The sequence below is a fragment of the Blautia wexlerae genome (genome assembly GCF_013300825.1).
GTDB lineage: Bacteria > Bacillota > Clostridia > Lachnospirales > Lachnospiraceae > Blautia_A > Blautia_A wexlerae_B.
On sequence record NZ_JAAIMY010000003.1, the window covers coordinates 57,672 to 115,342 of the forward strand.

At 40.0% G+C, this 57,671-nt stretch carries 52 protein-coding genes and 1 pseudogene (2 of these 53 cut by a window edge); 43 read left to right on the forward strand and 10 right to left on the reverse strand.

Going from position 1 to position 57,671, the window contains the following annotated elements:
* Positions 1-162: the 5' portion of an HPr family phosphocarrier protein gene (locus tag G4417_RS02590; RefSeq protein ID WP_008707401.1), read on the reverse strand. Its footprint begins 75 nt before the window's first position; 162 of the gene's 237 nt are visible here — the first part of the coding sequence; its start codon is at positions 160-162; its stop codon lies off the left edge, out of view.
* 317 nt (positions 163-479) lie between these two features.
* On the opposite strand from G4417_RS02590, the gene mtaB reads away from it, so the two are divergent.
* The 9 genes from mtaB (at position 480) to G4417_RS02635 (ending at position 7,686) form a co-directional block, all read left to right on the forward strand.
* Entirely contained in the window at positions 480-1,811 is a 1,332-nt protein-coding gene (gene mtaB, locus G4417_RS02595) for a tRNA (N(6)-L-threonylcarbamoyladenosine(37)-C(2))-methylthiotransferase MtaB (RefSeq protein ID WP_173682534.1), read from the forward strand.
* Between the two features lie 280 nt (positions 1,812-2,091).
* Positions 2,092-2,364: an IreB family regulatory phosphoprotein gene (locus G4417_RS02600; RefSeq protein ID WP_020994102.1), complete on the forward strand. Its 273-nt coding sequence runs from the start codon at positions 2,092-2,094 to the stop codon at positions 2,362-2,364.
* Position 2,365: 1 nt separating this feature from the next.
* On the forward strand, positions 2,366-2,788 hold the full coding sequence (ruvX, locus tag G4417_RS02605) for a Holliday junction resolvase RuvX (RefSeq protein ID WP_008707411.1): 423 nt from the start codon (positions 2,366-2,368) through the stop codon (positions 2,786-2,788).
* 12 nt (positions 2,789-2,800) lie between these two features.
* Positions 2,801-3,058, forward strand: coding sequence for a DUF1292 domain-containing protein (locus G4417_RS02610; RefSeq protein ID WP_008707416.1), 258 nt, complete (start codon positions 2,801-2,803; stop codon positions 3,056-3,058).
* Positions 3,059-3,221: 163 nt separating this feature from the next.
* Complete coding sequence (locus G4417_RS02615; RefSeq protein WP_227194659.1) at positions 3,222-4,970, forward strand: ribonuclease J; 1,749 nt, start codon at positions 3,222-3,224, stop codon at positions 4,968-4,970.
* A 1-nt stretch (position 4,971) separates the two neighbouring features.
* Positions 4,972-5,316 (forward strand): YlbF family regulator, encoded by a 345-nt coding sequence (locus G4417_RS02620; protein ID WP_173682535.1) that lies wholly within the window; start codon positions 4,972-4,974, stop codon positions 5,314-5,316.
* A 95-nt stretch (positions 5,317-5,411) separates the two neighbouring features.
* Positions 5,412-5,816: an endolytic transglycosylase MltG gene (locus G4417_RS02625; protein ID WP_173682536.1), complete on the forward strand. Its 405-nt coding sequence runs from the start codon at positions 5,412-5,414 to the stop codon at positions 5,814-5,816.
* Entirely contained in the window at positions 5,813-6,457 is a 645-nt protein-coding gene (locus tag G4417_RS02630) for an O-methyltransferase (protein ID WP_173682537.1), read from the forward strand. The genes G4417_RS02625 and G4417_RS02630 overlap by 4 nt, the downstream gene beginning before the upstream one ends.
* Positions 6,458-6,462: 5 nt before the next feature.
* The gene (locus G4417_RS02635; RefSeq protein WP_173682538.1) at positions 6,463-7,686 is read left to right on the forward strand and encodes a peptidase U32 family protein; all 1,224 of its coding nucleotides are present in this window, start codon (positions 6,463-6,465) and stop codon (positions 7,684-7,686) included.
* A 132-nt stretch (positions 7,687-7,818) separates the two neighbouring features.
* Here the strand turns inward: G4417_RS02635 and G4417_RS02640 are convergent, their stop codons facing one another.
* The 4 genes from G4417_RS02640 to G4417_RS02655 form a co-directional block, all read right to left on the reverse strand.
* The gene (locus G4417_RS02640; RefSeq protein WP_173682539.1) at positions 7,819-9,396 is read right to left on the reverse strand and encodes a recombinase family protein; all 1,578 of its coding nucleotides are present in this window, start codon (positions 9,394-9,396) and stop codon (positions 7,819-7,821) included.
* Positions 9,397-9,708: 312 nt separating this feature from the next.
* Positions 9,709-10,494 (reverse strand): hypothetical protein, encoded by a 786-nt coding sequence (locus G4417_RS02645; protein WP_173682540.1) that lies wholly within the window; start codon positions 10,492-10,494, stop codon positions 9,709-9,711.
* 119 nt (positions 10,495-10,613) lie between these two features.
* Positions 10,614-11,156, reverse strand: a complete 543-nt coding sequence (locus tag G4417_RS02650) for a site-specific integrase (RefSeq protein WP_173682541.1) — start codon at positions 11,154-11,156, stop codon at positions 10,614-10,616.
* A gap of 6 nt (positions 11,157-11,162) precedes the next feature.
* The gene (locus G4417_RS02655; RefSeq protein ID WP_173682542.1) at positions 11,163-11,786 is read right to left on the reverse strand and encodes a hypothetical protein; all 624 of its coding nucleotides are present in this window, start codon (positions 11,784-11,786) and stop codon (positions 11,163-11,165) included.
* A 171-nt stretch (positions 11,787-11,957) separates the two neighbouring features.
* On the opposite strand from G4417_RS02655, the gene G4417_RS02660 reads away from it, so the two are divergent.
* Positions 11,958-12,164: a hypothetical protein gene (locus G4417_RS02660; RefSeq protein WP_173682543.1), complete on the forward strand. Its 207-nt coding sequence runs from the start codon at positions 11,958-11,960 to the stop codon at positions 12,162-12,164.
* 169 nt (positions 12,165-12,333) lie between these two features.
* The gene (locus G4417_RS02665) at positions 12,334-14,274 is read left to right on the forward strand and encodes an AAA family ATPase (RefSeq protein ID WP_173682544.1); all 1,941 of its coding nucleotides are present in this window, start codon (positions 12,334-12,336) and stop codon (positions 14,272-14,274) included.
* A gap of 94 nt (positions 14,275-14,368) precedes the next feature.
* Here the strand turns inward: G4417_RS02665 and sigK are convergent, their stop codons facing one another.
* Positions 14,369-14,941 (reverse strand): RNA polymerase sporulation sigma factor SigK, encoded by a 573-nt coding sequence (gene sigK / locus G4417_RS02670; RefSeq protein WP_173682545.1) that lies wholly within the window; start codon positions 14,939-14,941, stop codon positions 14,369-14,371.
* 333 nt (positions 14,942-15,274) lie between these two features.
* On the opposite strand from sigK, the gene G4417_RS02675 reads away from it, so the two are divergent.
* From G4417_RS02675 to G4417_RS02800, 26 genes and pseudogenes are all read left to right on the forward strand, one after another.
* Positions 15,275-15,931: an HD domain-containing protein gene (locus G4417_RS02675; protein WP_173682546.1), complete on the forward strand. Its 657-nt coding sequence runs from the start codon at positions 15,275-15,277 to the stop codon at positions 15,929-15,931.
* A gap of 234 nt (positions 15,932-16,165) precedes the next feature.
* Positions 16,166-17,146: a tRNA dihydrouridine synthase gene (locus G4417_RS02680; RefSeq protein WP_118329988.1), complete on the forward strand. Its 981-nt coding sequence runs from the start codon at positions 16,166-16,168 to the stop codon at positions 17,144-17,146.
* Entirely contained in the window at positions 17,112-18,905 is a 1,794-nt protein-coding gene (locus G4417_RS02685) for a cache domain-containing sensor histidine kinase (RefSeq protein WP_173682547.1), read from the forward strand. Before G4417_RS02680 ends, G4417_RS02685 begins: the two co-directional genes overlap by 35 nt.
* Before the next feature lie 66 nt (positions 18,906-18,971).
* On the forward strand, positions 18,972-20,486 hold the full coding sequence (locus G4417_RS02690) for a response regulator (RefSeq protein ID WP_173682548.1): 1,515 nt from the start codon (positions 18,972-18,974) through the stop codon (positions 20,484-20,486).
* 176 nt (positions 20,487-20,662) lie between these two features.
* The gene (locus tag G4417_RS02695) at positions 20,663-21,739 is read left to right on the forward strand and encodes a sugar ABC transporter substrate-binding protein (RefSeq protein WP_173682549.1); all 1,077 of its coding nucleotides are present in this window, start codon (positions 20,663-20,665) and stop codon (positions 21,737-21,739) included.
* Positions 21,740-21,902: 163 nt separating this feature from the next.
* Entirely contained in the window at positions 21,903-23,129 is a 1,227-nt protein-coding gene (locus tag G4417_RS02700) for an ABC transporter substrate-binding protein (protein ID WP_019162408.1), read from the forward strand.
* A 175-nt stretch (positions 23,130-23,304) separates the two neighbouring features.
* On the forward strand, positions 23,305-24,216 hold the full coding sequence (locus G4417_RS02705; RefSeq protein ID WP_019162407.1) for a carbohydrate ABC transporter permease: 912 nt from the start codon (positions 23,305-23,307) through the stop codon (positions 24,214-24,216).
* Positions 24,216-25,052, forward strand: coding sequence for a carbohydrate ABC transporter permease (locus G4417_RS02710; protein ID WP_019162406.1), 837 nt, complete (start codon positions 24,216-24,218; stop codon positions 25,050-25,052). Before G4417_RS02705 ends, G4417_RS02710 begins: the two co-directional genes overlap by 1 nt.
* 112 nt (positions 25,053-25,164) lie before the next feature.
* The gene (locus tag G4417_RS02715; RefSeq protein WP_173682550.1) at positions 25,165-27,108 is read left to right on the forward strand and encodes a glycoside hydrolase family 127 protein; all 1,944 of its coding nucleotides are present in this window, start codon (positions 25,165-25,167) and stop codon (positions 27,106-27,108) included.
* A 207-nt stretch (positions 27,109-27,315) separates the two neighbouring features.
* Positions 27,316-28,416, forward strand: coding sequence for a YibE/F family protein (locus tag G4417_RS02720; protein WP_118338572.1), 1,101 nt, complete (start codon positions 27,316-27,318; stop codon positions 28,414-28,416).
* Positions 28,413-29,186, forward strand: coding sequence for a YibE/F family protein (locus G4417_RS02725; RefSeq protein ID WP_022381228.1), 774 nt, complete (start codon positions 28,413-28,415; stop codon positions 29,184-29,186). Before G4417_RS02720 ends, G4417_RS02725 begins: the two co-directional genes overlap by 4 nt.
* A 356-nt stretch (positions 29,187-29,542) precedes the next feature.
* The gene (locus G4417_RS02730; RefSeq protein WP_173682551.1) at positions 29,543-30,904 is read left to right on the forward strand and encodes an MATE family efflux transporter; all 1,362 of its coding nucleotides are present in this window, start codon (positions 29,543-29,545) and stop codon (positions 30,902-30,904) included.
* Positions 30,905-31,096: 192 nt separating this feature from the next.
* Positions 31,097-31,432 carry a DUF3784 domain-containing protein gene (locus tag G4417_RS02735; RefSeq protein WP_055222206.1) on the forward strand — a complete coding sequence of 112 codons (336 nt, stop codon included), beginning with the start codon at positions 31,097-31,099 and terminating at the stop codon, positions 31,430-31,432.
* Between the two features lie 39 nt (positions 31,433-31,471).
* The gene (locus G4417_RS02740; protein ID WP_055068105.1) at positions 31,472-31,813 is read left to right on the forward strand and encodes a hypothetical protein; all 342 of its coding nucleotides are present in this window, start codon (positions 31,472-31,474) and stop codon (positions 31,811-31,813) included.
* A gap of 47 nt (positions 31,814-31,860) precedes the next feature.
* The gene (locus G4417_RS02745) at positions 31,861-32,622 is read left to right on the forward strand and encodes an ABC transporter ATP-binding protein (protein ID WP_007886465.1); all 762 of its coding nucleotides are present in this window, start codon (positions 31,861-31,863) and stop codon (positions 32,620-32,622) included.
* Complete coding sequence (locus tag G4417_RS02750) at positions 32,609-34,396, forward strand: FtsX-like permease family protein (protein ID WP_173682552.1); 1,788 nt, start codon at positions 32,609-32,611, stop codon at positions 34,394-34,396. Before G4417_RS02745 ends, G4417_RS02750 begins: the two co-directional genes overlap by 14 nt.
* A 194-nt stretch (positions 34,397-34,590) precedes the next feature.
* Positions 34,591-34,728 carry a helix-turn-helix transcriptional regulator gene (locus G4417_RS02755; RefSeq protein WP_173682553.1) on the forward strand — a complete coding sequence of 46 codons (138 nt, stop codon included), beginning with the start codon at positions 34,591-34,593 and terminating at the stop codon, positions 34,726-34,728.
* 81 nt (positions 34,729-34,809) lie between these two features.
* Positions 34,810-35,280 (forward strand): hypothetical protein, encoded by a 471-nt coding sequence (locus G4417_RS02760; protein ID WP_040466116.1) that lies wholly within the window; start codon positions 34,810-34,812, stop codon positions 35,278-35,280.
* Positions 35,281-35,702: 422 nt separating this feature from the next.
* Positions 35,703-36,458, forward strand: a complete 756-nt coding sequence (locus G4417_RS02765; protein ID WP_040466117.1) for a hypothetical protein — start codon at positions 35,703-35,705, stop codon at positions 36,456-36,458.
* Between the two features lie 708 nt (positions 36,459-37,166).
* The gene (locus G4417_RS02770; protein WP_243872052.1) at positions 37,167-38,069 is read left to right on the forward strand and encodes a hypothetical protein; all 903 of its coding nucleotides are present in this window, start codon (positions 37,167-37,169) and stop codon (positions 38,067-38,069) included.
* A 93-nt stretch (positions 38,070-38,162) separates the two neighbouring features.
* Positions 38,163-39,377, forward strand: coding sequence for an XRE family transcriptional regulator (locus tag G4417_RS02775; RefSeq protein WP_173682554.1), 1,215 nt, complete (start codon positions 38,163-38,165; stop codon positions 39,375-39,377).
* Between the two features lie 925 nt (positions 39,378-40,302).
* A pseudogene (locus G4417_RS02780) lies at positions 40,303-40,514 on the forward strand (tRNA wybutosine-synthesizing protein 3-like protein).
* A gap of 111 nt (positions 40,515-40,625) precedes the next feature.
* Positions 40,626-42,239: a recombinase family protein gene (locus G4417_RS02785; RefSeq protein WP_155560909.1), complete on the forward strand. Its 1,614-nt coding sequence runs from the start codon at positions 40,626-40,628 to the stop codon at positions 42,237-42,239.
* A gap of 103 nt (positions 42,240-42,342) precedes the next feature.
* Entirely contained in the window at positions 42,343-42,633 is a 291-nt protein-coding gene (locus G4417_RS02790) for a hypothetical protein (RefSeq protein WP_173717660.1), read from the forward strand.
* An 11-nt stretch (positions 42,634-42,644) separates the two neighbouring features.
* Positions 42,645-42,863, forward strand: a complete 219-nt coding sequence (locus tag G4417_RS02795; RefSeq protein ID WP_055057416.1) for a hypothetical protein — start codon at positions 42,645-42,647, stop codon at positions 42,861-42,863.
* A gap of 64 nt (positions 42,864-42,927) precedes the next feature.
* On the forward strand, positions 42,928-43,296 hold the full coding sequence (locus tag G4417_RS02800; protein WP_019162388.1) for a hypothetical protein: 369 nt from the start codon (positions 42,928-42,930) through the stop codon (positions 43,294-43,296).
* Between the two features lie 156 nt (positions 43,297-43,452).
* Here G4417_RS02800 and G4417_RS02805 read toward each other — a convergent pair whose 3' ends face one another.
* The gene (locus G4417_RS02805; protein WP_062807889.1) at positions 43,453-44,679 is read right to left on the reverse strand and encodes an MFS transporter; all 1,227 of its coding nucleotides are present in this window, start codon (positions 44,677-44,679) and stop codon (positions 43,453-43,455) included.
* A gap of 164 nt (positions 44,680-44,843) precedes the next feature.
* Here G4417_RS02805 and G4417_RS02810 point away from each other — a divergent pair, with 164 nt between their 5' ends.
* Complete coding sequence (locus G4417_RS02810) at positions 44,844-45,731, forward strand: AraC family transcriptional regulator (protein WP_243268765.1); 888 nt, start codon at positions 44,844-44,846, stop codon at positions 45,729-45,731.
* 67 nt (positions 45,732-45,798) lie between these two features.
* Here G4417_RS02810 and hcp read toward each other — a convergent pair whose 3' ends face one another.
* The gene (hcp, locus tag G4417_RS02815) at positions 45,799-47,397 is read right to left on the reverse strand and encodes a hydroxylamine reductase (RefSeq protein WP_173682556.1); all 1,599 of its coding nucleotides are present in this window, start codon (positions 47,395-47,397) and stop codon (positions 45,799-45,801) included.
* A 14-nt stretch (positions 47,398-47,411) separates the two neighbouring features.
* A complete protein-coding gene (locus G4417_RS02820; protein WP_055052610.1) occupies positions 47,412-48,131 on the reverse strand; it encodes a 4Fe-4S binding protein in 720 nt (239 codons plus the stop codon).
* Between the two features lie 96 nt (positions 48,132-48,227).
* Here G4417_RS02820 and G4417_RS02825 point away from each other — a divergent pair, with 96 nt between their 5' ends.
* Together G4417_RS02825 and G4417_RS02830 are read left to right on the forward strand one after the other, a co-directional pair.
* Complete coding sequence (locus G4417_RS02825) at positions 48,228-48,920, forward strand: Crp/Fnr family transcriptional regulator (protein WP_173682557.1); 693 nt, start codon at positions 48,228-48,230, stop codon at positions 48,918-48,920.
* A 337-nt stretch (positions 48,921-49,257) separates the two neighbouring features.
* On the forward strand, positions 49,258-50,307 hold the full coding sequence (locus G4417_RS02830) for an NAD(P)H-dependent flavin oxidoreductase (RefSeq protein WP_173682558.1): 1,050 nt from the start codon (positions 49,258-49,260) through the stop codon (positions 50,305-50,307).
* 110 nt (positions 50,308-50,417) lie between these two features.
* Here G4417_RS02830 and G4417_RS02835 read toward each other — a convergent pair whose 3' ends face one another.
* Positions 50,418-51,779 (reverse strand): MATE family efflux transporter, encoded by a 1,362-nt coding sequence (locus G4417_RS02835; protein ID WP_173682559.1) that lies wholly within the window; start codon positions 51,777-51,779, stop codon positions 50,418-50,420.
* A gap of 315 nt (positions 51,780-52,094) precedes the next feature.
* On the opposite strand from G4417_RS02835, the gene G4417_RS16840 reads away from it, so the two are divergent.
* The 3 genes in view from G4417_RS16840 to G4417_RS02850 are tightly spaced (at most 13 nt apart) and all read left to right on the forward strand, a layout consistent with a single transcriptional unit that may run on beyond the window.
* Positions 52,095-55,682, forward strand: coding sequence for a DUF5717 family protein (locus G4417_RS16840; RefSeq protein WP_243268818.1), 3,588 nt, complete (start codon positions 52,095-52,097; stop codon positions 55,680-55,682).
* Positions 55,666-56,913, forward strand: a complete 1,248-nt coding sequence (locus G4417_RS02845) for a DUF5716 family protein (RefSeq protein WP_173682560.1) — start codon at positions 55,666-55,668, stop codon at positions 56,911-56,913. Before G4417_RS16840 ends, G4417_RS02845 begins: the two co-directional genes overlap by 17 nt.
* A 13-nt stretch (positions 56,914-56,926) precedes the next feature.
* A protein-coding gene (locus G4417_RS02850; protein ID WP_173682561.1) for a hypothetical protein crosses the window boundary here: on the forward strand, positions 56,927-57,671 show its 5' portion. 50 nt of this gene lie beyond the right edge of the window; only the first 745 of its 795 coding nucleotides appear in the window; its start codon is at positions 56,927-56,929; its stop codon lies off the right edge, out of view.

Below are 57,671 nucleotides of genomic sequence, written 5' to 3' on the forward strand. Positions count from 1 at the left end.
GATTGGTTTGGATAAATCAAGGCTGAAAATGCCCATGATAGATTTTGCGTCGATTACATATCTTCCGGATACTAAATCGAAATCGCAGTCGAATTTGCTGATTTCATTAACGAACGCTTTCACTTTATCGATAGAGTTCAGTGAAATTTTAACTGTTTTCATTATGAGAACCTCCCTTAATAATAGTTATTTGCTGACCTGATTGTCTGTCAGCTTACAGTTTTCATCTTAACGGCAGAGACCATAAAAGTCAAGGTGAAAACGGATAAAATTTCCAGAAAGATTTAGTGAAAATGTAGAACAGTGCTAAAATATCAGACTGTTTTGTAGAAAATGAACAATAACTAAAGCGAAAACAAAATCTATTCTGTAAGCATATACGTTTTCGAAATGTCAGCATGTATACAAAGTCCAGACTACAGAAAATGAGTATGCAGGTATAGAATTATAAAAACAGAAAAATCAATTAGGAGGAAAGAATGGGAAAAAAAGTTGCACTTCACAACTTAGGATGTAAAGTAAACGCCTATGAAGTAGAAGCCATGCAGCAGCTCCTGGAAGAAGCGGGCTACGAGATCGTACCTTTTGAACCGGGCGCTGATGTATATTTAATTAATACCTGTACAGTAACCAACATTGCAGACCGTAAATCCAGACAGATGCTGCACAAAGCAAAGAAAATGAACCCGGATGCTATCGTGATCGCAGCCGGATGTTATGTACAGACAGATGAAGGGAAACTGGATAAAGATGAGGCTGTAGACCTGATCCTTGGAAACAATCAGAAAGGAAATATTGTCCAGGTACTCGAGGAATATGAGCAACAGCACACCAAACAGAAACATGTGCTCAAGATAAACCAGACAAAAGAATATGAAGAACTGGCAATTGATCATACAGCAGAGCATGTACGCGCATATATCAAAGTTCAGGACGGCTGTAATCAATTCTGTACTTACTGTATCATTCCTTATGCAAGAGGTCGTGTCAGAAGCCGTAAGATCGCGCATGTAATGGATGAGGTTCATGCACTTGCAGCAAAAGGATACAAGGAAGTTGTTCTGACAGGAATTCATTTAAGCTCTTATGGTGTAGATTTCCCGGCAGAAGAGAAAGAAACACTGCTTTCCCTGATCCGGGCAGTACATGAGGTAGAAGGAATCGAACGAATCCGTCTGGGCTCCCTGGAACCGGGAATCATCACAGAAGAATTTGTGCAGAGCATTGCCGCATTGCCGAAAATGTGTCCGCATTTCCATCTGTCCCTGCAGAGCGGATGTGATACCACACTGGAGCGAATGAATCGCAGATACAGAAGCGCAGAATATGCAGAGAAATGCGGGCTTCTGAGAAAATATCTGGGAAATCCTGCGCTTACCACAGATGTGATCGTTGGTTTTCCGATGGAAACAGAAGAAGATTTTCAGGATTCCTATGATTTCGTAGAGAGCATTCATTTTTATGAAACTCATATTTTCAAATATTCCCGCCGCCATGGAACAAAGGCTGCAGCCATGTCCGGACAGCTCACTGAAGCACAGAAAGCGGTCAGAAGTGATAAAATGCTTGCTTTAAATGAACAGCATGCGAAAGAATATGAGAAATCCATGCTCGGCAGTGAACTGAAAGTACTTCTTGAGGAAGAAGTAGAGATTAACGGAGAGCAGTGGTATATTGGCCACAGTATGGAATATATTAAAACAGCAGTGAAAAAACAGGACAACTATAGTGTGAATGACATCATTACTGTAAAAGCTGAAGAATTCCTGGAAGAACATACATTAACAGGTGAGGTTCTGGGAGTAGAATAGTTACAGTTCACACACCACTATCCCGAGACATACAAGCCAAAATTCCATTGCCGCAGGCAATCTGGAATGAATTTTGGCTATGTTACTGAGAACGGAGTGAACAGTAACGTGTGTGAACAGTAACGAATAATCATCAATAAATTTGCGGTTGCACAATACGTGGAATTATATTAAAATATAGAAGAATATATGTGTATTGTATACGAAATTTGCAATACATAGCAAAGCAGAATTACTAAGAAGGCTTTGCGACAATAAATCAGGTAAGGACGTGAATAAAATGGCAGAGAACAATCTGGGTAATACCCAATATTTCAGAACAAAACCAGACCAGGAACTTCAGGTAAAAGAAGTTCTGGATCTTGTTTACACAGCAATGGATGAGAAAGGATACAATCCGGTCAATCAGATCGTTGGATATATTATGTCCGGAGATCCTACTTACATCACCAGTCATAAGGGCGCAAGAAGCATGATCATGAAGGTAGAGCGCGACGAACTGGTAGAGGAACTTTTAAACGAGTATATTAAGAACAAATCCTGGGAACGCTGATATGAGGGTTCTGGGATTAGATTATGGATCAAAAACAGTCGGTGTAGCTATCAGTGATCCGTTGGGGATCACCGCTCAGGGTGTAGAGACGATCTGGCGTAAACAGGAGAACCACCTGCGCCAGACACTTGCCCGTATTGAAGAACTTGTTTCGGAATATCACGTGGAGAAGATCGTGCTTGGATATCCGAAGAACATGAACAATACGATTGGAGAACGTGCCCAAAAATCACTGGAATTTAAAGAAATGCTGGAGAGACGTACAGGTCTTGAAGTGATCATGTGGGACGAGCGTCTGACAACAGTAGAAGCCAATCGTACTTTAATGGAAGCCAGTGTGCGCAGAGAGAACCGCAAGCAGTATCTGGATCAGCTGGCTGCTGTTTTTATTTTGCAGGGATATCTGGATTCCCTGTCCTGTTAGGAGATTAATAAGATGGAGAAAATTAAATTTCAGCTTGAGGACGGAACAGAAGCGGAGTTTTATGTAGAGGAGCAGACCAGGATCGGAGGAGTTGCATATCTTCTGGTATCTGATTCTCAGGATGATGAGGCGACAGCCTATATTTTTAAAGACGTGTCAGAGGATGACAGTCAGGAAGCCTGCTATGAAATGGTCGAGGACGAGGATGAGATGCAGGCTGTTTTTAAAGTATTTGAACAAATGTTAGATGACGTAGACCTTGAAATGTAGCATGGAGGTGTAGTACTTGAGTAACGAAAATAACAACCAGTTTAATAATGAAGCGCGTGAAAATCATGACGGACAGTTCGGACATGGTCAGAAGAGGCCATACAACAGACCGAAGAATTATAAATATAAACCACAGCACAGAAACTCTTATGGAAGAAAACCAATGCAGGACCGCAAGGCTCCGGCAGATAAAGAGAAGAACGGAATACAGGTACCATTTAAGGCTGCGATAAAGAATTCTTCCCGCAGACCGAAGAAACCAACATCTAAATTAAAGATCATTCCTCTGGGTGGTCTGGAACAGATTGGAATGAATATCACAGCATTTGAATATGAAGACAGCATTGTTGTGGTAGACTGCGGTCTTGCTTTCCCGGAAGATGATATGCTCGGAATTGACCTTGTCATTCCGGATGTCACCTATTTAAAAGAGAATATTTCCAAAGTAAAAGGCTTTGTGATCACTCATGGACATGAGGACCATATCGGTGCGCTGCCGTATGTACTCAAAGATGTAAATGTCCCTGTTTATTCCACGAAGCTGACCATTGCCCTTATTGCAAATAAGCTGAAAGAGCATAATATGACCAATACTACCAAGTTAAAGGAAGTAAGGCATGGACAGGTCATTAATCTTGGTGATTTTTCAATTGAATTTATCAAGACAAACCATAGTATCCAGGATGCATCTGCACTTGCGATCTATTCTCCGGCAGGCATTGTAGTGCATACCGGCGACTTTAAAGTAGATTATACTCCTGTATTCGGAGATGCCATTGATCTGCAGCGTTTTGCAGAGATTGGAAGAAAGGGAGTACTGGCACTGATGTGTGACAGTACTAATGCAGAGAGAACCGGATTTACCATGTCTGAACGTTCTGTGGGACATGTATTTGATAATCTTTTCAATGAATATAAGACAAACAGAATCATTATTGCCACTTTTGCATCCAATGTAGACCGCGTACAGCAGATCATTAACACAGCTTATCGTTTCGGACGCAAGGTTGCAGTAGAGGGCCGCAGTATGGTAAATGTTATTACAACTGCAGCAGAGCTTGGATACCTTCGCATTCCGGATCAGACTCTGATTGAGATCGATCAGGTTAAGAATTACCCGGATGAACAGGTAGTGCTGATCACAACAGGAAGCCAGGGTGAATCCATGGCAGCTCTTTCCCGTATGGCTGCAAACATCCATAAGAAAATAGTGATCAAACCGAATGATACTATTATTTTCAGTTCCAATCCGATTCCGGGAAATGAGAAAGCGGTATCCAAGGTTATCAATGAGCTTTCCATGAAGGGTGCGAAGGTTATTTTCCAGGATGTCCATGTTTCCGGACATGCCTGCCAGGAAGAAATCAAGCTGATCTATTCTCTGGTAAAACCGAAATATGCAATCCCTGTTCATGGTGAATACAGACATCTGACCGCACAGAAAAATGTGGTTGAGGAACTTGGAATCCCCAAAGAGAATATCTTTGTCCTTGCATCCGGAAATATTCTGGAGCTTGACAGCCAGAGTGCACAAGTAACAGGCACTGTACACACAGGAGCAATCCTGGTAGACGGACTTGGTGTAGGAGATGTAGGAAATATCGTTCTTCGTGACCGTCAGCATCTTGCAGAAGATGGAATTATGATCGTTGTGGTTACGTTGGAACGCCACAGCAATGTGATTCTTGCAGGACCGGACATTGTTTCCAGAGGCTTCGTATATGTGAGGGAATCTGAGGATCTGATGGATGATGCAAGAGAAGTGGTAGAGAATGCACTGGATTCTTGTCTGGAACGTAATATTACGGATTGGGGCAAGATTAAGACAGTTGTGAAGGATGCGCTCAGTGAATTTTTATGGAAACGTACCAAGAGAAGTCCTATGATCCTGCCTATTATCATGGAGGCATAAAATGGAATCAAATACAATAGAGGAAAGTATAAAAGGGCTTCTGGAGGCTATAAAGGAGAGTCCTAAATATCTGGAATTTCAGAAGCAGAGTGATATCCTGAAAAAGAAGCCCGAACTGAAGGAACGTGTGGATACATTCAGGGCAGATAATTATAAAGTCCAGAATGAATGTGATTCTGATAATCTGTTTGAAGTTGTAGAGCAGATGGGAAAAGAATCCGCAGAGCTTCGCAGACACCCGGAAGTGAATGCGTATCTGGATGCGGAGCTTGCTTTGTGCAAAATGATGCAGAGAATCTGTATAAAACTGGGAGAAGGTATTGATATAGATGTCCCGGGAATGTGATCAGATAAACTGTAAAACAGTTATCCGGTTGTGATCAGATAACTGAGCGGATGATTATGATTATATCCGCCTGACATACAGAAAGGAAATAGCTTATGAGTGATACCAGAGAACGGGCAGGTGCAGCAGGCGTTGTTGTTGCAGGAACGTTTTTTAAGATCGTACTTTATATATGTGTGATAGTTTTACTTTTCTGGGTAGGAAAGGCTTCTTATCAGTTTGGACATGATGTCTTTAATCAGCAGGCCATGAGTCCCGGAGAAGGACAGGAAGTTACAGTGGTGATCAAGGAAGATGCTTCCCTGTATAAGATTGCCAAAACTCTTCAGAAAAAAGGTCTGGTCAAGAGTGCAACGGTATTTTATGTTCAGGAGAGAATGTCCACTTATCATGGAAAGCTTCAGGCCGGAACGTATCTGTTAAGTACGGCATATACACCTAATCGTATCATGGGAATTCTGGCAGGTGATGATGAACAGGAAGGGGTAAGTGATTCGTGATAGTTGACGAGCGGATGCGTACCTATATTAATTCACTGGATATGGGAAATACACCGTTTCTTGAAGAATTGGAGCAGTATGCCATCAGGGAACGAGTGCCGATCATCCGGAGAGAAATGCAGAGCTTTATAAAAATGTTTCTGGCTGTAAATCGGCCGAAGCGTATTCTGGAGGTGGGGACAGCCATTGGCTTCTCCACACTTCTTATGTGTGAATATGGTCCGGAGGATCTTGAAATGGTAACGATCGAGAATTATGAGAAGAGGATCCCCATCGCAAAAGAGAATTTCAGGAGAGCCGGTCGGGAAGCGCAGATTACTCTGCTAGAGGGAGACGCAGGACAGATATTAAAAGAACTGGAAGATTCATTTGACATGATCTTTATGGATGCTGCAAAGGGACAGTATATCAACTGGCTTCCGGATGTGATGCGTCTTATGAAAAATGGCGGTGTTCTCATTTCTGACAATGTGCTTCAGGAGGGTGATATCATAGAGTCGCATTATCTGGTAGAGCGCAGGAACAGAACCATATATAGGAGGATGCGAGAGTATCTGTATGAACTGAAACATAATCCATCCCTGATAACTTCGATCATTCCCCTGGGAGACGGAGTTACAGTCAGTGTGAAACAGGAGTGAATAATATGAGAAAAATAGAATTGCTGGTTCCGGCGAGCAGTCTTGAGGTGTTGAAGATTGCTGTTGTTTTCGGAGCAGATGCAGTATATATCGGTGGAGAAGCCTTTGGACTTCGTGCTAAAGCCAAGAACTTTTCCCATGAAGATATGAAGGAAGGAATCGCCTTTGCCCATGCACATGGAGTGAAAGTCTATGTGACTGTAAATATCCTGGCCCATAATTATGATCTGCCGGGTGTGAGGGAATATCTGACAGAGCTGAAAGAACTGAAGCCGGATGCACTGATTATTGCAGATCCGGGAATCTATATGTATGCAAAGGAAATCTGTCCGGAAATTGAACGCCATATCAGTACACAGGCAAACAATACTAACTATGAGACATATCGTTTCTGGTACAATCTGGGAGCAAAGCGTGTGGTAACAGCCAGAGAGCTTTCGCTTGCAGAGATTAAAGAGATCAGAGAGCATATTCCGGAGGATATGGAGATTGAAACATTCATCCATGGTGCTATGTGCATTTCCTATTCCGGAAGATGTCTGCTCAGCAATTATCTAGCAGGACGTGATGCCAATCAGGGAGCCTGTACCCATCCCTGCCGCTGGAAATATTCCATTGTTGAGGAGAAACGTCCGGGAGAATATATGCCTGTATTTGAGAATGAGAGAGGAACCTATATCTTTAATTCCAAGGATCTCTGCATGATCGAGCATATGGACGATATCATTAACAGCGGAATCGACAGTCTGAAGATAGAAGGCCGTATGAAAACCGCTCTCTATGTTGCAACAGTTGCCAGAACTTACCGCAAGGCAATAGACGACTATATGGAGAGCCCTGAGAAATATCAGGCAAATATGCCATGGTACCAGGAACAGATTTCCAACTGTACCTACAGACAGTTTACAACCGGATTCTTCTATGGAAAACCGGATGAGAATACACAGATTTATGATAATAATACTTATCAGAAGGAATATACGTATCTGGGATTTGCTGAGGCAGTGGATGAACGGGGTTATGCGCAGATCACTCAAAGAAATAAATTCTCTGTAGGTGAGACGATTGAAATTATGAAACCAGACGGACAGAATGTAGCTGTCACTGTGAAGGGAATTTATGATGAGGAAGGCAATTCCATGGAGAGTGCGCCTCACGCACAGCAGAAGCTGTTTATCGACCTAGGAACCGAAATCCAGGTTTACGATCTGTTAAGAAGAGCAGAGTGATTGATAAACGCAGCCAACGTTAAATTTGTTGGCTGCGTTTACTGCATTTGCGGGAAAAGGCCTCGAAGCTTTTGCAGAGCAGTTTTTTCGATTCTGGAGACATTCCGCCGCGCCTATTGTAAACGATTGGCCCTAAGAAATCGCTTCCAACTCACGGAAGCGGAATTTGATGATGATTTGTTTGTCTTCGGTCAGTTCCACACGCTCGATGAGGCTGACCAGAAGCTCCCGGCTGGTGTAGGCAGAATCCAAAAACTGCTGCACCAGCTCTCTTGCTCGGTCTTCTGTGCTGACCGGGCTTTCTTTTTGTGATTCTAGCTCTTTCAGCTTCTCTTCCAGAGAAGTTCTGTCCATCTTCACTCGCTGATAGATGCGCTCGAAGTCCGCTTCGGCAAGAAGTCCGGTCAGCCAATCCATATACATCTTATCCAGGTTGGCAGTCAGACTGTCGATCTTATTCTGAATGGACTGGATTTCTGCTTCATGGTTTTCCGCCTTGCGGGCTTTCTCTACTGCATCGGCAGCAATTGGCTGAAGCTTATTTGGATCAAGATAGGCTTCACAGACTTCTCTTACTTTAGCCAGAACTGCTTCGGTAACGACCTGCTCTTTGATGGAGTGGCAGGAACAGACACCTGCTTTGGTGAAACGCTGGTAGGTTCGACACACGAAAAACAGTCGATCTTCACCAGATACCGGCGGACGATTTAGCACCGCCATTGGATAATCGCACTCATGGCAGAAAATCAAGCCTTTTAATAAGAAGTCATAGGTTCTGCTTCGGGTGTGCTTGCGGCTGTTGACCAGCATCCGCACCTTCTGAAAGGTTTCTTTGTCAATCAGCGGCTCGTGGGTGTTTTCAACTACAACCCAGTTTTCCCGATCTTGTTTCAGACATTTCTTGGACTTGTAGCTGATTTTCACCGTTCGTCCTTGAACCATATTGCCCAGGTAGGTTTCGTTCTGCAGCATTTCAGAAATGCGTTCGCTGGACCAAAGTCCGGCATAAGGACCTTTGCGTCCCATATTCCAGCCACAGTAAGTTGCAGGCGTCGGAACGCCTTCTTCGTTGAGAGTCGTCGCAATCTTTCGGCAGCTCATACCATCCAATGCCATGGCGAAGATTCTGCGCACCACAGGAGCCACTTTCTCGTCGATGACAATTTTGTTTTTCTCCGTCGGATGCATCTTATAGCCATACATGGGCTTGCCGCCAATGAACTGACCTTTCCGCTGTTTATCCCGCTTGACGGATTTAATCTTCTTGGAAATGTCTTTGGCATACATATCGTTCATAATGGCACGGAACGGGGTAATGTCATTGGCGGTGGATTCTACACCGGTGTCAATACCGTCCAACAACGAAATGTAGCGCACTCTCTTTTCGGGGAAGTATCTCTCCATATAATGACCGGTCATGATATAGTCACGGCCCAGACGGGATAGGTCTTTGGTGATAACCATGTTGACCTTCTTGGCTTCGATATCCTCAATCATGCGCTGAAAGTCAGGGCGGTCAAAACTGATACCGCTCCAACCATCATCGACATAGGTATCGTAGACGGAAAGGCGGTGCTGCTGAACAAATTCATTGAGCAGGGATTTCTGGTTGGTTACACTTTGGGATGGTCCTTCGGTCTCATCCTCCTTTGATAAACGGATGTACAATGCGACATGGTAATCCATAGGGTTGCTTATTTCTAAGTACATAGTTTCCTCCTTGAAATAAGCGACCACTCATCGCAAACATTGTACAACGGGTTTCTCAGATGTCGCAAGGATGCGGACAAGATAAAGCCGAAAAGACTCCTCCAGCAACTCAGCGAGGCTCTTTTCGGCTTCGGTATATATGCAGTGCACAACAGGCAAGGTTTGTTTCATACGTTCTACCTCCTTTGTTCATCGTATGTAAAGGGGCAAATTTTCTTGCCTGTCCATGTTGTGAAATTGATCCATTCCCTAAAAGTGTGCAGATGCACAGTTTTAGGGAATGAAAAAGCGACCTGCTGTAAAACAGGTCGCTTAAAGATTCTGGATTTTATAATGGAAGTAAGTACGGAACATCTGCTTGTGGTTCAAAGGAACCGTCTTAAATGGATCAGAATTTAGCAAATCAGGTTCAATCAGCAAGCTCATTGCAAAGCAGTGGGCGAAGAATTCAGACACATCACAGTCATCTTGATTCACGCCGATCAGGGAAGTGACCAATGCAAAATCTTCTGGCACAACTTCCGGATTACCGGTCAACGCAATATTGATACAGTGTCCCAACTCATGGAGGAACATACTCTGAGGCGTTGCTTCATGGTCAGTATGGGGAACCAGCATATAGATGTCCGCTGCCACGCTGCCATCAGCCATCCTCATGCAACGGCAGAAGGAATCTTCTTTCTTATGCCTTTCCTGAAACAGGAAGATGAAAAGGTGCTGATTTTTCAGAACACGGTGTGAGAAATCATAAACCCGATCCGCAATACTCATGGCTTCTGCAGCCGATTCTGCTGTCAGAAATTCTTCTCCACATTCTTCGTAGTTCTCAATCAGATCATCAGCTAGAGCCTTCAGCTGTGCAGCGTTCTCCTCTGTTTTTTCTGCAAAGGCCCAGTTGCGATAGAGATACATCATGCAAGCAGCGTTGCCTTCGACAACACTCCATCCAGGATGACGATCCATGAATGCTTCCATGATCTGCTGCTCATATCTGGCTCGCAGTTCCTGATGAAGTTGTTTATAATCGTGCTGAGAATAAGTTGATGCAGCCTGTTTCAGACACGATGCCAGTTCACTCAGTTTTGTGACTCCATTCATGCTCTCACCATCCTTTCTTTTGCTAACCATACTGAAATCGAACCACAATCCATCTTCTTAGGAGGGGGATGTTCCATCCTACTGTAAAAAGCCGCCTGATTTGCGTCAGACGGCTCTTTTTACATCCCTTTATAGAATTCTTCCTCGAAGTTTTGGGCGCATTGCTTCCGACAGGAATCAATGATATGGCCATATCGTTCCGTGATCATCTCCGCCTGTGCATGACCGGAGTCGCCTTGTACAGCCTTGATGTTGCCACCGGTTAATACCAATTTATAGCTGATGCTACTGTGCCGTAGGCTATGAAAGGATACCACCGGAAGCCCCAACTGTAGCAGTTGCTTCTCCAACAATCGTGGCAAGGTTTCCTCCGAAAGAGGTCTGCCGTTGGAATAACGCAAGATCAAATCCGGCTGTTTGCGTTTGACCGGTTTCAGTGTTTCTTTCCAGTCTCTCAGCACATCCAGAACATAATCAGGCAAATATACCGTTCGGATGCTTGACTGGGTTTTAGGGCGTTTCAGTACTGTCACCGTTCGCCCCTCATCAAAGGCGGCGGGGAACTGATGAAGGATGTCTTTTCCATTCAGCACATCCACAGCATCTCTGCGCACACGTTTCAGTGTCTTGCTTACGGAAATCGTTCCTTTCTGGAAATCCACGTCATCCTAGGTCAAAGCTAAGATCTCACCTTTACGAAGGGACCCGGCAAAAGCCAGATGTACGGCAATGGACAGCATTTGGTTGTCACAATTCTGAAGCAGTGTTTTTATTTCATCTGTGGACAGCATCGGGATTTCAGTTGTAAAGGCTTTCGGAACATTGGCTTTTCGAAATGGATTCCGTGGTACATACTCCCACAGAACTGCCTGTTCAAATGCACTGTGTAGCAGCTTATGAATGTTGGTCATCACTGAAGACGAAATCTTAGGATCAGACTTTAGCTTTCCATACAACGCAGCAATTACCTTGGGTGTGAACTCTGACAAGCGCATACTGCCCATGAACGGAATGATATAGTTCCGAATCAGTCCCTCGTTACTGGTATAGGTAGAGCAGGCCCAGTGTACTCGCCCGTACAACTCCACATATTCCTCTAGGAATTGTCCCAAAGTTCCTTCCTGATACTTAGCCCGCTCTTTCTCATGCTGTTGGATCAGATCCAGCTGTTCCTTCCGTCTGAGAGCAGCTTCATAGGAATGATAGGTCTCCCACTTCTGCCGTTTCTTTTCTCCGTCGTATATGGTGTACACCACGCTATAACTTTTGTTCCGTTGAACGATTGATGCCATATCTTATACCTCCTTTTCGTTTTGGCGGCTTTAGAATAGCATCCCCAGTTTTGAAATTATTTTTGACCGTCCATGTCCAAAATGCGAGCTTTGAATCGTTATTATAGTTAAACCGGAACAGATATCCGGATGTCCAAAAACGAAATCATGTGTACATAAAGGAGGCTTGTTATGATTCTCAACGAAGTTCTCACTGAAGAATTATTACAGCAGGCTGCAGCCGAACTGGCTACGGCACTCATTGACAGCTTACCACCTCCAAATGAATGTCATCACAAGTTTTCCGATGGATTTGAAGAAAAGATGCAGTCTTTCATCAAAGGTATAGGCAGCAAATGCTACACAGTAGCAATTCAGGATTCTGTAATTCATAAATAAGTTAAGCGGCGGTTTGGAAAACGTTCCAAATCGCCGTTTCTATTATTCCGATATGTGTCGAATGCTGGTTGATAATGTTCCGATGAAGATGTATACTTTAGTTAGTTAAAAACTGTTTAATTAGGTAGGTATTTCTAATATAAAGCAGACTACATATGGAGGGCGTTTCATGTACTTAAAACATATATCTGTGAAATCGTACGGTCCAATAGAGAATCTATCCTATTCATTTCGAGAAGATGAAAAAGGTAATCCTGTACCACTTGCTATAATCGGAAAGAATGGCTGTGGCAAGACGTTATTGTTCGCCAATATTGTCGACATGTTTGTCGAAATGAAACGGCAAATATATCCTCAAGGAATATTAGAAGTCAATGAGAATAATTACTATAAAGTTGGTAATCTAAGCTATATAAAAAGTGGAACTCGCACTTCGGAAGTGAAGCTTGAGCTTTTGGCAAGCGGCAAAAAGACTACATACATCGATGTAATGTCGCTCAACCCCAAACAGGCAATAGAAGCTAAGGAAGTTGCTGACACACGAATTCAAAATAATCAAAAGTTCAAAGATTCCGGGTTTTATAAAAGTACTGATTTACAAGGTCTAACCAGCAAAGAATTCGAAAAGGAGATTATTCTGTATTTCCCTTTCGACCGTTTCTATAAACCATTTTGGTATAATCCAGATAATTATAACAAAATGGCAATAAACTCTTCTAATAACATTGGATACTCGAAAACCAATATTATTAAAATTGATCTTCTTGAAAATATCAAGGAATGGTTTCGTACTGTACATCTACAAACGCATTTACGTGATATCTCCTTGCCTAATCACGAAAGTCTTCCTCCTGAGTTGCGTGGCAAAATTGTAACTATACAACAAGACACTAAATTACAGACTCACCTAAAAACAATTCTCGCCACAATCAAAGGAGATGGAAGCTATTCGGTTTCTGCCCCGAATCGAAATCTTTCGACCATTGGACTGCAAGGCCCGTCCATTCATTGCGCAGATATTTCACAATTATCCGCTGGTGAACTGAGCCTATTTGCAATAGCACTATCCATTGTGAGAGAATGGGATCTTTTCCATACTAATGATTCTTTGGACTTGTCAGATATTACGGGGTGCGTTCTTATTGATGAAGCAGATGTAAATTTACACATTGACTTTGCGTATCGAGCTCTGCCCGCATTAATGAAATTGTTTCCAAGAGTTCAGTTTATTTTAAGCACTCATTCTCCCTTCCTGCTTTCTGGATTGAAAAAAGAATATGGAAAAAACATCGATATTCTTTCACTTCCTGATGGTATATTAATTGAAGACCTAAATGCTTTCTCTGAAATTACAACTGCTTATGAAGTTTTCAACGCTGAAACAGACAAACTTACAAAACAATTAGCTTTGCTAAAAGAAGAGAACGAGAGAGTTAAGGCTCTAAGCAATAAGATTATAATCTATACTGAAGGCAAAACAGATGTAAAATATTTAAAACTTGCATTTGAAAAACTTGATGGATTTGATGATATAAAGGACAGAATCGAATACTATGACATTGAACATGCAAAAGATACTGGTGATGGTGAATTAGAAAAAATATATGCCTACCTCCAGAAAGGCAATGACACTAATATTAAAATTTGTATGTTTGATAGAGACAAACCAAAATACACTGTTCATGAACCCTACGTTTGTGGTGAGAACAATGTTTATAAGTTTAGTTTACAAGTACCTTCACATCGAGATTCAGGAGATTTAATCTCTGTGGAACACTGCTTGACTGATGAAGCTTTAAAAACAATTGATACAAATGGTAGGCGAATTTTTCTATCTGGCGAGTTCGGTGTTACCGGTATTACTTCAGACGGACTGCATCTGTGTCACCACAGAATGGGAACTAACCCTTTAGAAATTATTGATGGTTCAAATGACAAAAAGGTATACAGTACTGATGGTCATGACGAAACCAATTACGCTCTTACAAAAGATGATTTTGTTCAGCATATTATCGATAACGATCCTGGTTTTGATATGTTCTCTTTCGAAGGCTTTAGGCCTACGTTAGAGATAATCAAATCAATCGTAGAAGATGCAGATCGTAACTAATAATTTGATGAGTGGCCGCTAAAGTTAATAATCAAAACACTGATGCCCGGGGAGCCTTTCGGCCCTCCGGGCATCGTTTACATTAGTGGCGGCGCTATACATAAGAGCGGCTGATACACAGTTTTCGGGCAATTTCCCGCTGAGTTTCTTCCTCCATGCCAAAGAGCCCATATCTGCAGCAGATCACCTGATATTCCTTATCTGACAGGACTTTTTTCAGAGAACGTAGAAGATAGTCGGTATTTTCGCGGATATAGCAGTCTTCTACAATATCTACAGGTGCACTCTCGATCACATCTAACAGATTAATCTCATTTCCTTCTTTATCTGTTCCTATGGGTTCATATAGGGACACTTCTTTTGAATGCTTTTTCTTAGCACGAAAATACATCAGCAGTTCATTTTCTATACATCTGGCAGCATAGGTGGATAACCGGGAAGCCTTCTGGGGATTAAAGGTTGTGACAGCCTTGATCAGTCCGATGGTTCCAATAGAGATCAGATCATCTGTATCCTCACCGGTTCCCTGATATTTTTTGACCACATGTGCTACCAGCCGCAGATTATGCTCGATCAGGATATTCTTTGCCTGAGAATCACCCTCCTGATATTTTTGAAGATAATATTTTTCCTGGGATATGGACAAAGGTTTTTGAAAGGCCTTCAAATCGCTACCTCGAAGGGGGATTTCTATATAGTTTATGTCCGGGACAGGGTGTTGGTGCTTTTCCAGAAAATTTTGAGCCTTTTTACAATTATTTTACCTGTTCTGTACAATTGTGTGATGGCAGAGTGTTTTTTTCTCTGATATGCTTAATAAAGCTGGTGATGAACAAGAATATGATTTTCGATGCTGATGGACAGGCTGCACAGACCGAATTGAAAGATTAGAGAAAAGGAGCAGTCAGATATATGATAAAAACCTATGTAATAGATACAAATGTACTGATTCAGGCACCGTATGCAATAAAAAGGCTTTGAGCCAAAGGGAGCGAAATAATTGAAATACAAGGAAATAGCAAATAACAAAGAAATTAATGCATATCTGCAAAAAGGAAATGCAAATCTGGGACAGCTGGGTTTTACAGATCATTCACAGGCACACTGCGTACAGGTGGCACATCAGGCAGGAAAGATACTGAAACGGCTGGGATATTCAGAACATGAAATTGAACTTGCAAAGATTGCCGGCTATATGCATGATATTGGAAATGCCATTAACAGAACCCATCATGCAGAATATGGTGCACTGCTTGCAAATGATTTACTGAAGGAAACAGATATGTCCTTGGAAGACAGAATAACAGTGATAGCAGCCATCGGTAATCATGATGAATCAACAGGAAGTCCTGAGGATGTGGTTTCAGCGGCACTTATTATTGCAGATAAAACAGATGTAAGAAGAAGCCGCGTGCGCCAGAAAGAACGATCAGCTTACGATATCCATGACAGGGTAAATTATGCAGTTACAGACGCCAAGCTGAAGATTGCGGAAGACAGATCAGTAATTGCACTGAACCTACAGATTGATGAAAAAATCTGTTCCATGTATGATTATTTTGAGATTTTCCTTGAGCGTATGATGCTTTGCAGGAAAGCTGCGGAAATACTTGGAACAACTTTTAAGCTGACAGTAAATGGCCGTAAGGTTTTATAGAATAAATGAAAAAGATAGAGAAATTTATTGAAAGAGATGCTTGCAAAAAGAGTATCTCTTTTTGTGTTGATTTTTGCAGCGGATGTTTCAAATCTGCATTGAGAAATCAGAATGACTACAGTATAATGGATGAAGAATTTAACCGAATAAACTGCTCAGCAGTTATCAGGTGTAGAACTACGCAGTGAAGTGGATGATTTTATCTGCTTAAATACAATATAACAGGAGAAGCACATGAAAATATATTTAGCCCCGCTTGAGGGAATTACAGGATATACATACAGAAGGGCACTTTACAATTGCTTTGGAGGGTTTGACAAATATTTTATTCCTTTTATTCTTCCAAACCAGAAAGGACATCTCAGCACCAGAGAAAAGAAAGACATTATGCCTGAGAATAATGAGGGGATGTATGCTGTTCCCCAGATTTTGACAAAGAATGCAGAGGATTTTATCCAGACAGCGGAAACACTGCAGGAATACGGTTATAATGAAGTGAATCTGAACCTTGGCTGTCCGTCAAAGACTGTTGTGACAAAAGGCAGAGGTGCGGGATTTCTGGACAGACCGGATGAACTGGACAAATTCCTGGATGAGATTTTCCGTAAATGTGATATGAAGATTTCCATCAAGACTCGATTGGGCATGGATGATCCGGAAGAATTTGAAGATCTGCTGACGATTTATAATAAATATCCACTGGAAGAGTTAATTGTTCACGCAAGAGTGCAGAAAGACTATTACAAAAATACGCCACGTCTGGAAACATTTGGGGAGGCGGTGGAGCGGGCCAAGAGCCCGGTTTGCTATAACGGAGATATCGTCACAGCAGAGGACTGTACCAGATTACAGGACATGTTTCCGACCCTGGACTGCATTATGACAGGCAGAGGAACACTGAAGAATCCTGCACTTGCCAGAGAGATCCGTGGCGGTGCACCTGCGTCAAAGGAAGAAATCCGCAGATTTCATGATATGATGTACAATGAATATTGTGAAGACCTGTCCGGAGACAGAAATATCCTGTTCCGTATGAAAGAATTATGGTCTTATCTGGCACCTATGTTTACAAACAATAAAAAATATGCCAAAAAGATTAAGAAGGCTGAGAAATGTGTGGTATATGAAAATGCAGTCAGAGAATTATTTGGCTGTGAACAGTTAATTGGAGAAGTGGAAAATGCGGATATGGAAAAAAATACTGGATCATTATAACAGCTGGAAACTGGGGCATAAGCTGCTATGTGCATTTACACTGGCATCTATCATTCCGTTGCTCCTGATACAGATTTTTGCATTTCAGGTAAACCGTAAACAGATGACGGAGAAGATTGATGAGCTGATGGTCAGTAACCTGATGCAGATTGCGGAACGTGTAAACCTAAACATGGAAGTATATACAAACCTGTTATATCAGATATATAAAGATGAGCAGGTGATCGACAGCGTGACAGCACTGACTGACGATCAGGAAACACATAAGGCAGTAGCGTACAACCAGATTGTAAAAAGAATGAAACAATACCGCAACAGCGATGCGGGGATCCGCTGCCTGAGTATTATATGTCCGGATGGATTAGCTGTAACATATGATTTTGAAACAGATTCTTCTCTGAATACAATCTGGAATAATTATTCAGATATGAGGCAGGCACCACCCTACTGTGAGGCTGTAGATGCACCGGGAATGGTACTGTCTGATACGATGAGATTTGAAGAAGGGGAAAATCCCGGACATTTTTTCCATATTTCCAAAAAACTGTTTGACTTTGATGATCTGGAAAAAGGAAGTATTGCTACTGTTGTTATGTCGGTGGATCAGAGTATACTAAGCTCTATCTGCGGAAACGGCACAAAGCGGGATAACAGTATTAATTTTATTATGAATCAGAAGCAGGAAATAATTTCTTATCCGGATGAAGACTTCACAGGTATTTCCATAAATCCGGATCTGAGTACAGAAGAATTTGTAAAGGTTTCCGGATATCTGAAAAATAAGAAAATAGCACTGAATCAATATGAAGATGCAGATACAGGATGGATCTTCTGCAATGCGTATGACAGAGATTATATGCTCCGGGACGTGACCAGAACACAGGGAATGCAGCTTGGGATTACGGTATTGCTTTTAAGCTTTGCTCTTGTTCTGATTATCTATACAATACGAAATATGGATGCATCCGTAAAATCGGTTGTGCAGGGAATGCAGGAAGTAAAGAAGGGAAATCTGGATGTTCTGGTTCCGGTTCAGTCTTTTGATGAGATTGGTACGATCACGGATAACTTTAATGAAATGACAGTGAAAGTACGGGAATTGATCCGGGAAGTGACAGAAGCACAGGAGAATCAGAAGAATGCGGAAATTCGTGCTCTGGAAGCCCAGATTAATCCACATTTCCTGTATAATACTCTTGATTCCATTAACTGGATGGCAATTGAGAAAGAGGAATATGAAATCAGTAAAATGATCCGAAATCTGGGAGTGATACTCAGATACAGTGTAAATAAGAGCAACCAGATTGTAACCATAAGAGAACTGGCAGACTGGCTGGAAAAATATATCAGTCTGCAGCAGATGCGCTTTAATGATGCATTTGCCTATCGCCTGAATATAGACGAGGAGACTTACGACAGGAAGGTTTATAAGCTGCTGCTTCAGCCCTTTGTAGAAAATGCAATCATTCATGGGTTTAAGGAAATGGAAAGCGGCGGACTTCTTCAGATTGATATTATGCCGGCTCAGCACGATCCGGGAATTGTTATCATTATAGAAGATAATGGAAAGGGAATGCCACAGGACATGTTGAAATGTTATAATGACAGAGAAGAAGCCATTAAGGATGAAGGAAGAAGCATCGGTCTTCATAATGCTTTTTCCAGAATGAATATGTATTACGGTGAGAAAGCGTCCTGGAATGTCAGCAGTATGGAAGGTATGGGAACTGTGATCACCCTGCGTATTCCTGTCCTATAGCAGTCCTTGTAAATAATACATTTAAGACAGTTTCATATAAAATACAGTATTTAAGGAAAAGAGAAAATGAGAATATTAATCGTAGAAGATGAAATAAAAATCCGTATGGGAATTTCCAGACTGATTACTTTACATACACAGCATACAGTAGTAGGAGAAGCAAAAAACGGAAAAGAAGGACTGGAGATGATCAACCGCTATCATCCGCAGCTTGTAATATCCGATATCCGTATGCCGGTGATGGATGGTCTTGAGATGCTTCAGGAGTCAGTGAAGCAGGGAAACCATTGCCATTTTGTAATTCTCAGTGGTTACTCGGAATTTGAATATGCGCAGAAAGCACTCAGATATGGTGTAGATGATTATTTGCTCAAACCGTTGGCTCCTGAAGATGTTACAGAACTTCTGGACAAAATCCAGCAGAAAGTGGATGAGGAAGAAGCAAAAAACATTCAGACAACAGAAGGACTGCTCAGAGAAATCCTGACAGGTGGACGTATTGACATTACAGATATTTGCCGGGAACTTCAGGAAAAACATATTTTTACAGAAAATCAGCCAGTTTTTGTTGTGGCAGGATATACGGGAAATACCAGTCCGAAATATTCTCAGGCATTAACCGGACAGTGGGAGAAAATGAAAGAGACTTATCCTGACATGAGGCTTTTTTATGTTACGTTGGAAAATACGCAGGAAATGTTTTTGTTAATTCAGGGAGAAATCACAGAAGAGGAGCTTGAAAGAAAGCTGAATCGGAGAGTATACCAGAATATAACAGAAGAAGATCAGCCAGTATGGACATTTGCTGTCTCAGATCAGCCTGAGGAAATACAGAATATTGTTGAAAAACTGAGAAAGTGCTATTTGTACGGAATTCGTCTTGGCTATCGTACGATTATCACAGAAGAAAAAACAGAAATGATTGCAGAAGAAGAATTTCAATATCCGATACATCTGGAAAATCAGATGCAGACAGCCTTGTGTGAGACAGCCATAGAGCATTTGCGAAAAGAAACGGACTTTTTTATCAACTATACGAAAGAGATGAAATGCAGTCCACGGTATATCAGAAAAACCTATAAAAAAATGCTGGCATTTCTGGAACATATCTGTCATGAAGTAAATCCGGAAGCCTATAAGCTGCTACAGAACCAGGATCTGGAGAGAGCAGCGTCTGAAATGGTGACTCTGGGTGAACTGGAAGCAGTTTTCAGAAGGGCAGTGGAGATTATTATTGAATCTAAGGATAGGAAAGAAGATATCCGTAATTATGCAATCCGCCGTGCAATCAATTTTATTCGGGAACATTACAGTGAAAATATTTCCCTGGATATGCTGGCAGAACGTCTGGAAATCACACCGGAATATTTAAGCGCATTGTTTAATAAAGAGGTAGGAATTAATTTTTCAACGTTTTTAAAACAGTTCAGGATCAGTCAGGCGAAGAGACTTCTGAAAGGTACGGACGAGAAGATTTATGCGATCGCACAGCAGGTTGGATACAATGATCCGAAATATTTTAACAGAGTATTTAAAGAAGAGGTTGGCATGTCTCCCGGTGATTACAGACAGAAAAATTAGGACAGACATTTTGCCTGAATGATTTTTCAGACACGCCCGAGTGAGCGGAGGATAAAGAGAAGGACAGTAAGAGGATGAAAGATATATGGAAAAAAGTCAGCATATTTTTTCTGGCAATGTTAATCGTGTCGTTTAGCGGCTGTTATAACGCATCAAAAGAAAAAAAGGAAAAAACTGTGGCAGAGCAAAAAGAAAATCTGGTGATCTGGGCTTATTATGAAACACAGGCTCAGAGAAATGGATTGAATGAACTGGTAAAGAATTTTAACCAGTCTCAGAATGAATATGAAGTAGAATGGGAATATGTGCCTATGACAGGTTTTGTAAAAGGTCTGTCTTCGGCTTATACAGAGAATAAGCTTCCGGATATGGCAATCCTGGACAATCCGGATACACCGTCCCTGATCCGGCTGGGAATGTTCGAAGATATCACAGAACAGGTAAAGAACTGGAATCTGGAAGAGGAATATTATCAGTCAATCCTTAATACAGTGAAATATGAGGAACGGTATTATGGACTTCCTCTGAATTGTAACAGTACAGCATTGTTTTACAATAAACATATATTGGAAGAGGCAGGTGTCACGCCTCCGTCTGACTGGCAGGAGTTAAAAGAAGCAGCGGAGAAACTCACCACAAAAGACAGAAGCGGATTTCTCATGTGTGGTATGGAAGGAGAGCAGGGAGCATTTCAGATTCTTCCATGGATTTTATCAGCAGGCGGTACTGTAGATGCAATTGACGGACTGCCATGGACAGAAACCTTTGAGTTTTTTTCAGAACTTCTGAAAAGCGGAAGTATGTCAGCAAACTGCATCAATCTGACACAGACAGATGTGGCAAGAGAATTTAATGAGGGAAAAACAGCTATGATGCAGAATGGTCCCTGGGTTTTGCCGATGCTGAAAGAGGCAGGTACAGACTATGGAATTGTATCACTGCCTGAGAACGGTTCACCTGCGGCAGTGCTGGGCGGAGAGAATATAATTATTATTAAAGGTAAAAATGCAGAAGGATCTCTGGTGTTTTTGAACTATTGTATGGAAAATGAAGAGCTTTTTAAGTTCTGCAAGTCTGCAAGTATCCTTCCTGCGAAGATCAGTGCTGCAAAGGAAATGGCAGCAGAAGATGAAGATATGAAAGTCTTTGAGGAGCAGATGAATTATGCAGTTTCCAGAACTTCTGTTCCGCAATGGGAAACAATTGCACAGAAGCTGACTGACAGGATGTATAGCCTGGTACAGGAGAATTAATCTATCAGTACAGAGAATATTATAGCGATTCCATAAAATAATGCACTAAAATAAAATAGTCCACCTTTCTTAAATTATTAGAATTAACCAGAAGGACAATCTCCCATATAATGAGTTCAACAGCAAAAGAGCTGAAACAAATCATTATATGGGAGGTTTTTTTATGAAGATGAAAAAAGTGTTAGCAGCGGCGTTATCCCTGGCATGTGCAAGTACTTTATTTGCAGCGACAGCAGTAACCGCATCTGCAGCAGACAAAAAGGAAGTTGTGATCTGGGATTATTTCGAAACAGATGCACAGAAACAGATGATGCAGTCATTAATTGACGAATTTAATGCATCACAGGATGAGTACGAAGCATCTCATGTATATGTACCATTTGCAGATTACGAGAAACAGCTTACACTGGGTATCGCATCAGGAGAACTTCCGGATCTGGTTATCCTTGATGGCTGTGGTATGGCATCCTTCATTCAGTTAGGATTGTTTGGTGATATCTCCGATGCAGATATTAACTGGGACGAGTACATGGAAGGACCGATGGAATCCACAATGCTGGACGGAAAACATTATGGAATCCCATTTGCAACAAACTGTACCGCTCTGTTCTACAACAAAGATCTGTTTGATGCAGCAGGAATTGATTATCCGGATGAAAATACTACATGGGATGAATTTCACGAAATGGCAAAAGCTCTGACAAAAGACGGAGTATCCGGATTCGGAAATGCAGCAACAAACACAGATGAAGGTACATTCCAGTGCTTACAGTGGCTTTACACAGCAGGCGGATCTTATACAGACATTGAAGATGGTGTAGATGCTTACAAATTAATGCAGGAAATGATCGAAGACGGTTCCTGGACAAAAGAATGTGTAAACTGGACTCAATCAGACGTAAACAATAACTTTATGGCAGGAAACCTTGCAATGCAGCAGAACGGACCATGGCAGATTCCCGGAATCGAAGCAAATGCTCCTGATTTAAACTACGGTGTAACTGTTCTTCCTAAGAAAGATGCAGATTCCGAACAGGCAACATCTATCCTTGGCGGTGAAAACATGGGTGTTGTAAATAAAGATGATACTTCAGGCGCTGAAGCATTCCTGAAATATTATGATCAGACTGATGTTATGGTTGACGCTATGAAACAGTACGGTTCCTATCCTCCAAAAACAGAGGCAGCAAAAGATTCCTACTGGACAGATGATCCAATCCAGAAAGCGTTCCTTACACAGATCGATACATCCATTCCAAGAGGACCAAGCGCTGCATGGCCATCCTACTCAAGTGCGATCCAGACTGGTTTCCAGGAAGTTATGACATCAGCCAAAACTCCGGAACAGGCAGCCAAAGATACACAGGCAGCAGTAGACGCAGTGAAATAATATTAAATGAAATATAATGGAAAGAATGCCTCGCTTTGTGAGGCGGGGCGTTCCTTTCTGAAACTGGACAATATCCATGAATTTGCTCATACAGATATCCATATATGGCTTATTCATGGATGTTGTTCAGAATTTTCAGACAGTATTTTAACTACCACTTTAAGGGGGCAGAAGAATGAAAAAACAAAGAAAGTTAAACGGCGGGGCAAAGATGGGATTTCTGTTCGCCCTTCCCGCAGCGATTTATATGATGGTTTTTATAGGCTATCCTATGATCCAGAACCTGATCTTAAGTTTTAAGAATGTAGATGTTTATTCTTTCGCACAGCCGGACAATCAGGTATTTGTCGGATTACAGAACTATATCGAGTTATTTACCAGTGGTAACTCTATCCTGACTAAATCAATTGCAAATACATTGATTTTTACAGTTGGTTCTATTTTCTTCCAGTTTATCATTGGTTTTGCACTGGCATTGTTATTCAATAAGAAATTTGCCGGATGTTCTTTCTTCAGAGGTATGACAATGATCTCCTGGCTGCTTCCGGTAACAGTCGCAGGACTTCTTTTCAAATTCATGTTCGCAAGTTCTGGCGGTATTATCAACCAGTTCCTTGTATCTCTACATATCATCGACCAGCCAATGGAATGGCTTTTACATCCAAAGTCTGCAATGGTAGCTATCATTGTAGCAAACATCTGGATTGGTATTCCGTTTAATATGATGCTCCTGATCACAGGACTTACCACAATCCCGGCAGAAGTTTATGAAAGTTGCAGCCTGGATGGTGCAAACAAGATCCAGACATTAGTTATGGTAACAATTCCGATGATCAAACCGGCGATTATGTCTGTTCTGACATTAGGATTCGTATATACATTCAAAGTATTCGACCTTGTATGGGTTATGACGAAAGGCGGACCGATCAATTCTACGGAACTGGTTTCCACTTATGCATACAGGCTTTCCTTTGAGGAATTCCAGTTCAGTAAAGGCGCGGCAGCAGCTAATATTCTGTTCCTGATCCTGCTGGTAGTCGGAGTCTTTTATATTAAATTAATCAATGAAGAGGAGGAGATCATGTAATGGGTAAAAAACAGAAAAAAGGTCAGATTGGCGCTTTTATATGCGGATTCATTATCTTTGTGATTTTTATATTTCCTCTGTACTGGATGGTAGTTACAGCATTAAAAACACAGGTGGAAATCTTTGAGATTCCCACACCATTATGGCCGAGAAATCTCTCTCTTGATGCATTTAAAGCACAGCTTTCCGCATCCAGTGATACACTCCGTGGATTCAAAAACAGTGCGATCATTGCTGTTGGAGCAACTATTATTTCCACTGTTTTATCCATACCTGCATCTTATGGTCTGGCAAGATTCCGCTTCCGTGCAAAAAAAGTCATGATCCTATTCTTCCTGATCACACAGATGCTTCCATCTACTCTGGTACTGACATCATTATATATCATGTTCTCAAAAGTCGGACTGTTAAATACATACTGGGCACCAATCCTGGCAGATGCTACACTTGGTATTCCTTTCAGTATTATCATTCTGAGAACCTATTTCCTGTCCATACCGAAGGAACTGGATGAGGCGGCAAATATTGACGGCTGTGGATACTGGAAATCCTTCTTCTTGATCATGCTTCCGATTGCAAAGCCGGGTGTAGTGGTTGCAGCAGTATTCTCATTCGTATATGCATGGGGCGACCTGATTTATGGTATTACATTCATTACAAACCCGAACATGAGACCAATCACTTCCAGTATTTATAATTATGTACAGCAGTATCAGACACTGTGGAACTCCACAATGGCATTTGGTATCATTGCAATTTCTCCTGTTGTATTAATCTTTATCTTTATGCAAAGATACATTGTCAGTGGATTGACAAACGGAGCTGTAAAAGCGTAAAAAACAAAAAATAATAAGTATATGAATGCAAATTGGAGCGTGTCTGAAAAATATTTAAAATAACTGACATGCTCTAATTTACTATCAAAAACAGTAAAAGGAGACATAAAATATGAGAGCAAATTCATTGGACTTAAAAAAAGTTTCCATTCATGATTCATTCTGGTCCAAACACGTTGACCTTGTAAGAAATGCGATCATCCCGTATCAATGGGAAGCAATGAATGACAGAATCCCGGATGCAGAATCCAGCCACTGTCTGGAGAATTTTAAAATCGCAGCAGGAAGAGCGAAAGGTTATTTTTACGGAGCAGTTTTCCAGGACACAGACGTTGCAAAATGGCTGGAAGCAGTAGGATTTTCCCTTGCCTGCTATCCGGATGAAGTACTGGAAAAAACAGCAGATGAAGTAATCGACCTGATCGCAGATGCACAGTGTGAGGACGGATACATCAATACCTATTTTACAATCAAAGAGCCTGACAAACGCTGGACAGATCTCTGCGAGGGACACGAACTATATACAGCCGGACATCTGATGGAAGCAGCAGTTGCCTACTATGAAGGAACCGGAAAGAGAAAATTTCTGGACTGTATATGTAAATTTGCAGATCTGATTTGCGACACTTTCGGAACAGAAGAAGGCAAGATCCACGGATATCCGGGACATGAGGAAGTAGAAATAGGACTGATCAAACTTGCACGTGTAACAGGAAATAAGAAATATATGGATCAGGCAAAATATTTCGTAGATGCCAGAGGTGTTGGCGAAAATTATTTTATGAAAGAAATGAGTCGCCCGGACTACAAGATGATCTTCCCTGAATTTGCAGATTATACACCTGTATATTCTCAGTCACATAAACCAGTCAGAGAGCAGACAACAGCAGAAGGACATGCAGTACGTGCCGTTTATCTGTATTGTGCAATGGCAGATCTGGCAGAGGATTATCAGGATGAAGGACTTCTGAAGGCCTGCAAAACCTTATGGAATAATATTGTAGAGAAACGTATGTATCTTACAGGTGGAATCGGTTCTTCCGGACATCTGGAACGTTTTACAGTAGATTATGATTTGCCGAACGAATACAACTATTCTGAAAGCTGTGCATCCATCGGACTTGCCCTGTTTGGTCTGAGAATGGCCCAGATCACAGGAGAAAGCCAGTACATGGATGTGGCAGAACGTGCATTATATAATACGGTTCTTGCAGGAATTGCGCTGGACGGAAAGAGTTTCTTCTATGTGAATCCTCTGGAGGTATGGCCGCCTGCATGCATGGAAGGAACCTCCAAGAAACATGTAAAACCAATCCGCCAGAAATGGTTTGGAGTAGCATGCTGCCCTCCAAATATTGCTAGAACACTGGCATCTCTTGGTCAGTATGTCTATTCACAGAGACCTGAAAAAAGAGAATTATATGTGAATCTCTTCGTATCCAATGAGACAGAACTTGACTGGAATGAAGACAAGATTTCCGTGAAACTTCAGACAGAATTTCCATGGGTAAATACCTACAGTCTGGAAGTAAAGAATGTGCCGGCAGGCGGAATGAATCTGATGCTTCGTGTACCGGACTATGCACAGGATTATCAGGTAAAAGCAGACGGAAAATTATATGAAGAAAACAAAGAACCGGAAAAAGGCTACCGTAGAGTTCATGTAGAAAAAGACACTAAAATTGAGGTAAGCTTTGCTGCACCTGCCAAATTTGTCTATGCAAACCCACAGGTACGTGCAGATTCCGGAAAAGCAGCAATCGTACGCGGACCACTGGTATACTGTCTGGAAGAAATCGACAATTTCCAAAATCTCCCGGCAATTTTTGTAGATACAGATGCACCTCTGAGAGAAGAAAAATCTGATCTCTTCGGCGGAATCATAACAGTGAAAGCAAAAGGAAAGAAAATTGTAGAATCTTCCGTTTCCGACAGCCTTTACAGCGGACAGAAACCACAGCTGGAAGATGCAGAACTTACAGCAATCCCATATCCTTACTGGAATAACAGAGGTGAAGGCGAAATGCTTGTGTGGATGAAGGAACTCAGACCATAGAAATGAAACAGATACCCCTTAAGTAGATGAAAAATATCTATTTAAGGGGTATTCTTAATTTATATCGCAAATCATTTGCAAATTATTTGCAAATTTATATCTTGACTAGGATTTAAAAAAGTGTAAAATATTATTTCGATAAAAAGTAACTGATTAGTATCTTTAAGGTTGTAATATTTTTTATTAAGAAGGAGAAAAAAGAATCCTATGAAATCTCATGTATTTCAGATGAAATATTTCTTAGCAGGCATCTATATTATCTGTGTTATATTTACCTGCTTTAACGCCAGGTTTTATCATACGCCTCTGGCGAAGATATCTTCAGTAACAGAAAAGGAAACAATGAGCAGAAAAGGAACCAGGGATGCAGAAGAGTATTATTATACTCAGAAAATTACAGCGCGTATATTAAACGGTACCCATAAAGGGGAAGAGATTTCTATTTCTAATGAATATACATCGTCTCAGGTTCAGAATCAGAAATATCACAAAGGAGACACGGTCCTTTTAAGCGGTTCAAGGGAAAATCCAGGGAAATCCATACGTTCCATAAAGCGTGATGGTTATCTGGCATTGCTGGCAGGTGGTCTGTTTTTTCTTCTGATCTGTATTACAGGAAAACAGGGATTCTATACGATCATATCGCTGATATTGAACACAATTATATTCGCGTTTGGATTTCAGGCTTTTATGAAAGGGGAAAATATCTTAAATATCTGCAATGTAATTGCTTTTCTATTTTCGATAACAACTCTGATCTGTCTAAATGGAATCCACAGAAAAACATGGGCTTCTGTTATTTCAACCATATGCGTACTGTTTCTGATCATGGCATTATTTGAATTTTCTATTCAGTTTTTTGGAGATCTGGATTATTCTAATCTGGAATATCTGGGGAGTATGAGTAATTCCGCTGATATATTCTGGACAGATATTATGCTGACAGGACTTGGAGCTATCATGGATGTAGCTGTAACTATTAGTGCTGCAACAGGGGAAATTGTCCGGAAAAATCCAGATGTTTCTCTGAGAAAATTAATACATTCAGGACGGGAAATCGGATATGATATTATGGGAACCATGATAAATGTGTTGCTTTTTGTTCTGGCAAGCGGCATGATTCCTATGTTTATCCTGAAAATGAACAATGAGATCAGGTTTATAACGATCATACGATATCATATTCCATATGATATCTGTCGTTTTCTGATTGAAAGTATAGGAATTGTACTGGCAATCCCTGTATCTGTTTTTATTTCTTCTATTATCATGAAACTACCATTTCTGAAAAGGAGCGACAAAAAATGATAATTTTTCTTGCACTGGTGTTGATTATTTTAATGATTCTGATTGGTGGAGAGCGCGGAGCAGTTTCTCTTATGACATTGGCCGGTAATATTGTAATTCTGTTTATTTCGATTCTTCTGATGTCCATTGGTTTCCCGGCTCTGCTTCTGATATTGGCTGCAGGGGCAGGAGTCTGCTATAATTCCCTGTTCTACCAGAATGGAAACAATCCAAAGACACGGGCGGCTTTTCTGGCTACCTTGCTTGTAATGCTGCTTTTATTTATTCCGATTTATCTTATTATATGGAGATCAGGAAGCTATGGACTGAATGAGCTTCAGCTTTCAGAAGATGATTTTATGTATTATTACAGTACGGATATCCATATTAATATGCTTCATGTGGCAGTTTTTGTAACTGTTTTCAGTACTCTTGGAGCGGTTATTGATACTGCTTTATCTGTAACTTCTTCTGTATATGAAGTCTGGACACATAAAAACAGCCTGACAGCGAAAGAACTTACTTCTTCCGGCTATCAGGTTGGAAAAGAAATTATAGGAACAACTGTAAATACGCTACTTTTTGCTTATCTTGGAGGCTCTATTCTGTTATTTGCCTATGTTCAGACACAGCAATATAACTTGGAAATTATTCTCAATTCCAAATTTCTTTTTCAGGATGTTGCAATCATGCTGTCTGGGGCGATTGCCTGCCTTTTTACAGTACCGGTATCAATCAGATGTGTGATTCGCCAGATCCATCATGCTGCATCTGAAACAGATCACAGCTGATCGGATTTGTTTTCACAGTCTTTGCAGATTCCATGAAGCATATCTCCGCTGCAATGCAGACGGAATCCATGATCCCGGAACAGATGCGCAAAGAGAACATTAGAGGATTGGAATTAATTCTGTTCTTTTTTTGTCCATACATTATCCTGTAAAATGGGTCGTATCTGGAGCAGTATCTTTTGATGTATTATCTATTATCAGCAGTATATAGTATCGCTTCTCGACATACATTTCTTTTGTGATGCTGTATATAAAAGGACTAACTGTCTGTGGGAAGCAGTCATACTACATATAATCTATAATGCAGTAGGAGCAATGATTATAATTCAATGAAGTAATTTTTATGAGGTAATTTTATGTGTGAAAATGAAAAAAAGAAATATCATTCCATTGAGATGACCACAGGATCTCTCTGGAAAAATATACTTCTCTTCAGCCTTCCTCTTATGGGATCACAGGTACTGGAGGTTCTTTTTAACTTAAGCGATGTTGCCGTTGTTGGACGGTTTGCAGATTATATGGCACTAGGTGCCGTCGGCTCCACAACTTTGCTGGTTACTCTGTTTACCGGAATCCTTATCGGAATGGGTGCCGGTGTCAATGTCCGCGTAGCTCACGAACTGGGTGCCGGTAATAAAAAAGGCATAGAAGAAACAATCCATACTTCTCTTCTTTTGTGCGCAATCACAGGTCTGCTCGTCTGCGCCATCTGTCTTCTGTTTTCCGGGCGGATGCTGTCCATGATGAACACGAAGCCGGAACTTATTGATCAGGCTATTTTATATATGAAGATCTATTCCCTGGGAATGCCTGCAATGGCCGTATACAATTTCGGAAACGGCGTATTAAGTGCCATAGGCGATACGAAACGACCATTGATCTACCTTTCCATTGCAGGTGTGGTCAATGTTCTTCTGAATCTGTTTTTTGTTATTGTCTGTCATATGGCAGCCGCAGGCGTTGCAACAGCCAGCGCAATTTCTCTGTATATCTCTGCTTCTCTGGTGATGATCCATCTCCTCAGAAGAACCGATGACTGCAAAGTATCTCCGCGTAAGATTTGCCTGCACCCCAAGGCCTGCAAAGCAGTTCTCATGCTTGGCATCCCTACAGGTCTTCAGAACGGAATCTTTGCTATTGCAAACCTGTTTGTGCAGACTGGTGTCAACTCTTTTGATGCAGTGATGGTTTCCGGAAATGCAGCTGCCGCAAATGCTGACTCCCTGATCTATAATGTCATGTTTTCTTTTTATACTGCATGTGCAAGCTTTATCGGTCAGAACTGGGGTGCCGGTAATAAAAAACGAATGCTGAAATCTTATAGAGTCAGCCTTACATATGCCTTTATTTTCGGTGCAATCCTGGGTGGACTACTCCTTGTATTTGGCCCACAGTTTCTTTCTCTGTTCGCTACGGAACCAACAGTTATTGATGCTGGTATGCAGAGGATTCGTATTATGGCATTCAGCTATGCGTTTAGCTGTTTTATGGATGGCAGTATCGCCGCATCCCGAGGCATCGGAAAAAGTATTCCGCCTACCATTATCGTTATCCTGGGCTCCTGCGTATTTCGTATTGTCTGGATTTATACAGTATTTGCACATTTCCAGACGATTTCATCACTGTATCTTTTGTATATCTTCTCATGGGGAATTACAGGACTTGCAGAAACTCTGTTTTTTGTTGTAAGTTTTAAAAAAATATGGGCTGGAAAATAGTCACAGCCATTCTGTGATTTATATGCCAGGTGGATTCCGCAATTGACTGGAAAGAAAAACAGCTTACAAAACGGGTGAAATTTCAATCGGAATTGACCGAGCTGAAAGCGAGGGATACTTCTTGTCCGAGGGGCAAGAAGGTGGAACTAAAAATAATTAGAACAATCGGAATTTGTGAAGGAGGAATATACTATGAATATAGGGTTTTGGCTATGTGGAGTTTTGGTTATTCTATTTGTGATTATAGGAGTGTTATTTGCAATATTTAAAGAAAAAGCGGCTAAATTTGTTTCGGGATTTAATTCATTACCGAAAGAAGAACAGGCATTGTATGATAAAGCTCATATTTCTCGTGATATAAAAAATCAGTGTTTTACATGGGCTGGCATAATGTTAGTAGGAGCAGTGTTGTCTTATTTTTTAACACCATATATGGCTATTCCGGCTTTTATTATTTGGCTCGTTTTATTTTTCAAAGAGGTTCACTTTGACACGCACAAAGCATTTGAAAAATATTTATTAAAATAAATTCCAGATGATAAAGCAGAAGTATAGGGTTTGATTCATATGATTTCAGTAAAAAAACAGAGAATTGCTGCTATTATGGTTTTAAGTTCCATCATGCTGATTTTACTTTTGTCGCTAAATTTCCGACTCTGGAGTGGATATTATGCAGAAGGGGATTTGGAAAGTATAGTCATACAGCAGATGGAATGCTTGGAAAAGTCAAATAGTGAAAACGATATAAGCGAAAGTATATGTTTGCATTTCTATGAGTGTATATGTTTCGGTGGAATAGAAATAATGGTGCTCTGGGTATATGATGGCTTTAAAGACCTCGGACAAGGTGAGTTTTCTTTCAGACCGGGAGTTACCCTTTGCAGTCTATCGGTTCGGATGGATGATTAAATACTTCTGATAATCAAATTTAAAATTTATTATCAGGAGGAACTTCGATGTATGTATTAAATGCAAATCATATTTCAAAAAGTTATAAAACTGCAGGAGAAACTATGCGGATTTTGCAGAATGTGAATCTGCAAGTTATGAAAGGAGAAATGGTTGCTATTATGGGACCATCCGGCAGTGGAAAGACTACTCTGCTCCATGTGCTGACCGGGGTTGACACACCGGACGATGGAGAAATCGTAATAGGAGGAGAAACGTTTTCACAGCTTACGGAAGAAGAGAAGGCATTTTTTCGCAGAAAGCATATGGGAATGATTTTTCAGGATTTCCAGCTTTTGGAGAGTTTGACGGTAAAAGAAAATATATTGTTACCACTCATTCTTGAACGAAAAGAAGCAGACATCCAGCAAGAGCGTTTTTCAAGAATAGCGGATGTGCTCGGCATTGAAAAATTAGCTGACAAAGGAATTACGGAAATATCGGGAGGTCAGAAACAGAGAGTTGCGATTGGCAGGGCGCTGATCAATGAACCGGATATTATTTTTGGAGATGAGCCAACAGGAAGCCTTGACCGAAAGACCACCGGGGATGTGATGCGATGTATGAAACAGATGAATCAACGGTCTGGCATCAGCTTTCTGCTTGTGACACATGATGCTTATACGGCATCCTTTTGTGACCGGGTACTTTTTCTACAGGATGGGAATCTGGCAAAAGAAGTAAAGAAAGAGAACACTGCCGATAATTTCAGAGAAGATATATGGAAAACGCTGTGCGGTTTGGGAGGTGGAAAAGATGACCTTTTTTGATATTTCCCGAAAGATGCTGAAAGCTGGTTTTTACAAATATCGATTGTACTTTCTATGCAATTTATCTGCAACGGCATTATTCTGTTGTTTTGCAGTTATTTCCACAAACAGGACGTTTATGAATGCGTCGATTGTAAATTCATCAATATCCAATAACATTTATCTTCCATTTTTTCTGTCTGCAGTGTTTCTGGTTTTTTTTCTTCCTGTTTCGTGTCAGGCATTTCTGGCATCAAGAAAACAGGAATACGGCGTGATGTTTTCTCTTGGCATGAGCCGGAAGGAAGCGTTTAGAAACTTACTTTTTGAAAATGTGATCATATCCGTGCTGGCATTAGCAATAGCACTTGCGGCAGGAACTGTGCTGTCATTTTTATTTTTTTCCGTTATCATTTATGCAATAGATGTTCACGGAGTGCAATGGCAGTTTTGCCCGGAAGCATATAAGCTTACAGCAGTTCTATATACAGTAGTGGTGGCAGTTGCCTTTATCCTGAATGCCGGGAGACTTATGCTGGATAAAATCGGAACCCTGCTAAAAGCACAATATCGGGCAGAAAAAACAGGAAAGATCGGTACGTTCTTATGCAGACTTGCACCCAACTACATGAGGTTTCATCTGGTGGAATGGTCATTTGTCCGCAGACACAAGAAAGAATGGGGATGTAGGTATGTTTTAGCCTCTCTCATAATAGCGGTATCTGTTATGCTTACGGGGGTATGTGTGACTTTATATCCGGCTTTTCTACAGGATGCAAAAAGTTATTCTCCCTATGACATGGTGTACTCAGAAATCTATGGAATGAATCAGGTTTCAGTACAGGATGTCCTTCATATATTGGAGAAAAATGGTGTTACTGTAGAACAGGTCATTCAGCTTCCCTATATCAGAGATGATGTTTTTAATTACCTTCCTGTGACAGAAATAAACCGGGATTTTGGATGTGATTATCAGATTCAGGAAGGCGAGTTTTTGAATTTGTTTCAGTACAATCTGGAAGATGGGTATGAACATAACATACAGCCAGTATCTACTGTAACGATTTCCGGGGACAGAAAGCTGCAGTCTGTTGGAACAGATGTAAAGATATTGTTTAATCAAAATCCGACCTTTGCAGATAAAACACTGATCATCAACGATTCTGATTTCGAAAAATTAAGTGCAGATATAACAGGTAGTGTTGGTATCGCAAACTTGTTTCAGTTTCAGAATTGGGAAGATTCTTATGCGGGAGTATGTGAAGTAAAAGAATATCTGCAGGAAAGCAATCAGTTGAATGAAGATGAGCAGACATATTATGAATTGTCTTCGAAAGTGGAGAAATACCAGGATGCAAAGAAATCAGGACAATTTTTATTATTTTTGATGGCATTTGTGATAGGGCTTATGATAATGGCTGAGTTTCTGTTAATTCATTCATGTATCCAGGCAGAGAAGGAAGAAAATAGCAGGGTCGTTTGTAGTTTGCGAATGTTAGGAATGATAGACAAGGAAATGGTAAAGTGCCTATGCTATAAGAATTTTCTAAGATTTATACCGCCATCGGTTGTGGGAACAATCCTTTCTTTCCTGCCATCTTATTATCTGAATGAGAGTTATGGAATGGGGACGAATGGAATTCTGGCAGGAATCGTATTTGGAGTGATTTTGACAGTCGGAATATTCGTAGTGATACGCAGGTATTCTGAAAAAGAAGAAAAACTTTATGAAAGCGGTTTTATAATACAAGGAAGAGGACTTTTTCGAGAGGATTTTTTGATTATAGATAAGTAGAAAAAGATTCAAATCCTGTGTATAATTAAAAGATAAAGATAGAGACAACTCGGAATTTATTGGCGCAGTTATCGCTCGATTTGATGTAAAACCATGACAATATGCAGTTGCTACCGTGGGTTGCGTAATTGCATACCAAGATGTATAGTATTCTACCGGCTATTGGGGTATGCTCTGGGTGAAAGGAGGAGAACATGGCACTTTCAGAAAAACTATACGAACTCCGAAAGAAAAGAGCTCTTTCACAGGAGCAGCTTGCCGAGCAATTAGGCGTGTCCAGACAAGCTATATCAAAGTGGGAGTCTGGAGTTTCCCAAACAAAAGGATATTAAGGAATAACCTGTGTTTACCTGCTTGCAAAAGTTTAAAATAAATAGGAGAAGATTATACTATGACTGAAAGTATTAGAGAGATTGTATGAGAATCCATCTATATTATTGAATTCGCTAGAAAAGACAAAATATTTAAAGCAATGGTTAAAAGAAATAAAACAACAAATTTTTATAGATGTTTTAACAGTACCGATATTGATGTCTTTGCTGATAATTATTTTTCAGATTAAAAAAAACAATCTATTTGAAAATATAATTAAAATAATATCCATCATAGTTTTAGTGTATTCTATATGTAGAGGATTATGGTTGCTTTGTTATGAAATTGAAGGATATATGCAAGGGAAAAGATGCTGCTGGTATAAATCAATGGTATATATCGAAAAATGCAAGGGAGGAAAAACTAAAGGGGCATACGTAATTGAAAATGAATTTTTTGAAGGTGAACTTGTTAGTGATTATAGAAGAAACAAAATTAATTATGGAGAAGATAAATTTGCTGTATTGTTGTATTTTGGACATCATAAAAAAGTGATATTGTTGCAAGAATAAAGTAGTATTTTAATATAAAAAAGAGTAAAAATCGAATTATCCGCATAAACACAGGGATTTTAAGCAATATGAAACAAAAAATAAAAGAATTTTACCACTAATTTACTACGAATGAAAGAACCTTGATACGACAGAGAAAACAGCATAAATAAAGGCAAAATTGGCATTTCATACAGAATATGAGATGTCTTTTTTGTTGCTGTAATACAGTATAACTATTCTTTTTCTGCTTGATTATTAATCATTTTTTAGGACATGAATTGTCAAGAGCTTGTTGCGTAGCAATGTTTACACTCTTGATAATTTATGGAATAAAAAATATTCTGACAGATACTAGAAAAGTGATGACTACTCAATTTTCTAATGATATAATATGATAAATAATAATAGATAAACTTGAAGTGATTAAGGAAGTGTATGCCATGAAAAAATTTTTGAAAATAATGTTAATCATAATTGGAGCGATTTCTTTGATTTTTGTAGCTCTGATAGGGATTGGGTTATTTGTTGATGTTGAATATGATGACCATATTGAAAATGGTCGTTATACTTATGTTCCGGAAGAAGAAAATAAAGATAATGAATACGTGGAATTTACGATAAATGATTATGATAAAAATAATGCCAAGCTTGTATATTATGACACGATTGAAGAAGCTATTCAACTTTCCACTTTGAATGCTGAAAATGAGGAACTATCGGTTCCTGCTGATTTTCTTAATCATGTTGATGAAACCTTGCATATATGGCAAGGCAAAAAATATGATACGATTTTCTATCGGGCTGGAAATGATAACGATGATATTCAAGGCTTAGTAATGGCTCGTTGTAAAAAGCAGATACAGAATGGGCATACACAATACACATTTATAAATGCTACACCGGTTACAACGAAACGAGATAGAATTTTGTTAGATGATATTACAGAGCTTATTCACTCTTCTTTGAAATTAAGTGATTTCCAACAAGACTTAAACCCCGATTATCCAAGCAAGCGTTTTGTTTACGGCTATGCACATGATAAAGAAATCTATTCATTGGAAGTAGAAGGACAAAAACCGGACGGTGTAATTGAAATCAATGTATATGACAGAGTCATGTATCTATGGTATTACAATGACTTACAAAGTAACAAAAGAGGTGACTGTTTAAGCTATTCGGTAGATGTACCTAAATAAAATGACATTTTTACATAATACTATATTATTAGTTAGGCAGACGGAGTGATCCAGACACGGTGGCAGGAAAATCTTTCAGATTTTTCTGCCATGTCTTGCAAGTGGCTGGTTTACTTCGTCTGTGAGCGAGCCTGTGGCGAGCGAAGATTAAGCCCCCGTTATCTAACAAGGGGGGCACAAAAAACAAAAGACACTATACACTAACAGGCGGAAAACGCTGTATTTACAAGGCAAAACCGCATTTTATAAGATGTGATATAAAAAGTATCTATTTCACAAAAGAAAAACAATAAATTTAAACATTATAATATTTTAATTTTTGTGGTAATGATATGCAAACTTTTTAGGAGGGAAGATATGGATTGTAAAATGACTGATATTATTGCTATTATTTCAAGTATCATTGCTATTGGTTATTCAATTTATTCCATAATTACTAAAAGTTATATTCGTCAATACAACCTTGAAAAATTTGAACATTTTTCTTTAAATCAGAAGAAAGTTTGTATTGTTTTCAATTTTATTATGACACTTATAATTGGGATAAGTGGGGTGTATATATTGCTATTATACTTATTCTAATGGGATTGAAAGCATTTATGTAGCAAATAGCAAAATTTTATAAGTGAAACGAGGTACTCTATGGAAAAAAAGGAACTTATCAAACTATATTTACAAAATGTGGATAAAATGTTTTGATATGCCAACATGAACGCATATATTGATGAGCGATTAAAGAAGTATACGAAATACTGTCAAAGTAAAAAGCCAGAAGAACAGATTATTATATGGCTGAAATTATTGCATGAAAATTTCGGAAAAAAGATTGTTTATTTAGGAAGTTACTTAGCATTACAAGAAAAGGATATGAGCTATTTAAATAATGCGTTCAATTCGGCAGTAACATGGGGACAACTCACAATAACAAACAGCGGTTGCGACCATTCCATTCACGCTTGGAATATTTTACCACATATATTCTGTGCAAACCGCTTTCGTGACATTGAAAAAATATTTCCAAAAGAAAACGGACTTAGTAAGAATGGGTTAAAGTCTGCATGCAGTATCACAAATTTAGTGATGTATCTGTATTATCAAGAACCTATGTGGAAACAATATGTGATTGATGAAAGTAAAGAATTTCTTCAAAATAAACATACAGCAGAAGAAAAAGCTGTGATAAACGGTTTCCTTGCACTAATAGAAAAAAATTGGGAAAAATTCTCATTGGAATTGGCTAATCTCTGTAAAGCACATAGAAAATCAAAAGATTATGGAGAAAATCCATTTACAAGAAAAATTTCCTTTTTTGCATTTGGATTGTATAACTTTGCAAGATACTTGTATAGAGAAGAAGTTAAAAATATTACACTTCCTCAAAATGAATTTTTATTTGAGGATTTTAGAATTTATCAAGAAAGCACTAGTTGTCAAATAGGACAACCGTTTTGCATTTTTGAAGAACCGTTATTATTGTTGAATGATTTTGAAAAAATTGATTTACCGATTATGTATTTAACAGCAGGTAAAAAAAGAGTTTTGGATATTGAAAATTATAGGCAAGAAGTGGTAAAGAAAATACAAGCACTTCATAGCAATCAGAGCAGTTAGTCTTAGGATTGACTGCTTTTTCTATACGGATTTTTAATGATAGGCAATTATCAGTAAATGGTAGTTGCCTTTTTTGATTGGAGGAATTAAAGAATGAATGATAAAAACTTTATTGAAGAATTAAGACAAAAGCGTGAGGAATACGGAGTAACACAAACAAGGCTTGCTGTTGCTTGTGGTATCAGCCGTGAATATTACAACCGCATTGAAAAAGGGAAACAGCCATTGAATGACGAATTAAAAGGAGTCATAGAAAAACAGATTGAGCGTTTCAATCCACAAGAACCACTATTCCTGTTGATTGATTACTTCCGTGTTCGCTTTCCTACTACGGACGCATTGGCGATTATCCGTGATGTATTACAACTAAAACCCGATTATATGCTTTATGAAGATTATGGAAAATACGGATATGAAAGCAAATATGTTTTAGGCGACATCAATGTCATGTGTTCCATGCAAGAGCATTTAGGTGTTTTATTGGAACTGAAAGGCAGAGGCTGTCGTCAAATGGAAAGTTATCTATTGGCACAGGAACGCTCATGGTATGACTTCATGCTTGATTGTTTAACGGCAGGTGGTAAGATGAAACGGCTTGACTTGGCAATCAATGATAAAGCAGGAATATTGGATATTCCAAAGTTAAAGGAAAAATACAAGGCTGGCGAATGTATCTCCTACTTTCGTATGCAGAAAGATTACAGCGGTACGGAAAAATGTGGTAGCGATTTACCAAAGAATACAGGAGAAACCTTATATCTCGGTTCAACAAGCAGTGAATTATATATGTGTGCTTATCAGAAAAATTATGAGCAGTATGTCAAGAATAGCATAGAAGTTGAAGATACGGAGATTAAGAACCGCTTTGAAATACGCATGAAGAATGAACGAGCCTATTATGCGGTTGTAGATTTACTGACTTATCGGGACGCTGAACGCACTGCTTTTTCTATCATCAATCATTATGTCCGCTTTGTTGACAGAGAGGACGACAAGCCAAAAAATCAATGGAAAACAAATGATGATTGGGCATGGTTTGTAGGGGGAAACAGAGAACCGATACGCTTAACTACAAAGCCAGAACCTTATACTTTACAAAAAGCGTTGCATTGGTTACAAAGACAGGTTGCACCAACCATAAAAATGGTACAAGCATTAGACAGAGAAAATCATACAACGATACTGAAAGATATGATTGAGCAGACAGAACTCAAAGATAAGCATAAACACTTATTACAATTAGAAAAATCAACCATAGAAGAACGCATAGATACCGCTGTCCCACAAGAGAATGACGGTATTTTTTAATTTCTTCAAAATATCTGCAACAAAACATCAACTTTCGTACAGATATGGTGCGAGAACAGGAAATCTAAACTTTTTTTGAAAATAGGTCATTAAATTTTGGCTTGCTGTCCCTATATGAAGTGAAAGACGAAAAAAGTTTTGAAAAAAATGTCGGAAAATCGAGTTAAGCGGACAGTATTATGCAGAAAGAGGAAATCACACTTTATTTCTTGATTTGTATTCAAACAGGCATTAGCTGTTGAGTGTTGATGTGGAAAGAGAAAATTATTTTATCCTCAACTTAACAATTTAAGGTTTCCGTTCCCTATATGGCGTAGAAAGAAAAAAGTTTAAGAAATGTGATACAAATAACGCTTTTCTGTCCTGATATGGAGTGAAGAAAATAGTTCATTCTATTGTTGGCAGTAACAGTATCTTTTGGGTAGTTAGGGTGTGAAAAGGAAAATATTCTTTTTTCATCATCAACTTAGCAAAATGACATTTTCTATCCCTATATGGTGCATGAAAAGAAGTTAAATTTTTCTATTTCAACTTAGCAAATGGACGTTTGCTGTACAGATAGTAGTGAAAAAGGGAAAAAGTTTTGAATTTTAGTTACATTTCTCCTCTTTTCCAACGCGGTATATAGGAAAGATGATTTTCTTCTTTCAATCGCTCTTTGACAACTGAATAAAGCAATTCAATACGTTTGACAGACAGCGAGCCGTTGAAACAGATACGCCATGACCTTTCTCCTGCAAAAGTGAGCGATAACCTATCTGTGTTCTTGTAAAAGACTTGTCCTCTTTTATCGCCATGACCTGTTCTGTCTGATAATGATACTCCCGTACAGCCTCAGCTTGAGCGTTAAGAGCGTCGCACGCAATGGGTACGGCTACATTGGATAATGCAGAGGTGAAAGTCCTGTGGGCTATGACAAAAGCCGTTGAATTGCTTAGAAACTATTTTTACAGAAAGGGGGTATGTGTTATTGATAATGCTGTAAAAACAATTCAAAAGAAAAATAACAAGTGTGGCATTGGAAACAGAGGAAAGACAAAGATTGTTGTAAAAGAGCATTTTTCTGAAAAGGGAAAGACAATGGAAGAACTTCTGACTGATGTTATGCTTGAGAAAGCAAAGCAGACAATCGCATAAATTCGGTGCAGTTGTAAGAAATAGATTGAATGTGAAAAATAACCCATGTTATACTTTACTTGCAAGCAGGTATTGTAAACATGGGTTAGTTATAAAGGAGGATAACTGACAATGAAACAACAGATTTACAATACTGCACTTTATCTTAGGTTGAGCCGAGATGATGAATTACAAGGCGAAAGTTCCAGCATTACCACACAAAGAAGTATGTTGCGTCTATATGCAAAAGAACATCATTTGAATGTGATTGATGAATATATTGATGACGGCTGGTCGGGAACAAATTTTGAAAGACCGAGCTTTCAAAGAATGATTGAGGATATAGAGGCAGGAAAAATCAACTGTGTTGTAATAAAAGACTTATCACGACTTGGTAGAAACTATATTATGACAGGACAATATACAGAATTGTATTTTCCTAGCCATAATGTCCGTTACATAGCGATTGACGACGGTGTGGACAGCGAAAAAGGCGAAAGTGAGATTGCACCATTTAAGAACATCATCAATGAATGGGTAGCAAGAGATACGAGCCGTAAAGTGAAATCAGCGTTTAAGACAAAATTTGCAGAGGGTGCGTATTATGGGGCTTATGCTCCGTTAGGATATAAGAAACACCCCGACATCAAAGGGAAACTGTTGGTTGATGAGGAAACAAAATGGATTGTTGAAAAAATCTTCTCTCTAGCCTATCAAGGTTACGGTAGTGCAAAAATCACAAAAATACTGCGAGAAGAAAAAGTCCCGACCGCGTCTTGGTTGAATTTTACAAGGTACGGTACTTTTGCTCATATCTTTGAGGGAAAGCCCGAAAGTAAGCGTTATGAGTGGACGATTGCTCATGTTAAAGCAATATTAAAAAGTGAAGTCTATATAGGAAACAGCGTTCATAATCGACAATCAACAGTTTCATTCAAGAGCAAGAAAAAAGTGCGTAAGCCCGAAAGTGAATGGTTTCGAGTAGAAAATACCCACGAACCGATTATTGACAAAGAAGTGTTCTATCGTGTGCAGGAACAGATAAAACTAAGGCGTAGACAGACAAAGGAAAAAGCAACGCCGATATTTGCAGGGCTTGTCAAGTGTGCGGATTGTGGCTGGTCTATGCGGTTTGCGACAAATAAGGCAAATAAAACGCCATACAGTTATTATGCTTGCAGTTACTACGGACAGTTTGGCAAAGGTACTTGTTCTATGCACTATATCCGTTATGATGTGTTGTATCAAGCCGTATTGGAACGATTGCAGTATTGGGCTAAGGCAGTACAGCAAGACGAAGAAAAGGTGTTGAATAAGATACAAAAGGCTGGGAATGCAGAGCGAATACGGGAAAAGAAGAAAAAGGCAAGTGCCTTGAAGAAAGCCGAGAACCGACAAAATGAGATTGACCGCTTGTTTACGAAAATGTATGAAGATAGAGCCTGTGAGAAGATAACGGAACGAAACTTCATCATGCTGTCGGGGAAATATCAAAAAGAACAGATAGAACTGGAACAGCAGATAACCAACCTAAGAGAAGAATTAAGTAAAATGGAACAGGATATGATAGGTGCTGAAAAGTGGATTGAGTTAATCAAGGAGTATTCCGTACCAAAGGAACTGACAGCACCGTTATTAAATGCAATGATAGAAAAAATACTCATTCACGAAGCAACAACGAATGAGGAGAACGAAAGAATACAGGAAATAGAGATATACTACCGATTTATTGGAAAAGTAGACTGATAAATAGGGTTCATATCTTTAACTAAGGGAAAGCGGGAAAGCAGTTCCGGAAACCGATACTCTTATTTCAATCAGTAAGTATTTTGATGTTTCACTGGACTATTTGATGAAAGAAGAAAATTCAATATCAGAAAACGCTGTGAGTTTAGAAGTCCATCAAACTGAGGCAACGAACAAGCGTGAGAAGCGCATCCTTGGTATAGCCACTTGTATCATTGGAGTAGTCTTGTTGATTGCTTGGGGAATTGTATCTGTTTTTATGCCGTCTGCATCGGAACAAATTGGAACATCTTCCATGATAACAATAGACGGAAACGGAATTTTCCTACTTATCTGCCTTGTAGCAATTATTGCCGGTGCTGTTTTGTTCCTTAAAAGTACATCGAATAAATAAGGAGGATTTTTATGAAAACTATATCTAATTTGTTTTTGATTTTGGCTGTTCTTCTGTCTGATGTGATGTGTGCTGTTGTTGCATATAACTATTGCGACATGATGTGGGGCATCAAATATGCTGGTTATAGTGCTCCAGTCTCGACTGCATTTTTGGTAGCAATTCCTTTTGCAATTGCTATTGTGGTATGCGTTGTAATTGCGCTGTATTTCAAAAAGAGAATAGGCTAACAACTTCAAGTTTTATTGATTAGGAAATTGAGGAGTTATGCATTTTGTAAAGGGGGATCTATAAATGAAAACGTGTTGTTTAGTATGGGAAATTCCTGTAATAGAGGGAGAACATTATAATCCAATTATGAATGTCATTTATATGCAAAAAGCAAAGAAATTTTTGAATCAACTAAATCGATATTTTCAGGATGAGAATATGGATTGGAAGTGTGTTTTAGACCATTCAGCATGTACTTATAATGAGATTTTTTCCAGTGAACATCAAGCAGTTATTTTTGCTCCGGAAGCCAAAACAAGACAATGGTTATATAAAAAAGAAATTCAGGCTGTAAGTATTCCAAAATATTATTTGGATTTTGCAGAATATAATGAAGCAAAGTTGGATAAAATAGCAATTTTTTTTATGAACTTAAAAAATAATGTACAATAGATTTCCTTGTTATGGGGCAATGATATGTTTTGAAGGTAGAAAAAATTACAGGGAAAAGAAAGAAACCAAAGTAAAAAGCCGATGCGGGACTTTTGAATCCAGTATCGGCTTTATTGATCTTACAGAGGTTTTGAAAAATTTACTTTTAATGGTTCATCAGTGCTTTGATATTTGGGGCTGTGTGGATTTTTTTCGATACAGCAGGAATAACATAAACAATAAAATTACTGGAAAAATAAGTCCGAATCCCATGCCAATCCTAATATTATTTCCGGCATTCTGGGTGATACGACCAACAATTCCAGGTCCAATGCTGCCACCTAAATCTCCTGCCATGGCAAGAAGAGAAAACATAGCCGTTCCACCTGTTGGAAAAGTTTTTGAGGAAATACTGATTGTTCCAGGCCACATGATTCCAACTGAAAATCCACATGCAATACAACCGATAAGTCCGATAATCGGGCTGGATGACAAAGCGGCAAGTAGATAACAGACAACGCATAATATGCCTGAACCACTCATAAACTTCATTAAATCTAACTGTTCTCCATATTTCCCAAAAATTATACGGCTGATTCCCATTGTTACTGCAAACATACATGGACCTGCTAAATCTCCCAGGGCTTTTGACAATCCCAGTGCAGCTTCTGCATAAGCAGATGCCCATTGAGCCATTGCAAGCTCAGAAGCTCCGGAACAGATCATCAGACATATTGCAACCCAGAAAAATGGTCTGGAAAACAGATTCTTAATTCCCATTCCGGAACCATTGTCAACCAGAGGTTCAATAGGACAGGTCATGAAGTTATAAGTATTAACTGCAGGAATGATTGCCCATATTACGGCGAGCCATTTCCAGTTGTCTATTCCAAATATCAGGAAAAATAAGCTGGAAATCAAAATTGTCCCAACAGCTCCCCAACAGTAAAAAGAATGGAGCAGACTCATAGTTGCTTCTTTGTTTTCAAATGGACAGGCCTCGATAATAGGGCTGCAAAGTACTTCTATTAAACCACTTCCGATGGCATAAACAATAACACTACATATAATTCCAATAAAAGGATCAGGTAAAAAATCAGGTAAAAATGCCAGTCCAAGCAGACCCAGTGCAGAAAATATTTCTGATGTAACAATGCACACACGATACCCGATATGGTCCACGAATTTGGCACAGAACAGGTCAACCAGAAGCTGTGTGAAAAAGAAGAAAGTGGATATCAGAGCAATGTTACCGAGAGAAATATGGTAATCACTGTGAAATTTCAAAAAAAGAAGCGGTGCGAAGTTTGCAGCAATAGCCTGTGTGATAAAGCCCATATAACAGGCGATTTTTGTCTTATGGTAGTCTGTTTTTTTTATAGAATTTCTACATTTAAAAATCATAAGTATACCTCTTTTCTTTTTTTGCTTGATTATATAGCAAATATTAGATATATACATTGAATTAAATTGTAGAAATACTGTATAATATCGTAAAAAAGAAAGAACGTGATATGGAGATGGATTATAATAAAACATATAATAGAATACTTACAGACGAGGAGTTCATGGAAATTAAACAGCATGGAAGCAGTGATTATCCATTCCAGTATTATTATGATAATCTGGAATTGTTTGATTTTCATTGTATTGAGTGGCACTGGCACAGAGAATTTGAGTTTTTATATGTGGAGTCCGGACAAGTTACATGCGGAATAGGAGAAAAACAGATTATATTGTCAGAAGGAGAAGCAATTTTTATTAATTCTAAAATATTGCACCGCTTTTACGCATCATCAGGTGGTATCATTCCTAACTTTGTATGTATGCCGGAATTTATTGCACCGGAGAACAGCCTGATCTATAAGAAATATATCTTGCCAATCATTTCATCGAATATATATTTCCAGCGTTTTCAGACTGATGAACTATGGCAGACAAAGATTATACAAACTATGATAAAAATAATGGAAATACAGGGGAATGAGAAAATAAGAGAACTTGCTACTTTGGCATTGATGCAGGATTTATGGCTGACTTTTTATGAAAATGTAAAGTTATCTGATAAAGGAGATGTACAGACAGTTGATGAAGTTGCACAGAAAAGAGTGCAGTTAATCATGCAATATATACATGAAAACTATAATCACAATTTGTCTCTGGATGAAATTGCCTCGCATATAGGAATCAGCAAAAGTACTGCACTTAATTTGTTCCACCGGTTTTTACATACTACACCAGTTAATTATCTGATAGGATATCGACTTCAGGCAGCTTCCTGGTTATTGAAAAATACGAATAAAAAAGTAAAAACAATTGCCTATGAAACTGGATTTCATAACGTTGATTATTTTTGCAGATTGTTTAAAAAACGTTATCATTTAACCCCATCAGAATATCGTTGCACATGTTTAAAATTGTTGTCGGCAGATCCGAGTCTTCAGACCCATAAATAAAGCCGATGCGGGATTTTTGAATCCTGTATCGGCTTTGTTAATTTGCGAAGATTTTGAAAAATTTATTTTACTGGTTCATCAGTGCTTTGATATCTTCTTCCGGTGTGGTGATAGGTGCAATACCATAATTTTCTACCAGATAGTTTAGAATATTAGGAGACAGGAACGCCGGAAGAGAAGGACCAAGACGGATGTTTTTGATACCCAGGTGTAAAAGTGTCAGCAGGATACAGACTGCTTTCTGTTCATACCAGGAGAGAACGAAAGAAAGCGGAAGCTCATTTACAGAACATCCAAATGCATCCGCAAGTGCCACAGCAACCTGGATTGCACCATAAGCATCATTACACTGGCCCATATCCATCAGTCTTGGCAGACCACCGATTTCTCCCAGATCCAGATCATTGAAACGGAATTTTCCACATGCCAGGGTGAGAACAATACTGTCAGAAGGTGTCTGCTTCACGAATTCTGTGTAATAGTTTCGACCTGGTTTGGCACCATCACAGCCGGCAACCAGGAAGAAGTGGCGGATCGCTCCTAATTTTACAGCTTCTACTACAGTATCTGCATGGGAGAGAATAGCTGCATGACCGAAACCGGTTGTCACTTTCGTACCGCCGTTGATGCCTGTGCGTGTCTGATCTTCTTTGTAACCACCCAGTTCCAGTGCTTTTTCAATAACCGGTGTGAAATCTTTCTTCTCGTCGATATGAACAGCGCCTGGGAAAGCAACCACTTCTGTTGTAAATACTCTGTCAGCATAACTGCTTTTTGGCGGCATCAGACAGTTGGTGGTGTAAAGGATCGGAGCCGGAAGATGATCAAACTCTTTCTGCTGATTCTGCCATGCAGTTCCGAAATTTCCTTTTAAGTGAGAGAATTTCTTTAATCGTGGGTAGGCATGGGCAGGGAGCATTTCGCCGTGGGTATAGATGTTGATTCCTTTTCCTTCAGTCTGTTCAAGTAAAAGCTGCAGATCCTTCAGATCATGACCGGTTACTACAATAAATGGTCCTTTTTCTACGGTAAGTGTAACTGCAGTCGGTTCCGGTGTTCCGTAAGTTTCTGTATTGGCCTTGTCAAGAAGTGCCATACATTTCAGATTGATTTCCCCTACTTTCAGTACAGTAGGAAGCAGTGTTTCCACACTTTCTTCATAACCAATCTTAAATAATGCTTCACAGAAGAAACGGTTTACTTCGGCATCTTCATAATTCAGAACATTTGCATGATAAGCATAGGCTGCCATTCCGCGAATCCCGAAAAGAATAAGGGACTTCAGGGAGCGGATATCTTCATCTGCATTCCACAGCTGCTGCATGTCATATTCGTCTGATTTACCGCAAGGTGACTGACATTTATTGCAGTCAGGAACCAGTCTTTCTTTTTCTGCTCTGACTTTTTGTATCATATTTTCGATTGCTGCATCGTCAAAACTCACATTTGTAACGGTAGTAAACAGTCCTTCAATTATGACCTGACTGGTACTTTTGGAAATAGCTGCTGCGCCATCGACAGCTCTTGCCAGACCGATCAACGCACCTGTCAGCTCATCCTGTAATTTGGCAGTGCCTGCCTTTTTTCCGCAGACACCTGCATTTCCTGTGCAGCCGGTGCATCCCACTGTCTGTTCACACTGATAACAAAACATTTTTTTATCCATTGTCGTATCCTCCTTTATTCTATAATATTTCCATCAATACCTATGGTTATAACCTGCCAGGGAATGAATTTTCCACTATTCTGAAGTGCTTTTCTGGTTGCCATCTCAAGTCCGCCACAGCATGGAACTTCCATTCTTACAATCGTCACACTTTGAATATCGTTATTTTGGATTATTGCAGTCAGTTTCTCGCTATAATCCACCTGATCCAATTTAGGACAGCCGATTAATGTTACCTTATTTCGGATAAAATCCTGATGAAAGCCTGCGTAAGCGTATGCAGTACAATCGGCTGCGATTAAAAGCTTTGCGCCGTTAAAATATGGGGCACTGACAGGTGCCAGCTTAATCTGTACCGGCCAGTTCTGAAGATTGGATACCTGACCTGTGGTTGAAGATGGTTTTTCTGATTTGGGTATTTCTGATCGCTGAATCTGCATGCTTTTAGACCCGGGACAGCCGGCATGAGCAGTTATTGCCTGATTTTTGGCAAATATTTTTTTCTGTGCTTCTTTCACAGCCGCTTCATCATATTCAGGTGCTTCCCGTTCCTCAAAGGAAATGGCACCTGTGGGACACTCCGGGAGGCAATCCCCCAGTCCGTCACAGAAATGTTCTCTTACCAATTCTGCTTTTCCATTAATGATATCAATGGCACCTTCGTGGCAGGCATCTGCACAGGCGCCGCAGCCATTGCATTTTTCTTTATCGATTCGAATAATCTTTCTTATCATTTTACCTCCGTCAATAGATTTAACTTTTGTTTCTGTCGGCATTATAGTATGATAAATACAACTTGTATGTTTGATTTCCAACAAGGAGGAATGATTTTGAAAAAATATTTACCCATTCTAAAAAACAGTCCATTCTTTACAGGCCTTACTGATAACGAGATATTATCTATACTGCATTGTGTAAAAGCAACAGCAGTTTCCCAAAAACGAGATTCTTATATTTTCAGAGCAGGAGATTCTACCGAGGTAATGGGACTTGTGGTGTCCGGCTGTGTTCTTGTTATTCAGGAAGACCTTTGGGGGCATCGGAATATTCTGTCGAAATGTCATACCGGTGATTTCTTTGGTGAGCCATATGCAGCAAGCCCGGGAGCTGTTCTGAATGTCAGTGTGGTGGCAGATACGGATTGTGAGATTATTCTGCTAAATGTCCAAAGGCTTCTGATTTCCTGCCCGACTGCATGCGAACACCATCAGAAGCTGATCCGCAACCTGGTCAGTGTTCTGGCAAATAAGATATTGATCCTGAACGACAAAATCACACATGTGGGCAAGCGAACGACAAGGGACAAACTATTGTCCTATCTGTCGGCAGAGTCTATCAGACATTCGTCGTTATCCTTTGATATTCCTTTTGACCGGCAGCAGTTGGCAGATTATCTGTGCATTGACCGTGCGGCAATGTCTACGGAGATATCAAAGCTACAGAAAGAAGGTTATATAAAAACAAATAGAAATCATTTTGAATTAACTGTTTGTAATAATTCGGCTTCTGAAATAAAAGTGTGATATCCATCATGAAAAATGATAGGAGTCATGTGGGTATTCGCAATTGAAGCAGGAGACTTACCTGTTTCGGTTAAAAAAGCAGAGAAATCCTGCGTCAGATATTTTTGCCGTGTGTCGGCACGCCTGCAGATATCCTCCTTGTCTTTCACACACTCTGATGAACTGTCTTAAATGCATTATTTATTAGGACTGCTATAGGAAAAAGGACAGATATCGGTTATGTATATAGTATTAAAAACTATATAAACTGGTTTCTCTTGACAAGAATAAATATTGTGATATACTTTGAATATCAAAATATTTAAAATACAAACAAAATAACAGGAGAAGAATCACAATGAAGAATTTCAAAATAGGAGATAAAATCACAAGAGTTCCATTGATCCAGGGGGGAATGGGAGTTGGGATCAGTCTTGGCAGACTTGCAGGTTCTGTTGCGAAAGCAGGAGGAGTTGGTATTATTTCCACTGCACAGATCGGCTACAGGGAAGAAGATTTCGACAGAAATCCGGCAGCAGCCAACGAACGTGCCATTGCCGGTGAAATGAAAAAAGCCCGTATGATTTCCGAAGATGGAATTATAGGATACAATATTATGGTTGCACTGAAAGAATATGCATCTCACGTAAAGGCTGCAGTAAAAGCTGGCGCAGACATCATTATTTCCGGTGCGGGACTTCCCACAGAGCTTCCGGAACTGGTAAAAGGAAGTCTGACAAAGATTGCCCCCATTGTATCTACAGACAAATCCGCAAAAGTAATCCTGAAATACTGGGACAGAAAATACAAAAGAACTGCAGATCTGGTAGTAATCGAAGGTCCTCAGGCAGGCGGACATCTTGGCTTTCATAAAGAAGAACTGGAGAAATATACTGAAGAATCCTACAGTGAAGAAATAAAGAAAATCATCACAACAGTAAAAAGTTACGCAGAGAAATATGGGACAGAAATTCCAGTGATCGTAGCAGGTGGTATCTATAACAGAGAGGATGTCCAAAAAGTGGATAATCTGGGTGCTGACGGCATTCAGGTAGCTACCCGTTTTATTACAACGGAAGAATGTGACGCAGACATCCGCTACAAAGAAGCTCATTTAAAAGCAAAAGAATCCGACATTGCCATTGTAAAAAGCCCTGTTGGAATGCCAGGTCGTGCCATTATGAACAAATTCATGACCCGTGTCATGAACGGCGAACAGATTCCACACAGTCCCTGTCATGGATGTCTTGTAAAATGTAGCCCCAAAGAAATACCTTACTGTATTACTGACGGACTGATCAATGCAGTAAAAGGGAATGTAGATGAGGGACTTCTTTTCTGTGGTGCAAAAGCATGGAAAGCAGAGCGTTTGCAGACAGTACAGGAAGTGATTAATGACTTGTTTTAATCAATCAAGTAGCGAAGCGGATTGTGAATATCCGTTTGACTATAGAAATGCATAATTTAAGGGGTGAACGTTTTGTAATGTTCACCCCTTATTATGGATTTGTACAGTATTTAATTCTGAATTTCTGCCAGTGCCTTTTTAAACTGAAATGTAAATAAAACAGAGGTAAAGATCACAGCAGTAATATCTGCAATGGGTTCTGCCATATATACGCCTGTTGTTGAATCAGATATCATATGAGGCATAATATAGATCAGCGGGATCAGCAGTACAAACTTACGGACAACAGCAACAATAATAGAGTTTACTGCCTTTCCAAGGGAGGTAAAGGTCATCTGACAGGCAATCTGGATACCGAAGAGGAACAGACCACCCAGATAGATTTTCAGCATTGGTGCAGTAAATTCGATAAGACTTGTATCTGCCGTAAAAATGCTTACAAATACTCTGGGAACAAGCTGTACAGCAGCCCAGAGGAGTACAGAATATGACAGACAGGTGATCAGAAGCAAACGAAAAGTTTTCTTTACTCTGTCTGTGTTTTTGGCACCGTAATTATAACTGGAAATTGGCTGTGCTCCCTGCGCAATTCCCTGAAGAGGAAGCATGGCAAACTGCATAACACTGGTCAGGATGGTCATGGCTCCCACCGCAATATCACCGCCGTACCGAAGCAGGGATGAATTGAAGCAGACAGTTACAATACTTTCGCTTGACTGCATGATAAAAGCAGCAAGTCCAAGTGCGATACAGGGAAGAACAACCTTTGCCTCCAGATGGAGATGCTTTTTCCTGAGGTGAAGCTGTGTCTTTTTGCCGCAGAGGAATAAAACTACCCAGAGTGTGGAAATTGCCTGTGAGATAACAGTTGCCAGTGCAGCACCGCGTACCCCCATATGAAAAACAAAGATAAATACAGGGTCTAAAACAATATTGCAGACAGCGCCGATCAGGACGGAAACCATGGAAAATGTGGTAAATCCCTGTGCAGTGATGAATGCATTCATACCAAGGGTTAATTGTACGAACAAGGTACCGAAAGCGTAAATATGCATATAATCTGTTGCATAACTGATGGTGTTTTCACTGGCGCCAAAAGCCAGTAATAAATCTCTGCCCCAGATCAGTAAAATGGCAGTGAGGATAGCAGAGATAATAATCTGAAGAATAAAACAGTTGCCTAATATATTCTCAGCAGATTTATTATCCTGTTTTCCCATGTAAATAGAAGCCCTTGGTGCGCCGCCGGAACTGACCAGTGCCGCAAATGCGGAGACGATCATGATGATGGGCATACAGACTCCCACACCGGTAAGTGCCAGGCTGCCTTCCCCCGGGATGTGGCCGATGTAAATACGGTCTACAATGTTATAAAGCATGTTGATGAGCTGGGCGATCACTGTTGGAATGGATAGCTTTAAAAGAAGCTTTCCAACAGGTTCTGTGCCCAGAAAATTTTTGTTATCCTGCATGGATGATAACCTCCTTCTTTAAAAAGTATTTTTTGAGCTGTACTGAATGATACGATACAAAGAGAGGAAAGTCAACTCAGGATAGAGAATTTTGCAGGAACAGATAATATTTCTGATAAATAATAAATGAAAAAGAAAATTATCTGCATTAACTTTGGTATATAATTTATTATATAAGACAATTTATATGAATGCAACATTAAATAATGATAAAAGCGGATTGTTGCGCGGATACGGTTTGTGGTGTATAATTAAACGCAATAGGCTTGTGAACAGTAGCTCTGTAATTTAAGCAAGGATATAAGGTGAACAATTTTGAAAAAGACGATAGAAGAACTATTAAGTGGAAATTTCAGACATGAACATCCGCAGCTCCTTTTTTCGCAGGACAAAATAGAAGTGACTCTGAAAGCTGGTGATGTGTACAAAGGAGAATTGTATTTCGGAACAGAGGATAATCAGAAAATCCGGGGATATATCACATCTTCCAACAGACGCGTGGTGCCGGGAACCGAGAAATTTTCGGGAACTACGGTGAGACTGCAGTATGGGATTGACGGTGCAGGGATGCACCCGGGTGAGCGACATGAGGGATGGCTTTGTTTCACCACAGACATTGGAGAATATAAGCTGCCATTTCTTGTTCAGGCAGAGAAAACAGAACTGAAAAGTGTTGCCGGGGAAGTGCCGGATATGGATACCTTTGTGAATATCGCAAAGGACGATTTTAAAGAAGCATATCGTGTTTTTACAGACCGCAGGTTTGAACTTCTGTTAAGGAATGCCGGACAGAAAGAGAAAGCTCTTTATAAGGGCCTCTCAAAACAGCCCGTGACATTTCAGCATGTAGAAGAGTTTCTCATCGGAACGGGAAAAAAGGATCCTGTAAAAATTGAATTGAAGGCAGATCAGAACAGTTTTTATGATATCAGTGAATCTGTCCGTGAAACTTTTGCAGTCCAGAGGAGCGGATGGGGACATCTCAGGCTGGATGTAGAGGCGAAAGGTGATTTTCTGGAAGTTTCCAGGCATGTGGTTACAGATGAAGATTTCATAGGAAGCTATTATCAGGTGGAATATGTGATCCATAAGGAAAAACTGAAAAAAGGACGCCAGTTTGGTGAGATTACTGTGAAGAGTCCATATCAGCAGCTAACCTATCAGATCACTGCATCCATGGAGCCGAAAGTACAGCTTAAAACGGAGATTCATGTAAAACAGCATAAATTGGAGTTGTTGCGTGATCTTGTAGAATATTTCTGCAAAAGAATGGACAGTAAGACATGGATTGGCAGCAGCAGATTTGTCCTTAATCAGTTAAGAGAAGCGGGATGCGATTATCCGGAATATCAGATGTATGAAGCATACATCCTTCATATGGAAGAAAAGGATGAGCAGGCAAGAGAAATCCTGAAGAAATTTAAACATCAGAATTTCGCCAGAGAGGATCTGGAACAGGCAGGTTCTTACCTTTATCTCTGCGTTCTTACAGGATTGCATAAAGACAAAGAACAGGCGGCAAGACGTCTGCGCAATTTTTTCCTTCAGAAAGAAGACAGCTTTTTGTTATTTAAACTCTGGCTGGAAATGAATCCGGAGGATAAGGGTTCTTCTTCAAGACTTGTATTTATGATGGAGGAGCTTTTTGAGAAGGGTTGCAGAAGTCCGTTCCTGTATCTGGAAGCATGGAATTACATCAGCAGTGACACAACACTTCTTCACAGAATGAGCAGTTTCTGGACGCAGGTATTTTTATTTGCAGGCGAGAAAGGACTTCTGACCGAAGAACTGGTAATGAGATTTGCCTATCTTACAGGGTATGAGAGAGAATTCTGTACCAGCATGTACAGAGCACTGGCAATGGGATACGATGCTTTTGAATCCGATGATACGCTGGAAGCGATCTGCAGATATATTATGCTTGGAAACCCGAGAAAACCGGAATATTTCAGGTGGTTTTCCCTGGCAGTGGAGAAAGGAATCCGTCTGACAAGGATATATGAATATTATGTGGAGACAATGGATACATCCTATCAGAGAGAACTTCCAAAACCCCTTCTGATGTATTTTACCTATAATAATACTTCTCTTGCAGATGATAAAAAGGCATTTATTTATGCAAGTATTGTGGGAAACCGAGGCCGTCAGCCACAGACATATGCGGATTACAGGGATCATATGAAGATTTTTGCCATGCGCAAGGCGAAAGAAGGACGGATGAATGAGAATTATGCGGTTCTTTATCAGGAATTTTTAAGCAATCCCAAAACAGAAGGACAGGCAAAACTGCTTGCAAAAAAGCTGTTTACCTACAGACTTTACTGCGATGATAAGAAGATACGCTATGTGATTGTGCGCCATGAACAGCTCAGGGAAGAAGAGATTTACCCATGTATCCAGGGAGTGGCTTATCCCAGAATTTATACAGATGATGCGGTGATCCTGTTTCAGGATGAGAAACAGAGAAGGTATGCATCAACAATAGATTATAATATCAAGAAACTATTTGATGAGCGTGAACTGACAGACAAGATTCTTGATTTTCATATAGAAGAGCCGGGGCTGGTGCTTCACTGCAGCGAACATACGGAACCAGATCAGGAGAATCTTCAGGCATTCCAGAGAATCCCTGAGTCAGAGGAATTTTCAGATGAATACCAGAAATGCATCAGAGAAAAACTGCTTTCTTACTATTCTGAACATATCAGGGCAGAAGAAACAGATGATTATCTGCGGCAGATGGATTATAAGAAGTATGCGGCTGTAGACAGAACCGCTCTTCTGGAGGTGCTGATCGCCAGGGGGCTGTATCAACAGGCAATGTCCGTTGTTTCTGAATATGGATATGAAGGAATCCGCATAGAGAGTCAGTTGAAACTGACTAGCAGGATGCTGACAAGGTGTGAGATGGAAGAAGACGATGAACTGCTTGCCCTTGCATCAGATGTCTACAGACGTGGAAAGTATGACGAAGTGATCCTGAAATATCTTATGGAGTACAGGTTTGGTCCCATAGATGAATTGATATCTGTCTGGAAAAGTGCGCAGGGCTTTGAGATGGATACCTATGAACTGGAGGAGAAGCTTCTTTGCCTTCTGATGTTTACTTCTGATTACAGGAAAGAGGGAGAGAAGATCCTGGAAGATTATGTTCATCACAGTGGAAAGGAACGTATCGCAGGAGCCTATCTTACACAGGTTGCATATGGAGCATTTGTAAAAAAATACCCAATGAGTGTCTTTGTGAGAAGTCTGCTGGAACGAATCTATGATGAAAAATGGCCGGTTGATTTTGTGTGCAGCATTGCGCTTCTGGAAGCATATTCCAAAGAAAAAAATCTGGAAGAAAAACAGCTTTGCAATGCAGAAAAGATTCTTCAGAAATGCGTGAAGCAGGGAATGTATTTTGCATTCTTCAGGAAGCTTCCGGTATCTGTTTTGAGTCCTTATCAGTTGGATGATAAAACCTTTGTGGAATATCATGCAGATCCGTCATCAAGGGTGACACTCTATTATGCGCTGGATGCAGGTCTCGGAAATCAGATAAAATATCAGACAGAACCACTCCGTAACTTATATGAAGGCATTTTTGTAAAAGCTTTTACACTGTTTTACGGGGAGACATTGAAGTATTATTTTGAATCAGTAACAGGAGATCAGGTGAATCGGACTCAGGAGAGGGTACTTACAATGAATAAGATTGAGGGTACACCTGTGAGTAAATATCATATGATCAATCAGATGCTCTCTGCCCGCAGACTGGATAAAAAGAAAGAAGTACTTTTGCAGGTGAGAAAGTATCTCCGTCAGGAACAGTATGTGCAGCAGATGTTTGTGATCGAGAAAGAGGAGCAGGAACAGATCGTCCTGAAACCGGGAGGAACAAATGAACGAAATTCGTGATTTGATCGTGGGAATTGATTTTGGCAAAGAATATTCCCAGATATGTTATTATGACAGAAAAGGAGACGAGGCACGTTCTCTTTCTATGAAAGCGGGTGGAAACCAGTATGAGGCTCCCTGTATTCTGTGCTGGAGACCGGAGCAGAAGGATTATTGTGTAGGACTGGAAGCAGAATACTTTGTCCGGGAAAAAGGCGGGATCATGATTGATGACGTCTATGGAATCTGTGAAAAAAGTGATTCTGTACTGGTGGAAGGACAGGAACTTGCTCCATGGGAGATTCTGGCGCAGTTTCTGCAGGGAATGCTTAAATTTCTGGGAGTGGCAGAGCTGGTCAAAAATACTAAATGCGTGGCAGTAACACTTCCGGAACTTACAGAAACCCAGGTGGAGAATTTTCAGAAAGCATTTGAGATACTGAAATTTCCACATGAGAAATATATGCTCATGGATTATGGGGAAAGCTTCTATTATTATGTGCTTTCACAGAAAAGAGAAACCTGGAACCGCAGTGTGGGCTGGTATGCTTTTACGCCGGAGCGTGTGTCTTTTCGCAAGATGACAATGAACGGTGCGACAAAGCCTGTCACTGTAAAACTGGAAGAAGCTACAGACACAGAACTTCCTGCTGAGGGACTGGAGAGAGATTCGGAGTTTTGTAAATTTGTCCAGAAGACACTTGGCAGAGATCTGTTTTCCAGCATCCAGATCACAGGAGAAGGATTTTCCCAGGACTGGGCTGAGCAGTCTGTAAGATTACTGTGTTATCAGAAGCGAAAGGTTTTCTATGGAAATAACCTTTTTGCAAAGGGTGCCTGTGCTGCAGGAAAAGAAAAGACAGAGAATAAGGCATTGAAGGGCTATCGTTTCTTAAGTGATTCTCTGGTTATGGCTGATGTGGGAATGGAAATGAGAGTAATGGGTTCACCTACTTATTATCCATTGATCGAAGCAGGAGATAACTGGTATGACAGTAAGGCATCCTGCGAATTTATCCTTGATGACACAGAGGAGTTGGTGTTCATTGTAAGTACTTACGACAGACCGGAGAAACGAAGGGTAGGGATGATGCTGCCGGGCATTCCGCTGCGTTCGGATAAAACCACCAGACTTCGGCTTGAATTACAGTATATTTCAGCCACAGAATGTAAAGTGACAGTTACAGATCTGGGATTCGGAGAAATGTTCCCTTCCAGCGGAAAAATCTGGACAGAGACAGTGGAATGGTAGAGGAGATGGAACAATGAGCGGATATATTTTATGTCAGACAAAAAAAGCACAGCGTCCTTATTTTATAGAGAATATCAGTATGAATATTTATTCTATAGAAGAACTCTGTTATTATCTGTACCACAATCTTTATCTTGCCGATCATACTGTCTTTAATGAGGAACTATGTGTCTGGCTCAGGGACGAGCTTGGGCTTGTGCATCTGGCTGCGAAGCTGAAACAGAATCTGGAGAGAAATGTAAGTGTGGAAGAGATGATTTATCCTGTTTTTAAGGAAATCAATTATCTTACTTATGAGGAGATGAAAGATTTTAACAGCAGGATTGTGACTTACGGAAAAGAGAAAGCGGCAGTTCGTCAGAAGAGAAAGGGAGATGCACTGACTGAAAACGGAATGTATGTAAATGCCATACAGGTATATCAGAAAATCTTGGAAAGAGATGATCTGGCCGAGCAGAGAAAAGGATTTGCAGCTTCAGTGCGCTATAATCTTGGCTGCGCATACAGCTATCTTTTTCAGATGGAGAAAGCACAGGAATGTTTTCTGGAGTCATACAGAGAAGGTCGTTCAAAGGAAGCTTTAAAGTCTTATATCATAGCCTACAGCAGTGTTCATGATAAGACGGATTATGATAAGGTTATGGAAAATCTTGAGGTGGACGAAGAACTGAAAAAGGATATAAAAGAAGAGGTACGGCAGTCTTTGAAAGCTTTCGAGGCCGTGCCGGAAAAGACGACAGATGAAGAAAACCTGGATG

Excerpts from the sequence above, each read along its gene's own strand:
- mtaB (WP_173682534.1), top strand. The coding sequence starts at position 480 with ATGGGAAAAAAAGTTGCACTTCACAACTTAGGATGTAAAGTAAACGCC.
- G4417_RS02600 (WP_020994102.1), top strand. The coding sequence starts at position 2,092 with ATGGCAGAGAACAATCTGGGTAATACCCAATATTTCAGAACAAAACCA.
- ruvX (WP_008707411.1), top strand. The coding sequence starts at position 2,366 with ATGAGGGTTCTGGGATTAGATTATGGATCAAAAACAGTCGGTGTAGCT.
- G4417_RS02610 (WP_008707416.1), top strand. The coding sequence starts at position 2,801 with ATGGAGAAAATTAAATTTCAGCTTGAGGACGGAACAGAAGCGGAGTTT.
- G4417_RS02615 (WP_227194659.1), top strand. The coding sequence starts at position 3,222 with ATGCAGGACCGCAAGGCTCCGGCAGATAAAGAGAAGAACGGAATACAG.
- G4417_RS02620 (WP_173682535.1), top strand. The coding sequence starts at position 4,972 with ATGGAATCAAATACAATAGAGGAAAGTATAAAAGGGCTTCTGGAGGCT.
- G4417_RS02625 (WP_173682536.1), top strand. The coding sequence starts at position 5,412 with ATGAGTGATACCAGAGAACGGGCAGGTGCAGCAGGCGTTGTTGTTGCA.
- G4417_RS02635 (WP_173682538.1), top strand. The coding sequence starts at position 6,463 with ATGAGAAAAATAGAATTGCTGGTTCCGGCGAGCAGTCTTGAGGTGTTG.
- G4417_RS02640 (WP_173682539.1), bottom strand. The coding sequence starts at position 9,396 with ATGTACTTAGAAATAAGCAACCCTATGGATTACCATGTCGCATTGTAC.
- G4417_RS02645 (WP_173682540.1), bottom strand. The coding sequence starts at position 10,494 with ATGAATGGAGTCACAAAACTGAGTGAACTGGCATCGTGTCTGAAACAG.
- G4417_RS02655 (WP_173682542.1), bottom strand. The coding sequence starts at position 11,786 with ATGGCATCAATCGTTCAACGGAACAAAAGTTATAGCGTGGTGTACACC.
- G4417_RS02660 (WP_173682543.1), top strand. The coding sequence starts at position 11,958 with ATGATTCTCAACGAAGTTCTCACTGAAGAATTATTACAGCAGGCTGCA.
- G4417_RS02665 (WP_173682544.1), top strand. The coding sequence starts at position 12,334 with ATGTACTTAAAACATATATCTGTGAAATCGTACGGTCCAATAGAGAAT.
- G4417_RS02680 (WP_118329988.1), top strand. The coding sequence starts at position 16,166 with ATGAAAATATATTTAGCCCCGCTTGAGGGAATTACAGGATATACATAC.
- G4417_RS02685 (WP_173682547.1), top strand. The coding sequence starts at position 17,112 with ATGCGGATATGGAAAAAAATACTGGATCATTATAACAGCTGGAAACTG.
- G4417_RS02690 (WP_173682548.1), top strand. The coding sequence starts at position 18,972 with ATGAGAATATTAATCGTAGAAGATGAAATAAAAATCCGTATGGGAATT.
- G4417_RS02700 (WP_019162408.1), top strand. The coding sequence starts at position 21,903 with ATGAAGATGAAAAAAGTGTTAGCAGCGGCGTTATCCCTGGCATGTGCA.
- G4417_RS02705 (WP_019162407.1), top strand. The coding sequence starts at position 23,305 with ATGAAAAAACAAAGAAAGTTAAACGGCGGGGCAAAGATGGGATTTCTG.
- G4417_RS02710 (WP_019162406.1), top strand. The coding sequence starts at position 24,216 with ATGGGTAAAAAACAGAAAAAAGGTCAGATTGGCGCTTTTATATGCGGA.
- G4417_RS02715 (WP_173682550.1), top strand. The coding sequence starts at position 25,165 with ATGAGAGCAAATTCATTGGACTTAAAAAAAGTTTCCATTCATGATTCA.
- G4417_RS02720 (WP_118338572.1), top strand. The coding sequence starts at position 27,316 with ATGAAATCTCATGTATTTCAGATGAAATATTTCTTAGCAGGCATCTAT.
- G4417_RS02725 (WP_022381228.1), top strand. The coding sequence starts at position 28,413 with ATGATAATTTTTCTTGCACTGGTGTTGATTATTTTAATGATTCTGATT.
- G4417_RS02730 (WP_173682551.1), top strand. The coding sequence starts at position 29,543 with ATGTGTGAAAATGAAAAAAAGAAATATCATTCCATTGAGATGACCACA.
- G4417_RS02735 (WP_055222206.1), top strand. The coding sequence starts at position 31,097 with ATGAATATAGGGTTTTGGCTATGTGGAGTTTTGGTTATTCTATTTGTG.
- G4417_RS02740 (WP_055068105.1), top strand. The coding sequence starts at position 31,472 with ATGATTTCAGTAAAAAAACAGAGAATTGCTGCTATTATGGTTTTAAGT.
- G4417_RS02745 (WP_007886465.1), top strand. The coding sequence starts at position 31,861 with ATGTATGTATTAAATGCAAATCATATTTCAAAAAGTTATAAAACTGCA.
- G4417_RS02750 (WP_173682552.1), top strand. The coding sequence starts at position 32,609 with ATGACCTTTTTTGATATTTCCCGAAAGATGCTGAAAGCTGGTTTTTAC.
- G4417_RS02755 (WP_173682553.1), top strand. The coding sequence starts at position 34,591 with ATGGCACTTTCAGAAAAACTATACGAACTCCGAAAGAAAAGAGCTCTT.
- G4417_RS02765 (WP_040466117.1), top strand. The coding sequence starts at position 35,703 with ATGAAAAAATTTTTGAAAATAATGTTAATCATAATTGGAGCGATTTCT.
- G4417_RS02770 (WP_243872052.1), top strand. The coding sequence starts at position 37,167 with ATGAACGCATATATTGATGAGCGATTAAAGAAGTATACGAAATACTGT.
- G4417_RS02775 (WP_173682554.1), top strand. The coding sequence starts at position 38,163 with ATGAATGATAAAAACTTTATTGAAGAATTAAGACAAAAGCGTGAGGAA.
- G4417_RS02785 (WP_155560909.1), top strand. The coding sequence starts at position 40,626 with ATGAAACAACAGATTTACAATACTGCACTTTATCTTAGGTTGAGCCGA.
- G4417_RS02795 (WP_055057416.1), top strand. The coding sequence starts at position 42,645 with ATGAAAACTATATCTAATTTGTTTTTGATTTTGGCTGTTCTTCTGTCT.
- G4417_RS02800 (WP_019162388.1), top strand. The coding sequence starts at position 42,928 with ATGAAAACGTGTTGTTTAGTATGGGAAATTCCTGTAATAGAGGGAGAA.
- G4417_RS02805 (WP_062807889.1), bottom strand. The coding sequence starts at position 44,679 with ATGATTTTTAAATGTAGAAATTCTATAAAAAAAACAGACTACCATAAG.
- G4417_RS02810 (WP_243268765.1), top strand. The coding sequence starts at position 44,844 with ATGGAAATTAAACAGCATGGAAGCAGTGATTATCCATTCCAGTATTAT.
- hcp (WP_173682556.1), bottom strand. The coding sequence starts at position 47,397 with ATGGATAAAAAAATGTTTTGTTATCAGTGTGAACAGACAGTGGGATGC.
- G4417_RS02820 (WP_055052610.1), bottom strand. The coding sequence starts at position 48,131 with ATGATAAGAAAGATTATTCGAATCGATAAAGAAAAATGCAATGGCTGC.
- G4417_RS02830 (WP_173682558.1), top strand. The coding sequence starts at position 49,258 with ATGAAGAATTTCAAAATAGGAGATAAAATCACAAGAGTTCCATTGATC.
- G4417_RS02835 (WP_173682559.1), bottom strand. The coding sequence starts at position 51,779 with ATGCAGGATAACAAAAATTTTCTGGGCACAGAACCTGTTGGAAAGCTT.
- G4417_RS02845 (WP_173682560.1), top strand. The coding sequence starts at position 55,666 with ATGAACGAAATTCGTGATTTGATCGTGGGAATTGATTTTGGCAAAGAA.